The 57,671-nt window shown below is 44.1% G+C and carries 55 protein-coding genes (2 of these 55 running past the window's edge); 36 read left to right on the forward strand and 19 right to left on the reverse strand.

Annotated elements, in window-relative coordinates; translation table 11 throughout:
- The 8 genes from G511_RS23710 to parC form a co-directional block, all read left to right on the forward strand.
- On the forward strand, positions 1–1,644 hold the 3' portion of the coding sequence (locus G511_RS23710) for an EAL domain-containing protein (RefSeq protein ID WP_051221395.1). Its footprint begins 2,058 nt before the window's first position; 1,644 of the gene's 3,702 nt are visible here — the last part of the coding sequence; its start codon lies off the left edge, out of view; its stop codon occupies positions 1,642–1,644.
- Between the two features lie 55 nt (positions 1,645–1,699).
- On the forward strand, positions 1,700–1,873 hold the full coding sequence (locus tag G511_RS24280) for a hypothetical protein (protein WP_156905129.1): 174 nt from the start codon (positions 1,700–1,702) through the stop codon (positions 1,871–1,873).
- 364 nt (positions 1,874–2,237) lie between these two features.
- Positions 2,238–2,870 carry an NUDIX domain-containing protein gene (locus tag G511_RS0101430; RefSeq protein WP_028468022.1) on the forward strand — a complete coding sequence of 211 codons (633 nt, stop codon included), beginning with the start codon at positions 2,238–2,240 and terminating at the stop codon, positions 2,868–2,870.
- Positions 2,867–3,310 (forward strand): DUF1249 domain-containing protein, encoded by a 444-nt coding sequence (locus G511_RS0101435; protein WP_028468023.1) that lies wholly within the window; start codon positions 2,867–2,869, stop codon positions 3,308–3,310. The genes G511_RS0101430 and G511_RS0101435 overlap by 4 nt, the downstream gene beginning before the upstream one ends.
- Before the next feature lie 5 nt (positions 3,311–3,315).
- Positions 3,316–4,071: a metallophosphoesterase gene (locus G511_RS0101440; protein WP_169565701.1), complete on the forward strand. Its 756-nt coding sequence runs from the start codon at positions 3,316–3,318 to the stop codon at positions 4,069–4,071.
- Positions 4,072–4,129: 58 nt separating this feature from the next.
- On the forward strand, positions 4,130–4,765 hold the full coding sequence (locus G511_RS0101445; protein WP_028468025.1) for a YqiA/YcfP family alpha/beta fold hydrolase: 636 nt from the start codon (positions 4,130–4,132) through the stop codon (positions 4,763–4,765).
- Between the two features lie 17 nt (positions 4,766–4,782).
- Positions 4,783–6,675 carry a DNA topoisomerase IV subunit B gene (parE, locus tag G511_RS0101450; RefSeq protein ID WP_028468026.1) on the forward strand — a complete coding sequence of 631 codons (1,893 nt, stop codon included), beginning with the start codon at positions 4,783–4,785 and terminating at the stop codon, positions 6,673–6,675.
- Positions 6,676–6,697: 22 nt separating this feature from the next.
- Positions 6,698–8,968, forward strand: coding sequence for a DNA topoisomerase IV subunit A (parC, locus tag G511_RS0101455; protein WP_028468027.1), 2,271 nt, complete (start codon positions 6,698–6,700; stop codon positions 8,966–8,968).
- 30 nt (positions 8,969–8,998) lie between these two features.
- On the opposite strand, the gene G511_RS0101460 is transcribed toward parC, so the two are convergent.
- Positions 8,999–10,603, reverse strand: coding sequence for a hypothetical protein (locus G511_RS0101460; RefSeq protein ID WP_051221399.1), 1,605 nt, complete (start codon positions 10,601–10,603; stop codon positions 8,999–9,001).
- A gap of 119 nt (positions 10,604–10,722) precedes the next feature.
- Here G511_RS0101460 and G511_RS0101465 point away from each other — a divergent pair, with 119 nt between their 5' ends.
- The 14 genes from G511_RS0101465 (at position 10,723) to G511_RS0101530 (ending at position 23,217) form a co-directional block, all read left to right on the forward strand.
- Positions 10,723–11,979: a glutamate-5-semialdehyde dehydrogenase gene (locus G511_RS0101465; RefSeq protein WP_028468029.1), complete on the forward strand. Its 1,257-nt coding sequence runs from the start codon at positions 10,723–10,725 to the stop codon at positions 11,977–11,979.
- 4 nt (positions 11,980–11,983) lie between these two features.
- Positions 11,984–12,634, forward strand: coding sequence for a nicotinate-nucleotide adenylyltransferase (gene nadD / locus G511_RS0101470; protein WP_028468030.1), 651 nt, complete (start codon positions 11,984–11,986; stop codon positions 12,632–12,634).
- A 10-nt stretch (positions 12,635–12,644) separates the two neighbouring features.
- A complete protein-coding gene (rsfS, locus tag G511_RS0101475) occupies positions 12,645–13,016 on the forward strand; it encodes a ribosome silencing factor (RefSeq protein WP_028468031.1) in 372 nt (123 codons plus the stop codon).
- Complete coding sequence (gene rlmH / locus G511_RS0101480) at positions 13,016–13,483, forward strand: 23S rRNA (pseudouridine(1915)-N(3))-methyltransferase RlmH (protein ID WP_028468032.1); 468 nt, start codon at positions 13,016–13,018, stop codon at positions 13,481–13,483. The genes rsfS and rlmH overlap by 1 nt, the downstream gene beginning before the upstream one ends.
- 2 nt (positions 13,484–13,485) lie before the next feature.
- Positions 13,486–15,402 carry a penicillin-binding protein 2 gene (gene mrdA, locus G511_RS0101485; RefSeq protein ID WP_028468033.1) on the forward strand — a complete coding sequence of 639 codons (1,917 nt, stop codon included), beginning with the start codon at positions 13,486–13,488 and terminating at the stop codon, positions 15,400–15,402.
- Positions 15,395–16,537 carry a rod shape-determining protein RodA gene (gene rodA / locus G511_RS0101490; protein WP_028468034.1) on the forward strand — a complete coding sequence of 381 codons (1,143 nt, stop codon included), beginning with the start codon at positions 15,395–15,397 and terminating at the stop codon, positions 16,535–16,537. The genes mrdA and rodA overlap by 8 nt, the downstream gene beginning before the upstream one ends.
- A gap of 8 nt (positions 16,538–16,545) precedes the next feature.
- Complete coding sequence (mltB, locus tag G511_RS0101495; protein WP_051221401.1) at positions 16,546–17,544, forward strand: lytic murein transglycosylase B; 999 nt, start codon at positions 16,546–16,548, stop codon at positions 17,542–17,544.
- Positions 17,545–17,583: 39 nt separating this feature from the next.
- The gene (locus G511_RS0101500; protein WP_028468036.1) at positions 17,584–18,459 is read left to right on the forward strand and encodes a septal ring lytic transglycosylase RlpA family protein; all 876 of its coding nucleotides are present in this window, start codon (positions 17,584–17,586) and stop codon (positions 18,457–18,459) included.
- A 113-nt stretch (positions 18,460–18,572) separates the two neighbouring features.
- Positions 18,573–19,721: a D-alanyl-D-alanine carboxypeptidase family protein gene (locus G511_RS0101505; protein ID WP_211224844.1), complete on the forward strand. Its 1,149-nt coding sequence runs from the start codon at positions 18,573–18,575 to the stop codon at positions 19,719–19,721.
- 85 nt (positions 19,722–19,806) lie between these two features.
- On the forward strand, positions 19,807–20,661 hold the full coding sequence (locus G511_RS0101510) for an aminotransferase class IV (RefSeq protein ID WP_028468038.1): 855 nt from the start codon (positions 19,807–19,809) through the stop codon (positions 20,659–20,661).
- Positions 20,662–20,664: 3 nt separating this feature from the next.
- Complete coding sequence (locus G511_RS0101515; RefSeq protein WP_051221403.1) at positions 20,665–20,970, forward strand: YbeD family protein; 306 nt, start codon at positions 20,665–20,667, stop codon at positions 20,968–20,970.
- Entirely contained in the window at positions 20,970–21,626 is a 657-nt protein-coding gene (lipB, locus tag G511_RS0101520; RefSeq protein WP_028468040.1) for a lipoyl(octanoyl) transferase LipB, read from the forward strand. The genes G511_RS0101515 and lipB overlap by 1 nt, the downstream gene beginning before the upstream one ends.
- Before the next feature lies 1 nt (position 21,627).
- Positions 21,628–22,611 (forward strand): lipoyl synthase, encoded by a 984-nt coding sequence (gene lipA, locus G511_RS0101525; protein ID WP_028468041.1) that lies wholly within the window; start codon positions 21,628–21,630, stop codon positions 22,609–22,611.
- 165 nt (positions 22,612–22,776) lie between these two features.
- Positions 22,777–23,217 (forward strand): OsmC family protein, encoded by a 441-nt coding sequence (locus tag G511_RS0101530; protein WP_028468042.1) that lies wholly within the window; start codon positions 22,777–22,779, stop codon positions 23,215–23,217.
- Positions 23,218–23,642: 425 nt separating this feature from the next.
- Here G511_RS0101530 and holA read toward each other — a convergent pair whose 3' ends face one another.
- Genes holA through leuS form a run of 3 tightly spaced genes read right to left on the reverse strand, consistent with a single transcriptional unit; the run spans position 23,643 to position 27,802 of the window.
- Complete coding sequence (holA, locus tag G511_RS0101540) at positions 23,643–24,671, reverse strand: DNA polymerase III subunit delta (protein WP_028468043.1); 1,029 nt, start codon at positions 24,669–24,671, stop codon at positions 23,643–23,645.
- A gap of 17 nt (positions 24,672–24,688) precedes the next feature.
- Entirely contained in the window at positions 24,689–25,189 is a 501-nt protein-coding gene (locus G511_RS23715) for an LPS-assembly lipoprotein LptE (RefSeq protein WP_028468044.1), read from the reverse strand.
- Between the two features lie 18 nt (positions 25,190–25,207).
- Positions 25,208–27,802 carry a leucine--tRNA ligase gene (gene leuS / locus G511_RS0101550; protein ID WP_028468045.1) on the reverse strand — a complete coding sequence of 865 codons (2,595 nt, stop codon included), beginning with the start codon at positions 27,800–27,802 and terminating at the stop codon, positions 25,208–25,210.
- Between the two features lie 158 nt (positions 27,803–27,960).
- Here leuS and G511_RS0101555 point away from each other — a divergent pair, with 158 nt between their 5' ends.
- Positions 27,961–28,503, forward strand: a complete 543-nt coding sequence (locus tag G511_RS0101555) for a zinc ribbon-containing protein (protein ID WP_051221404.1) — start codon at positions 27,961–27,963, stop codon at positions 28,501–28,503.
- 35 nt (positions 28,504–28,538) lie between these two features.
- Here G511_RS0101555 and G511_RS0101560 read toward each other — a convergent pair whose 3' ends face one another.
- From G511_RS0101560 to G511_RS0101575, 4 genes are all read right to left on the reverse strand, one after another.
- Positions 28,539–29,018 carry a DUF4124 domain-containing protein gene (locus G511_RS0101560; protein WP_028468047.1) on the reverse strand — a complete coding sequence of 160 codons (480 nt, stop codon included), beginning with the start codon at positions 29,016–29,018 and terminating at the stop codon, positions 28,539–28,541.
- Between the two features lie 34 nt (positions 29,019–29,052).
- A complete protein-coding gene (locus G511_RS0101565; RefSeq protein ID WP_028468048.1) occupies positions 29,053–30,156 on the reverse strand; it encodes a phosphoribosylaminoimidazolesuccinocarboxamide synthase in 1,104 nt (367 codons plus the stop codon).
- Between the two features lie 181 nt (positions 30,157–30,337).
- Positions 30,338–30,967 carry a PEP-CTERM sorting domain-containing protein gene (locus G511_RS0101570; protein ID WP_028468049.1) on the reverse strand — a complete coding sequence of 210 codons (630 nt, stop codon included), beginning with the start codon at positions 30,965–30,967 and terminating at the stop codon, positions 30,338–30,340.
- 157 nt (positions 30,968–31,124) lie between these two features.
- Complete coding sequence (locus G511_RS0101575) at positions 31,125–32,417, reverse strand: DEAD/DEAH box helicase (RefSeq protein ID WP_028468050.1); 1,293 nt, start codon at positions 32,415–32,417, stop codon at positions 31,125–31,127.
- Positions 32,418–32,916: 499 nt separating this feature from the next.
- Between G511_RS0101575 and G511_RS0101580 the strand changes: the two genes are divergently transcribed.
- Complete coding sequence (locus G511_RS0101580; RefSeq protein WP_028468051.1) at positions 32,917–34,803, forward strand: methyl-accepting chemotaxis protein; 1,887 nt, start codon at positions 32,917–32,919, stop codon at positions 34,801–34,803.
- Between the two features lie 229 nt (positions 34,804–35,032).
- On the opposite strand, the gene G511_RS0101585 is transcribed toward G511_RS0101580, so the two are convergent.
- Positions 35,033–36,814: a hypothetical protein gene (locus G511_RS0101585; protein WP_028468052.1), complete on the reverse strand. Its 1,782-nt coding sequence runs from the start codon at positions 36,812–36,814 to the stop codon at positions 35,033–35,035.
- 487 nt (positions 36,815–37,301) lie between these two features.
- On the opposite strand from G511_RS0101585, the gene G511_RS0101590 reads away from it, so the two are divergent.
- From G511_RS0101590 to G511_RS0101620, 7 genes are all read left to right on the forward strand, one after another.
- Positions 37,302–37,985, forward strand: coding sequence for an MOSC domain-containing protein (locus tag G511_RS0101590; RefSeq protein WP_028468053.1), 684 nt, complete (start codon positions 37,302–37,304; stop codon positions 37,983–37,985).
- Between the two features lie 115 nt (positions 37,986–38,100).
- Positions 38,101–38,703, forward strand: a complete 603-nt coding sequence (locus G511_RS0101595; protein ID WP_084628971.1) for a peptidylprolyl isomerase — start codon at positions 38,101–38,103, stop codon at positions 38,701–38,703.
- Positions 38,704–38,749: 46 nt separating this feature from the next.
- On the forward strand, positions 38,750–39,121 hold the full coding sequence (locus tag G511_RS0101600; protein ID WP_028468055.1) for a hypothetical protein: 372 nt from the start codon (positions 38,750–38,752) through the stop codon (positions 39,119–39,121).
- A 93-nt stretch (positions 39,122–39,214) separates the two neighbouring features.
- A complete protein-coding gene (locus tag G511_RS0101605; RefSeq protein ID WP_028468056.1) occupies positions 39,215–39,778 on the forward strand; it encodes a hypothetical protein in 564 nt (187 codons plus the stop codon).
- A 114-nt stretch (positions 39,779–39,892) separates the two neighbouring features.
- Positions 39,893–40,135, forward strand: a complete 243-nt coding sequence (locus tag G511_RS0101610; RefSeq protein ID WP_028468057.1) for a Trp family transcriptional regulator — start codon at positions 39,893–39,895, stop codon at positions 40,133–40,135.
- Between the two features lie 30 nt (positions 40,136–40,165).
- The gene (locus G511_RS0101615; protein WP_028468058.1) at positions 40,166–41,557 is read left to right on the forward strand and encodes an anthranilate synthase component I family protein; all 1,392 of its coding nucleotides are present in this window, start codon (positions 40,166–40,168) and stop codon (positions 41,555–41,557) included.
- A 2-nt stretch (positions 41,558–41,559) separates the two neighbouring features.
- Positions 41,560–42,225, forward strand: a complete 666-nt coding sequence (locus G511_RS0101620) for an anthranilate synthase component II (RefSeq protein WP_028468059.1) — start codon at positions 41,560–41,562, stop codon at positions 42,223–42,225.
- On the opposite strand, the gene lnt is transcribed toward G511_RS0101620, so the two are convergent.
- The 7 genes from lnt to epmB all read right to left on the reverse strand — a co-directional run bounded on the left by lnt (position 42,197) and on the right by epmB (position 49,270).
- Positions 42,197–43,696, reverse strand: coding sequence for an apolipoprotein N-acyltransferase (gene lnt, locus G511_RS0101625; RefSeq protein ID WP_028468060.1), 1,500 nt, complete (start codon positions 43,694–43,696; stop codon positions 42,197–42,199). The two genes, G511_RS0101620 and lnt, sit on opposite strands and share 29 nt — an antisense overlap.
- A 16-nt stretch (positions 43,697–43,712) precedes the next feature.
- Positions 43,713–44,546: a CorC family transporter gene (locus G511_RS0101630; RefSeq protein ID WP_028468061.1), complete on the reverse strand. Its 834-nt coding sequence runs from the start codon at positions 44,544–44,546 to the stop codon at positions 43,713–43,715.
- Positions 44,547–44,556: 10 nt separating this feature from the next.
- Positions 44,557–45,021 (reverse strand): rRNA maturation RNase YbeY, encoded by a 465-nt coding sequence (gene ybeY, locus G511_RS0101635; RefSeq protein ID WP_028468062.1) that lies wholly within the window; start codon positions 45,019–45,021, stop codon positions 44,557–44,559.
- Positions 45,018–46,022 (reverse strand): PhoH family protein, encoded by a 1,005-nt coding sequence (locus G511_RS0101640; protein WP_028468063.1) that lies wholly within the window; start codon positions 46,020–46,022, stop codon positions 45,018–45,020. The genes ybeY and G511_RS0101640 overlap by 4 nt, the downstream gene beginning before the upstream one ends.
- Positions 46,023–46,049: 27 nt before the next feature.
- Positions 46,050–47,390 (reverse strand): tRNA (N6-isopentenyl adenosine(37)-C2)-methylthiotransferase MiaB, encoded by a 1,341-nt coding sequence (miaB, locus tag G511_RS0101645; RefSeq protein WP_028468064.1) that lies wholly within the window; start codon positions 47,388–47,390, stop codon positions 46,050–46,052.
- A 256-nt stretch (positions 47,391–47,646) separates the two neighbouring features.
- On the reverse strand, positions 47,647–48,132 hold the full coding sequence (locus G511_RS0101650) for a hypothetical protein (protein ID WP_028468065.1): 486 nt from the start codon (positions 48,130–48,132) through the stop codon (positions 47,647–47,649).
- A 127-nt stretch (positions 48,133–48,259) separates the two neighbouring features.
- Positions 48,260–49,270, reverse strand: a complete 1,011-nt coding sequence (gene epmB / locus G511_RS0101655) for an EF-P beta-lysylation protein EpmB (protein ID WP_028468066.1) — start codon at positions 49,268–49,270, stop codon at positions 48,260–48,262.
- Between the two features lie 143 nt (positions 49,271–49,413).
- Here epmB and efp point away from each other — a divergent pair, with 143 nt between their 5' ends.
- Together efp and epmA are read left to right on the forward strand one after the other, a co-directional pair.
- Positions 49,414–49,974, forward strand: a complete 561-nt coding sequence (gene efp, locus G511_RS0101660; protein ID WP_028468067.1) for an elongation factor P — start codon at positions 49,414–49,416, stop codon at positions 49,972–49,974.
- 79 nt (positions 49,975–50,053) lie between these two features.
- Positions 50,054–51,019: an EF-P lysine aminoacylase EpmA gene (epmA, locus tag G511_RS0101665; protein ID WP_028468068.1), complete on the forward strand. Its 966-nt coding sequence runs from the start codon at positions 50,054–50,056 to the stop codon at positions 51,017–51,019.
- 53 nt (positions 51,020–51,072) lie between these two features.
- Here the strand turns inward: epmA and G511_RS0101670 are convergent, their stop codons facing one another.
- Positions 51,073–52,227, reverse strand: coding sequence for a MalY/PatB family protein (locus G511_RS0101670; protein WP_028468069.1), 1,155 nt, complete (start codon positions 52,225–52,227; stop codon positions 51,073–51,075).
- A gap of 347 nt (positions 52,228–52,574) precedes the next feature.
- On the opposite strand from G511_RS0101670, the gene G511_RS0101675 reads away from it, so the two are divergent.
- Genes G511_RS0101675 through rimI form a run of 3 tightly spaced genes read left to right on the forward strand, consistent with a single transcriptional unit; the run spans position 52,575 to position 55,469 of the window.
- Positions 52,575–54,116 carry a 2-isopropylmalate synthase gene (locus G511_RS0101675; protein WP_028468070.1) on the forward strand — a complete coding sequence of 514 codons (1,542 nt, stop codon included), beginning with the start codon at positions 52,575–52,577 and terminating at the stop codon, positions 54,114–54,116.
- Between the two features lie 5 nt (positions 54,117–54,121).
- Complete coding sequence (locus tag G511_RS0101680) at positions 54,122–55,027, forward strand: uracil-DNA glycosylase family protein (protein ID WP_156905130.1); 906 nt, start codon at positions 54,122–54,124, stop codon at positions 55,025–55,027.
- Positions 54,993–55,469, forward strand: a complete 477-nt coding sequence (gene rimI, locus G511_RS0101685) for a ribosomal protein S18-alanine N-acetyltransferase (protein ID WP_084628972.1) — start codon at positions 54,993–54,995, stop codon at positions 55,467–55,469. Before G511_RS0101680 ends, rimI begins: the two co-directional genes overlap by 35 nt.
- Here rimI and G511_RS21555 read toward each other — a convergent pair.
- Both G511_RS21555 and leuA read right to left on the reverse strand, forming a co-directional pair.
- Positions 55,462–56,427: a diguanylate cyclase domain-containing protein gene (locus G511_RS21555; RefSeq protein WP_084628973.1), complete on the reverse strand. Its 966-nt coding sequence runs from the start codon at positions 56,425–56,427 to the stop codon at positions 55,462–55,464. The genes rimI and G511_RS21555 overlap by 8 nt on opposite strands.
- A gap of 185 nt (positions 56,428–56,612) precedes the next feature.
- A protein-coding gene (leuA, locus tag G511_RS0101695) for a 2-isopropylmalate synthase (protein ID WP_028468073.1) crosses the window boundary here: on the reverse strand, positions 56,613–57,671 show its 3' portion. It continues 609 nt past the right edge of the window; 1,059 of the gene's 1,668 nt are visible here — the last part of the coding sequence; its start codon lies beyond the right edge, outside the window; its stop codon occupies positions 56,613–56,615.

A 57,671-nucleotide genomic window follows, 5' to 3' on the forward strand; every position in this document is an offset into this window, starting at 1 on the left:
CCAACGATGGTTTTGATTACGGATGAGAGTGGGAAAATAGAATATGTTAATGAAGAGTTTACTGAGGTGACAGGGTACTCTTTGAATGAAGTTAGAGGGGATACACCTGGTATCTTAAATGCTGGTGAAACGGCCCCTGAGTTTTATAAAGAGATGTGGGAAGTCATACTATCGGGACATGATTGGCATGGTGAAATTCGTAATAAAACTAAATCAGGCCAGCCTTATTGGTCAATGCTATCCATTTCACCAATTTTAGATGAAGCACATAAAATCACTCACTTTATAGGTGTTAGTGAAGATATATCGGCACAGAAAAAGACATTAGAGCAGATAGAGCAGCTCGCATTTTACGACCCACTTACCTTGTTGGGAAACCGGCGCCTGTTTAAAGAGCAGCTGGATGTAGAGCTGAAAAAAGCAAAACGAAACGCCTCAATATTTGCGCTGTTCTATTTGGATTTAGATAACTTTAAACAGATCAACGACACCTTAGGGCATGATGCAGGTGATGGTTTGCTGCAATCGATTGCGGATAGGTTAAGAGGCACACTACGCCAGTCAGATTTGATTGCTCGTATTGGGGGAGATGAGTTTACTGTATTGTTGCCTGATGTGAGCGGACCTACTGAGGTTGCATCAGTAGCGAATAAGTTGCTACAAGCGATTAGTCAGCCAGTACTCCTCGGGAGTAGCGAGGTGAAAGCCACGGTTAGCTTGGGTATTACTATGGTGCCTACTGATGGTGATGATTGGGCTGTGTTGATGAAAAACGCAGATCTTGCAATGTACCAAGCTAAACATAAAGGCCGTAATAATTTTCAATTTTTCACTCATGAAATGAATGATGAGGTTGTTAATCGAGCCAGCATGGAGCAAGAGCTGCGTAATGCACTAAAAAATAAAGAGTTTTGCATCGATTATCAGCCGCAATGGACCATTCTTAAAGAATTGCAGCCAGTTTGTCTTGAGGCATTAGTGCGCTGGAATCACCCCGAAAAAGGTCGTATATCTCCTGGTGAATTTATTCCGGTGGCGGAAGAGCTTGGGTTAATTGTTGAGCTAGGCGAGTGGGTTTTAAACGAAGCGTGTAGCCAAGGGCGTTTGCTGGTGGACGCTGGCTACCCCATTCGTATGGCCGTGAATCTGTCAATGCGTCAATTTTTTGATCCTGAACTACTTAATAAAATTAAACAGGCTCTAGAGTTGAATGACTTTCCTGCGTCATTGCTTGAACTAGAGATAACTGAGTCCATGATTATGGAAGAGGTTGATGTGGTAGTGGATACTCTTCATCAGATCAAGCTCTTGGGCGTTTCGTTATCGATTGATGACTTTGGTACGGGTTACTCATCATTAAGTTACTTGAAGCGTTTGCCTTTTGATCACTTGAAAGTCGATGGTTCTTTTGTTCGTGATATCCCTCAAGATAAAAGTGATATGGAAATCACCTCCGCGGTTATTGCTATGGCCCACAAGCTGGGTTTAAAGGTAATTGCAGAAGGGATAGAGACACATGAGCAGATGGCTTTTTTAAGAGAAAATGGTTGTGAAATGGGACAAGGTTTTTTGCTCGCCCGCCCGGCACCGTTGGATGACATCATGAAGTATCTTGATGTCGAAATGGATTCATTGGACGATTAACTTCATCGTTTTGTTATCAGCCTTGCTATGATTATATCTTGGCGTTCTTGTCACCGTGATTCTTAAACAGTCCTCTGTATTGCAACTGCCATTTTCTGACGATGAGCCGTTGCTGAGTTTAATACTCGAAATGGATGAAATAACGACCTTTTTCCAGCTGATATTTGATTTACACAATGGCGATCTTATTGGGCATGAAGTGCTCTCAGAAGTCCTGAAGGTGCTCTGATGATAAGCTACTTAAGATGGCTATTGCCTATGAAAGGCTGCATGAGCTGGAGTTGTTGTGCCGAGAAAAGTTGTTGCAACAATAGCGAGCGGGTGGGACTAAGCATGCACCTAGCTTAAGATCGGGGGAGGGGGGGGAGCGTTCTGGCATACCCTCGTTCTAGTGCTTTATTTACATGATGTGTTTAATTCACTTTACAAAACTTGTCGCTTCTTAGAGGCTAGCATTAATACGTTATTTGGGCCTTCAGTACTAATCAGACTATACTGACGTAAAGTTCATACCCCTGCTGTTATTTTTATTTTTGCGAAGATCGATTGAATCTAATGCCCTGTGTTCTATTCATTTTAATGGAGAGTAGTTAATGAGCAAGCATTGGAACCCTGCATTTAGCGCTGCTGATTTTGAGATAGAAGAAGACACAGTTATCTGTGAGAGCTTTTATCAGATGCGAGAAGTAAAGCTACGCCATCAGCGCTTTGAGGGCGGGAAGATAGAGCTGACTAGAGACCTCTTTTGGAGGCCTGATGCAGTGTGTGTGCTGCTTTATGATCCTACTCATGATGTTGTGGTTTTGATTGAACAATTTCGTATCGGTACTATCGACCACCCTCGAAGTCCGTGGTTGCTTGAGCTTGTTGCAGGTCTTGTTGAGCCTGAAGAAACCATTGAAGACGTCGCGCGGCGGGAGAGCCTTGAGGAAGCCGGAGCGACGATATCTCAACTTGAGCATATCAGCCGGTTTACTCCAAGCCCTGGTGGAGCCAGAGAGTATGTTGATCTGTACTGCGGCTGTGTAAATAGTGATGGCTTAGGCGGTGTTCATGGCTTAGAAGGTGAGGGAGAAGATATTAAAGTGCACTTGTTCCCTGTAGATACTGCGATAGCGATGCTGAAAACGGGTGATGTTGATAATGCGGCTGCGATTATCGCAATACAGTGGTTGCAGCTAAATCACACAACGATAAAAGAAAAGTGGAGCGTTGACACGGTATGAAACGTAAGTATGTGCCTGATCTAACGCGGCAAATGGCCATCTGTGAGGTGAACTATGCCCGTTTGAATAAACTGATGCCTGACTTAGAAGAGTGCGATATGCGCGAATTTAGCTTGGTTTGTGGAGAGCATCAGACACAGATACGGATTGAAGTTGAAGAGCGTTTTGTTTACACCACAACCTTACAAATTTCACAGCAAGACGCTAGTGGCTCATCATGGTTAGAATCACCGGCGCTAGTTGTTAGGCTTTACCATGATGCCAATATGGCAGAAGTCATCTGTTTGAAGCGTCGCCGCCAACTGTCAGGAGTTTACCCATACCCTAACCGTGAAATGCATCAGCCTGATGAAAAAGTGCAATTGAATAACTACTTGGGCGAATGGCTCAGCCATTGCCAGCAGCATGGTCAGTTTATCGAACCTATTTTTACTAACTGATGAGTATGCTACGTATTATTCAAGTCACCGATTGCCATCTACAGGCGAGTAAAGGTGATCTATTCAAAGAGGAAAATCCGGAGCAGCGTCTACTTGCTGTTCTGGAAGATGTGAAAGCAAACCATCCTTGTCCTGAACTTTTACTACTGACGGGTGACCTAGCTCATCACGGTTACAGTACTGCCTATAATCGATTACAGTCTTATACAAAGGATATGGCCGCCGCTATACGTTGGATTCCGGGCAACCATGATGATGCAGGTAAAATGCTGGAATACCAAAGCCTTTCAGGAAAGGTTGTGGTAGAAGGAGCGTGGTGCGTCATTTTATTGGATTCTACTTCGGAGCCTGATGGTGTTGGCGGCGGTGCGCTTAGCAGTGCCCAGCTGTCTTGGTTAGATGAGGTTGTAGCTGAGTATCCTAACCATTACTTGCTTATTGGAATGCACCACCCGCCGGTTAAAGTGGGCAGCCGTTGGCAAGATGCCATTATGTTGGCTAATGCAGGGGCTTTTTGGGCGCATGTGTCTGCGTATGACAAACTCAAGTTAGTGCTATGTGGGCACCTTCATCAAGAACATCAAATAGATCATACAGGTGTTAGCGTTTTGGTAGCGCCGGCAACGGCTCCGCAGTTTGCAGTAGGTACCGAAGCTCCGCTTGTCGAATCAGATAAGTTTCTATCTTTGCCTGGCTACAGGGTTCTTGATCTGTTTGATGATGGCGGGTTTGAGACAATCGTTAAGCGAGTATCCCTCTGAGCTTGCATCCCATTGAAACCTTAGGTAACTTCTCTTAAACACTGTAAGGATAACCAGTATGTTGTCGCCGTTATTTATCTATGTGCATGGTTTTAATAGCTCGCCGGATTCAGTAAAAGCGCGTTTATTTGGGGATTTTCTTAAAGCCAATAACAAAGGTGCCGATATTGGTGATTACGCTGTGCCAGCATTATCACATTGGCCGGAAGAAGCGATAAAACAGCTAGAAGCATTGATAACCGAAAACTCGCAACGTCCGGTTATATTAATTGGCAGCTCATTAGGTGGGTTTTATAGCCTATGGTTAACAGAGCGTTATAAAAACTGCACGACAGTACTGGTGAACCCAGCGATCTATCCTTATCATTTGTTAGCTGAGTGGCTAGGGGATAATGAAAATCTATATACGCATGAGCGCTATACGTTAACGCGGGAACATTTAACCCAGCTAGAAGCTTTGGCTGTGGATAAGGTGACAGATTCTCAGCGTTATTTATTATTGACGCAAACAGCGGATGAAACGTTGGATTATCGTGAAGCGGTTGATTTTTTTGATAAATCACCAGCGTTTATTCAGACCGGTGGTAGCCATGGTTTCGATCAATTTGAAAAGTTGATTCCTGCAATCATCAGCTTTTCCCAGGGGCAGCTAGCGTTACCAGAAGCGACCCCTTTACCTTCTTTTATAGAGTGACAGGAAACAATAAATAGATGTCGACGCAATATACAGCTGATTCGATAGAAGTCTTAAGTGGGCTGGACCCGGTTAAACGACGTCCAGGTATGTATACAGAGACTGACCGTCCTAACCATCTAGCACAAGAAGTTATTGATAACTCAGTCGATGAGGCTTTGGCAGGACATGCTAAGCAGATCGATGTAGTAATGCATAAAGATGGATTCTTGTCGGTCAGTGATGACGGGCGCGGTATGCCTGTTGACTTGCACCCTGAAGAGGGCGTCAGTGGAGTTGAACTGATCCTCACTCGCTTGCATGCAGGCGGTAAGTTTAATAATGACAACTACAACTATTCCGGTGGTTTGCACGGTGTGGGTGTCTCTGTTGTTAATGCGTTGTCTAAGCTGCTTGAAGTACAGATTAAGCGCGATGCTAAAGTGTATAAAATAGGCTTCGCTGATGGCTTTAAAGTCTCTGAACTGGAAGTGATTGATACCTGTGGTAAGCGTAATACGGGGACTACCGTTCGATTTTTAGCGGACCCTCAGTATTTTGACTCACCTAAATACAGCGTCTCTCATCTTAAGCATAATTTGCGCGCTAAAGCTGTTCTTTGCCCTGGATTAAAAGTTACTTTTACGGATCAAAGCAGCGGTAAAAACGAAAAGCAAGAGTGGTATTACGAAGACGGACTTAGTGCATATCTTCGTGGAACAACGCAGGTATTTGAAACCATCCCTGAAGAGCCTTTTGTTGGTTCCTTGCAGGGAGAAGAAGACGCTGTAGAGTGGGCCGTACAATGGTTGCCCGAAGGAGGAGAGTTAACCTGTGAAAGCTTTGTTAACCTCATTCCAACGGTGCAAGGCGGTACACATGTTAATGGGTTTAGAACCGGCTTGCTTGAAGCGATGCGTGAGTTTTGTGAATTCCGTAACTTGTTACCGCGAGGCGTCAAATTAACGGCTGATGATATTTGGGAGCGCTGTGCTTTTATCCTCTCTGCAAAAATGCGCGACCCTCAATTCTCAGGCCAAACTAAAGAGCGACTCTCCTCACGCCATATTGCTGCCTTTATCTCTGGATCTGCTAAGGATGCTTTTTCACTGTGGCTAAACAGCCATGTTGAGGAGGGAGAGAAGTTAGCAGAAAGCGTCATTGCTAATGCCCAGAAACGTTTACGCTCTAGTAAAAAAGTAGTGCGTAAGAAGATTACTCAAGGCCCAGCACTTCCCGGTAAACTGGCAGACTGTGCCGGATCAGAAACAATGCGTTCTGAGTTGTTTCTAGTGGAAGGTGATTCTGCTGGTGGTTCTGCTAAACAAGCGCGTGATCGTCAATTTCAGGCAATTATGCCGCTACGCGGGAAAATTCTGAATACGTGGGAAGTTGATTCCGGAGAGATTCTGTCGTCACAGGAAATTCACGATATTTCAGTGGCAGTGGGCGTTGAGCCGGGCTCGGATAACTTGGAGGGTTTGCGTTACGGAAAGATCTGCGTGTTAGCAGATGCTGATTCTGATGGTGCACATATAGCAACTCTGATTTGCGCGCTGTTTTTACGCCACTTTAAGCCCTTGGTAGATGCCGGGCACGTTTATGTTGCTATGCCGCCCTTATATCGTATTGATGCAGCCAAGGATGTGTTTTATGCATTGGATGACGCTGAAAAGAATGGCATCGTTGAGCGCATACGTGCCGAACGTAAAAACGTAAAAATTAATGTTCAGCGATTCAAAGGTCTAGGGGAGATGAATCCCCTGCAATTACGTGAAACAACAATGGATCCAGACACACGGCGTTTAGTTCAGCTTACGATTGACGCGGAAGATAATGCGCATGAGATGCTGGATATGTTGTTAGCTAAAAAGCGCGCCGCTGATCGTAAAAGTTGGTTGGAAAGTAAGGGTAACCTGGCTCAACAGTAGTCAGTTTGATGGATATTGAGATATGAGTGAAGTAATAACAGACGATAGCGTTGAGCGTTTACCCTTAAAGGATTTCACCGAAAAAGCGTATTTGGATTATTCCATGTATGTCATTTTGGATCGTGCTTTGCCGCATGTGGGTGATGGAATGAAACCGGTACAGCGTCGTATTGTTTATGCGATGTCTGAACTTGGCCTAAAAGCCGCGGCTAAACATAAAAAATCTGCTCGTACTGTGGGTGATGTGTTGGGTAAATACCATCCTCACGGCGATAGTGCTTGTTATGAAGCAATGGTGTTGATGGCGCAGCCGTTTAGCTATCGTTATCCATTAATTGATGGGCAGGGAAACTGGGGGTCACAAGATGACCCCAAATCCTTTGCTGCTATGCGATATACCGAAGCGAAGTTAGCAAAATATGCTGAAGTGCTGTTGCAGGAAGTCAGTCAAGGAACGGTTGACTGGTTGCCAAATTTTGACGGTACTATGGTTGAGCCTGCTGTACTACCTGCACGTCTACCCAATATTTTATTGAACGGTGGTAGTGGTATAGCAGTAGGGATGGCGACTGATATACCGCCGCATAACTTGCGCGAAGTTACCTCAGCATGTATTCATCTGCTGGATCATCCAAAAGCTGATGTTGCTGAGTTATGTGCCTTTGTTCCGGCACCGGATATGCCAACAGATGCGGAAATTATATCGTCACAGAATGACCTGCAAAAAATCTATGAAACGGGTCGTGGGTCAGTGCGAATGCGCGCTGTGTATACGCAGGAACAAGGCGATATTATTGTTACTGCACTGCCTTATCAGGTATCTGGCGATAAAATTCTTGAACAGATTGCTCAGCAAATGCAGCAGAAAAAGCTGCCAATGGTGGCTGATCTACGAGATGAGTCGGATCATGAAAACCCGACACGCTTGGTCATTATTCCACGGTCGAACCGCATCGATGTAGAGCAGTTGATGGCGCATTTGTTTGCCTCTACCGATCTGGAAAGAACCTATCGGGTCAACATGAATATGATTGGCGTTGATGGCCGCCCTCAAGTGAAAAATCTACGTATGATTTTGACCGAGTGGCTTAGCTGGCGCACAGGTGTTGTGAGGCGTCGTCTGGAACATCGCTTATCAAAAGTGCTAGATCGTTTGCATATCCTCGAAGGTTTGATGGTCGCGTATCTGAATATAGATGAAGTGATCGCTATCATCCGTTATGAGGATGAACCTAAGCAAGAGTTGATGAAACGCTTTAGTCTGAGCGAAACGCAGGCTGATGCAATTTTGGATCTTAAACTGCGTCACCTTGCTAAGCTTGAAGAGTTTAAGATTAAGTCTGAGCAGGATGAACTTGATGCTGAACGTAAGCGTCTAGAGTTGATACTCGGTTCGGATCAGCGTATGCGTACATTGATCAAAAAAGAACTCAAAGATGATATGGAAACCTATGGTGATGAGCGCCGCTCACCTGTTGTAACGCGTAGTGAAGCCCAGGCCTTCAATGAAAAAGATTTGCTTTCCTCAGACCCAGTGATGGCCATTATATCTAAACAAGGCTGGATTCGTGCAGCTAAAGGTCATGATATAGATGGTGCTGGGTTGAGTTATAAATCAGGGGATAGTTTTAAACTAGCCTGTGCGGGGAGAATGAATCAGCCATTAATTCTACTGGACTCTACCGGGCGAAGTTATACGCTTGAAGCGCATACTCTTCCATCAGCGCGCGGCCAAGGAGAGCCTATTACTGGGCGAGTGACGCTTCAGAAAGGGGCTACCATCGAGGCCGCTATTTCTGGAAAAGATAATGATAAAATCTTACTCGCATCTGATGCAGGCTATGGGTTCATTACATCGATTTCTGATCTTTCCAGTAAAACCAGAAATGGTAAAGCGGCGCTTACATTACCCAAAAATGCCCAAGTGTTAGGCCCTGTGAAAGTTGAGAATATGGAACAGGCCTTGTTAGCTGCGATAACCAGCGAAGGGCGCTTGTTAGTATTTCCTGTGACAGAGCTGCCGGAGTTGGCGCGAGGTAAGGGGAATAAAATTATTAATATTCCATCTGTGCGTGCAGCAACGCGAGAAGAGATTGTCTGCGATGTTGTGGTGTTGATGCCTGATTCAATACTACAGGTGCATGCAGGGCGTCAGCATCTTAAGCTAAAGCCTTCTGATCTTGAGCATTATCGGGGTGAGCGTGGGCGGCGTGGTAACAAGTTGCCGCGTGGTTATCAACGTGTAGATAAGCTTGAAGTCATGAGTAATAAAGGAGAAACACTAGAATCTTGATCTAGTGTTTCTTTTAACTTCTGCTGTTTCTTAGGGTTGCTGCTCTAAGCTTTCAGCAGAAGGTGTCTTAAGTAGGTGTGTTGCTTGCTTTGTGAGTAACGCCTGATAAGACGGTGTTAATGACAATATCAATACCTTGTCTTCATCTTCACGGCGTACTTGGGCTGTAGATAGCAATGTTGATTTGAGTTGTTTAGCTTCAGTGAGCGCTGTATGACTAATCAGCTCATTGGTTTGCGTAGTGCGTGTTAAAAAAAGCGCTTCTTCTTTAATAAGGTTAAATTTATCTCGATTGCCGCGTACGATAGCCATATGCAGATTAAGCACAGGCTTAAATGACTTTATGCGTGCATGGTTGAAAGCTCTATAGAGTAGAGTAAAAAGCTTGGCGGCACAGAGCGCATGTACACCATGCCCATCCTCTTCATCCTGATCATCAAAAAAAAGTTGCAGGTCACCACTGGCATTAACGGAAATCGAACCGCCGTAAATGGCCGATACTTTTTTGATTAGATGCTCATATGTTTGTAATAAGTAGTTATGTTCTTCAGGTTCGACATAATCAGCATGTCCTGTTGTTGCATCGATATAAAATAGGTAAGCGGCTTCTTTGGGCTGTAGCGATAACTCTAATTGGTGTTCTAAGCTGTATAGGTCGAGCTGTTCTTCTGCTCGCTCATGTGCACGTAATGGATTGGGCTTAGGGGCTGCCTCTGGAGTATTTTCAGGTAGGCTCTGTTGTTGCTCTTTAAGTGAGTCCTCAAGCTCGTAAGTTGATTCTTTAACCGATATATCATTAACATGTTCGTCGTCTGTCTGCATCGGCGCTGGCTTAAAGTGTGGCATGCGCTCCGTCGAGTCGGGTCTTAAGAGCTCAACAAGTTCATTGTTATCCATCGTTTCATCTGTTGAGTGAATGTCAGTATTATCTTCTAAATCTATTTGGCTTTGATAATTATTGTTGCTCTTCGCTTTTTCTGAATAAGGCTCACTAATCGCTTCCGTTAGCGTTTGAGAAAAGCACTCGGACTGTTCGGTCATCTCTTCATCAATGGCTGACGTATCAGAAATGCTTATATCAAAGTTTTCGTCGGAGGCTTTTGATCGTACGTTAAGTTGTTTTAGTGATAGCCATAAAGTTATTAAAGTGGCTAGGCAGGTGATGGCAGATAGGATAGCCACTTGCCATAATAAGCCAGTTAGCATGTTATGTTCTGATTGATGGCCAGTGAAGAGTTTTAATGTTCCCATGGGTGTTTGCTGGCTACCCAAGATGACTTGTTGTTCCGCGCCGTTGTTTTCGCCTGCACGAGCAATTAATTTATTTCTTTTGTTAAATACTGCAATGCCCTTTACTTGCGGAGCTTCTGTTAGGCTATTAAGAAAGAAATTAAGGCTAATGATGTCTTCTGCCAGCAGATAAGGTTGAATAGTCATCGCAGCTTGGCGAGCGGTAAGGCGAGCAGTTTTTATCGCTTCATTTTTTGCGATGTTGTCAGCTGCAATATAAAGATACGTCGCGCTAAGTATCCAGCCAGATAGCATAACCAGTGCTGTCGCTAATATCAGGCGGTAGTGCGGTTTCTTTAAAGTGAATGGCATATTGCTGTTATTTACCTGTTGAAGGTTATCCATTTTATTAGCGCCGATGATAGCAGTTAGTGGTCTTTATGGTCACTCATATAAAGCAGTTCATGACCCAAGATTAATAGCATTGTATAATTATGGGTCACGTGAACGCGAAAGGGTAAGTGATGAACGTTGAAGCATACATGAACAAGTTAGGTCAAAGCGCCAGAGAAGCCTCTCGTTTGGTGGCAAAAGCAGAGTCTGGTGTTAAAAATAAAGCGTTATTGGCTATGGCTACTGCCTTAGATAATAGCCGTGATGCACTGATAGCAGCCAATGAGAAAGACCTGGAAAATGGCCGTAAAAATGGTTTGGATGCTGCGATGTTAGATCGTCTTGGGTTGGGTAACGCCACCATTGACGGAATGATTGAAGGTTTGCGCCAAGTCGTCGCATTGCCTGATCCGGTGGGAAGTATCACCGATATGAATTATCGCCCTTCCGGTATTCAAGTCGGTAAAATGCGTGTGCCCTTGGGTGTTATTGGTATTATTTATGAGTCTCGCCCAAATGTGACTGTTGAAGCTGCAAGTTTGTGCCTTAAATCAGGTAACGCTACCATTTTACGAGGCGGCTCTGAAGCGATTCATTCTAACCAGGCGGTTGCTGAGTGTATCCGTGTAGGTTTGAGGGAGGCCGGTTTGCCTGCGCAAGCAGTGCAAGTGGTTGAAACGACTGACCGAGAAGCGGTTGGGCAATTGATTACAATGCCTGAGTTCGTCGATGTGATCGTACCACGTGGTGGGAAAGGTCTTATTGAACGCATTAGCCGCGATGCTAAAGTGCCGGTAATTAAGCATCTAGATGGCATCTGTCATGTATACATTGATGATCAGGCGGATAGAGCAAAAGCAGTAAATATTGCCCTTAATGCCAAAACGCATCGTTACGGTACATGTAACACCATGGAAACTTTATTGATTCATGTTGGTGTTGCAAAAGAGGTGTTGAGTGACTTGGTTGACCGTTACTTTGCTGCGGGCGTGGAGTTGCGTGGTTGTGAACAGACACGTGCTTTAGCACCACGTGTTAATGAGGCGACAGAGTCTGATTGGTCGACTGAATATTTAGCACCGGTCTTATCGATTAAGATTGTTGCTGACATAGATGAGGCGATAAAACACATTAATCATTATGGTTCACACCATACTGATGCAATAGTGACTGAAAACTATACGCTTTCGCGCCGCTTTTTGCGTGAAGTTGATTCCAGCTCTGTTGTGGTTAATGCTTCTACCCGTTTTGCTGATGGTTTTGAATATGGGTTGGGTGCTGAAATTGGTATTTCGACTGATAAAATTCACGCACGTGGTCCGGTTGGGCTAGAAGGGTTAACTTCACAGAAGTACGTAGTATTGGGTGACGGTCATATTCGACAGTAAACCAATGGCAACTGCGTATGTGTTTATGGGGGGAACATTTGATCCCATTCACTTTGGGCATTTAAGAACGGCATTAGAGATACAGCAGTGGTTAAAGGTTGAATCTGTACATTTAATGCCGGCTAATGTCCCTGTGCATCGTCAAGCGCCGGGGTCTAGTGCTTTAGCACGTTTGGCTATGGTTGAAGACGCTATTGTTGGTGAACCTGCGTTGCGCTGTGATTCCAGGGAAATTCTCTCGGACCAGTCTTCTTATACAATTTATACTTTGGAAGCTTTACGTAAGGAACTTGGATTGGAGACACCTGTCTGTATGGTAATAGGGATGGATTCATTTCTATCGCTGGATACGTGGTTTCGTTTTGATGAGTATCTTTCGTTTTGCCATATTATAGTAGCGGCAAGGCCTGGATATCGATTTGAACCTAATCAGACGCTCAAGAATTTGTTGCAAGTGCATCAGGTCGATACGAAAAATGATATCCTGAAGAAGCCGTCAGGTAGTATTTTGGTTCAAGAGTTGACGCCATTAAGTATTTCAGCCACGTATATCCGTGAGTTGATGGCTAGCGGCAAGTCTCCTCGGTACTTGTTGCCGGATTCCGTCTGGCACTACATACAAAAAAATAAACTCTATTACACAGATAAAGGATAGTTAATTGTCAATGCAAACTGAGCAGCTTATTGGGCTTGTGCGTAATGCGCTTGAAGATGTTAAAGGGCGAGATATCGAAGTTATCGATGTACGTGGTAAATCCAGCATTACTGATTTTATGATGATTGCCACAGGTACATCAAAGCGGCATGTAGTGTCACTGGCTCAGTCCGTTTCTGACAAAGTAAAAGAAGCAGGCGTTGAACCGATGGGTAGTGAAGGGCAAACCGATGGTGATTGGGTATTGGTTGATTTAGGCGAGTTGGTGGTGCATGTCATGATGCCTGATGCGAGAAGTTACTATGATCTTGAGCGCTTGTGGCAGTTTGACCCGTTAGAAGATGAAGAGTCATCCGAAGCCAATGTGAGCGGTTTAAGTTAATGAAAATACGTTTGTTGGCTGTAGGCGGAAAAATGCCTGATTGGGTTACTACTGGATTCAATGAGTACAGCAAACGTTTGCCGCATGAAATGACGTTAGAGTTAGTTGAGCTTACGTTGGGGCATCGTGGTAAGGGCGCTGATATGGCGCGTGCTATTCGCCAAGAAGGGGATGCCATGCTAGCAGCAATTCCTAAAGGTGATCGGATTATCGCCTTAGAAGTTGAAGGGCGCTCATGGTCGACAGAGCAACTCGCTGCAAAAGTCAGTGAGTGGCAGATGGATGGGCGCAATATTTCTTTGTTGGTGGGCGGACCAGATGGTCTTGATCCACGTTGCGTTGCTCTAGCTGATCAGAAATGGTCTCTGTCTGGGTTAACACTGCCACACCCGTTAGTTCGCGTCATTCTTGCCGAACAGGTTTATCGAGCCTGGACAATCATTCAGGGTCATCCGTATCACAAATAGCTATGTCTCAATTTGAACGTTTAAAAGATCATTCACAGGAAAGCCGGACTTTTTGCTTTCGTGCGCTTCTAGCCTTTATGGTCGTGCTGTTATTAATAGGGGTATTGTTAGGTAGGCTCTATTACTTGCAGGTAATGCAATATGACCGCTATGCCGCTATGTCTGAAAAAAACCGTGTGCAGTTGCAGCCCGTTGCTCCTACACGAGGTCTTATTTATGACACTAACGGAGTTTTACTTGCCGATAATCGTCCCAGTTACAGTGTCACACTTCTAAAAGAAGAAGTGGGTAAGGAACTCGATGCGACGCTTGCGGAGCTGCAGCGTATTATTGAAATCAGCGATAAAGATATCGAACGATTTAAGAAGCGTCTCAATCAACGACGACGCCCTTATGAAACGGTGCCTGTAAGATTTCGCTTAACCGAAGAAGAAATTGCCAAGCTTGCAATTAATTACCATCGTCTGCCGGGAATTCAGGTAGAAGCTGATCTGATTCGTTATTACCCGTATGGTGAAAGTTTAGTGCATGCCATGGGGTATGTTGGACGTATCAATGAAAAAGAATTAAAAGCCTCTGATCCTAAGGCCTATGCTGGTACGCACTACATAGGCAAGCTGGGTGTTGAAAAGTTTTATGAGTCGATATTGCATGGTTCGGTGGGCATGCAAAAAGTAGAAACCAATGCGCGTGGCCGGGTTATGAGAGTACTTGAGCGTACCGATCCTATTCCTGGTAAAGATTTGCAGTTACATATTGATCTTAAGTTACAGCAGATAACAGAGAAACTTGTACAGGGAGAAAAAGCTTCTATAGTGGCAATAGATCCTGCTACCGGGGGTATATTGGCGCTGGTATCAACCCCGGGCTATGACCCTAACTTGTTTGTCACCGGTATTTCTAGCAAAGATTATAGTGCGCTGCGAGATTCTCCTGATCTTCCTTTATTTAATCGGGCCCTGCGTGGTCGTTACCCTCCTGGTTCGACTATTAAACCTGTTATTGGGTTGGCCGCAATTGATTCAGAGTCAGTGCCGCCAACACACTCTGTTTGGGATCCTGGGTTTTTTACGCTAACTAAGGGTGGTCGAAAGTACCGTGACTGGAAGCGTGGGGGGCACGGTAAAGTTAATATGAAACTGGCATTCGCACAATCTTGCGATGTTTGGTTTTATGATGCGGGTTATCGAATGGGTGTGGACCCTATGTCTGATTACCTGGGGCGCTTTGGTTTTGGGCGGGTAACCAGCTTAGATCTACCAGAGGCTCTAGCAGCGATTCTTCCCTCAAGAGAGTGGAAACGTAGAGCTAGAAAACTTCCTTGGTATCCGGGTGATTCTTTGAATCTCAGTATTGGGCAAGGTTTTTTGCTAACCACTCCTTTGCAGCTAGCGACAGCCGCTACGGTTTTGGCGAATCGCGGTAAGTGGGTTCAACCTAAGCTCCTTAAAGGCATTCGTGATAGAAATGAGGAAGGCAAAGTTAGTATTAATATGCCAGAAATTCCTAATGCGACCTCCTACCCTGAAGACGTAAAGCTTAAGCATCCCGAGTATTGGGAGTTAATTGTCGATAATATGGTTGAAGTTGTACATGGTAAGCGCGGTACTGCACGAAAAATTGGTTTAGATGCTCAATATCAAATTGCCGGAAAAACGGGTACTGCGCAAGTCGTGGGTATAAAACAAGATGAGCGGTATGATGCAAGTGCATTATCAAAACGGTTTCATGATCATGCTTTATTTTTAGCGTTTGCTCCTGCAGATAAACCACGAATTGCCTTGGCGGTCATTGTTGAAAATGGTGGCGGCGGCTCGAGTACTGCAGCGCCCTTAGCGAGAAAGGTGATGGATGCTTATTTACTGGGAATAGACCCTAATGCAGAACAAGATGTAGCTTTGGGAGTAGCGCATGAGTAGTCGTGATTTTGAGCGCTCTATGCCTGAGGCTGGACATCATTTACGCCGTAAGAAAGGCTGGTGGAGTTATACACATCTAGATGCCTGGATGTTGTTTCTACTATTTTTATTATGCTCTTTTGGTTTGTTTGTGTTGTATAGCGCATCTGGGCAAGATGTTGATTACGTTATACGTCAAGCCGTGCGTATCGGTGCTGGTTTTATAGTATTAGTAGTTTTGGCTCAATTCAGTCCGCGGATATTAATTCGATGGGCGCCGTGGGTGTATGCTGCGGGTGTTATTTTACTATTGGCGGTTATGTTTTTTGGTGTAGGAGCGAAAGGTGCGCAGCGCTGGATTGCTTTACCTGGTTTTCGCTTTCAGCCATCTGAAATCATGAAACTCATTTTGCCATTAATGATTGCTTGCTACATAGCAGGACGTTCTTTACCTCCAAGTTTCAAGCATTGTATCGTCAGCTTAGTGTTAATAGGGTTGCCAACGGTGTTGATTATGAAGCAGCCTGATTTAGGAACCTCGCTATTGATTGCGGCATCTGGGGTTTTTGTGATGCTGTTTTCGGGTATTCGTTGGCGTTATATTTTGGGTGCGCTAGGTGTTGCCGCAGCGGCTCTGCCGGGTTTATGGATGGTCATGAAAGACTATCAGCGGCAGAGGGTGTTGACCTTTCTTGACCCTGAAAGTGACCCTCTTGGCTCTGGTTGGAATATTATTCAATCTAAAACAGCGATAGGTTCCGGCGGTACTTGGGGTAAGGGCTGGCTGGGAGGGACTCAGTCGCAGTTGGACTTTTTACCTGAATCACACACCGACTTTATCATTGCTGTGATTGCTGAAGAGCTTGGGTTGTTTGGTGTTTTGCTGCTGTTGAGCCTTTATATATTGATCATTGGTCGAGGCTTGTGGATGGCAACACGTGTGCCTGATAGCTTTGGGCGCCTTGTTGCTGGCAGCATCGTGCTTACTTTCTTTGTTTATGTTTTTGTGAATATTGGTATGGTTAGTGGCTTATTACCTGTAGTGGGTGTGCCATTACCGATGATTAGTTACGGTGGAACGTCTATTGTTACACTCATGGCAGGTTTTGGGATTTTAATGTCAGTGCATAGTCATAAGCAGATGGTGATGAGGTAATTACGCAGATGAAATTGAGTTGGAAAATGTTAGCCACAGTAACGCTGAGTGTGTGTGTGAATAGCGTTGCTTTTGGAAGCAACACTGTGGGTTACAGTGGTCACCCCGAAGCAGAGAAGTGGTTAAAGGAGATGGAAGCCGAAGCATTTTCTGATAGCTATTTGCGCTCAATTCTAGCAGCGGCTAAAAAGAAGGATTCAATACTAAAAGCGATGAACCGCCCTGCTGAGAAACGCCTGGACTGGGGAGGGTATCGTAAACTCTTCATACAGCCTAAACGTATCACTCGCGGTGTCGATTTCTGGAATAAGCATGCAGAAACACTTCATCGGGCAGAGCAAGTATATGGTGTTCCAGCAGAGGTGATCGTTTCAATTATTGGTATAGAAACTCACTATGGCCGCAATACCGGTAACTTTAGAGCGTTAGATGCTCTGGCAACGCTTGGTTTTGATTATCCTCGTCGTGCTACATTTTTTCAAAACCAGTTAAAAGATCTGTTGGTGTTAGCGAGAAACGAAAATATTGATGTTACGCAGCTAAAAAGTTCTTATGCTGGTGCGATGGGGTATGGGCAGTTTATGCCATCTAGCTTTCTTGCCTATGCTGTAGATTTTGATCGTGATGGTAAAAAAGATTTATGGAAGAATCCGGTAGATGCAATTGGTAGCGTGGCTAACTATTTTGTGCAACATGGTTGGGAGCCTAATGGGGTGGTTGTTTCTGCCGTTGCATTAGAGCATGCCTTGCCTGATGATTTTGTTAATACAGGAGAGAAGCCAGGTCGACCGTTGTCTGAGTGGAAAGCGTCGGGTGTCAGTGTTGATCAGAGTCATGAGGTGCATTTGCCCGCTGTGTTATTACGCATGAAAGACCAAGATAAAGCCTCCTATTGGCTTGGTTACAATAATTATTATGTCATTACTCGCTATAACCGTAGCCGTTTGTATGCAATGGCAGTGCTGCTGTTGAGTGAAGAGATAAAAGCTAAAAAGCTCTCTAATTAAACGTCAGTTAAACGATCTAGCATGAAAGGTTAGTGTTGAATGAAAATTATGATATTGGCGCTTTCTATTGCAGCCTTGTTATTGAGTGGTTGTACGAATACAAGCAAACCTAGTAGTGGGAGCCGTTATAGTATTAAGCATGACCATGGCCCCTCCGCTCCTGTGGATGTTTCGAATGTTCCTGATGCGGTACCCAAGGTTGAGCCAAAAAGCCGTGGCGGCAATAAAAGTACCTATAAAGTCTTAGGAAAGCGCTATTCAGTACTTCCTGCATCAGATGGTTATCGCGAAATAGGTGGGGCCTCTTGGTACGGTAATAAATTTCATGGCCATTTGACCTCTAATGGCGAAACGTATGATATGTATAAAATGACTGCTGCACACAAGTCGTTACCTATCCCGACGTATGTGAAGGTGACAAATTTAAAGAATGGGCGGCAAGTTATCGTGCGTGTAAATGATCGGGGCCCATTTCATAAAGGTCGGATTATAGATCTTTCTTATGCGGCGGCTTCAAAGTTAGGCATGTTACGAAGCGGTACTGCTAGGGTTGAAGTAGAAGCTATCAATCCTGTTACCTGGAATGCGTCAAAAATAATTGCTTCAAGTGCTACCAAGATAGTACCAGATACGCTACCAAAACCATTGAGAACTAACGTATCGAGCAAAGGAGTGTTAGCTGCGGGAAGTTATTTGCAAGTAGGGGCGTATTCACTTGAGGCATCTGCCCGTAAAGTGGCTAGTCAATTAGATAACGACTTTACCATTGATACTCATGTGAACAACTTAGAACGCGCTAGTGGGAGCCTATATCGAGTGTTGTTAGGGCCTGTGGTTAATCGTACTGAAGCAGATAATATGATTGAAAAGCTGACTCAAAGAGGGTTTCTTGGAGCGCATCTGGTAAACTTCTAAATTAACGTGATATACCTCTATAAAATATAAAGTTGAGTAGAACTAAATCTTAGTATTAACGTCTACTCTCGAAATAAATTAGCATACCTATCTAGGAATTTACTGTGCAGAGACTGCGAACAGCCTTTTTAACTTTTCTATTCCTTTTTCTAAGTGTTGGACATTTACAAGCAGCGACTGCCTTGATCCCATCTGCACCACAGATTTCGGCAACTTCATATTTAGTGATGGATGCTGATACCGGGAAGTTAATCCTATCCAGTCGATCCGATGAGCGCTTCGCACCAGCGAGTCTAACTAAAATGATGACCAGTTATCTTGTTGAATATGAACTGGATAAAGGGAATATCAGCAAAGATGACCTAGTATTGGTCAGTGAAAAAGCTTGGAGAACTCCGGGCTCACGAATGTTTATCAAAGAGGGGACGCAGGTTAAGCTAGATGACCTGTTAAAGGGCATTATTATCCAGTCGGGTAACGATGCTTCAGTTGCCGTTGCTGAACATATTGCGGGTAGTGAGTCTGCTTTTGCCGACTTGATGAATCAGCACGCCAAACTACTAGGTATGAACAATACCCATTTTAATAATGCTACTGGCTTGCCTGCTGAGGGGCACTTCTCAACAGCGAAAGATTTAGCTATTTTGGCAAAAGCCATTATTCAGAAGTTTCCTGAGCATTATGGTGTGTACTCTGAAAAATATTTTACCTATAACAATATCCGTCAGCCAAATCGTAACAAGTTACTGTGGCGTGACCGCACCGTTGATGGCATAAAAACAGGCCACACGGACGAAGCAGGATACTGCTTAGTTGCCTCAGCTAAACGTGATGGTATGCGTTTGATATCTGTTGTTATGGGTACAAGCAGTGAAGAAGCAAGAGCACAAGAAAGTCAAAAAGTATTGGCTTATGCATTTCGCTACTTCCGTACGCACAAGCTTTACGGTGCTGATGAGATCCTTAGCACCGCTAAAGTATGGGGCGGTATTCAAGATCAGGTTCGCTTAGGTCTTGATGAGTCATTAGCCGTCACAATCCCTAGAGGACAAGCTGACCAGCTGAATGCAACGATGGATGTCGATAAAGTCATTAAAGCGCCTGTTGTTAAAGGGCAGGAATACGGTGCAGTACGTGTTACTTTAAATGGCGAAGATGTTGTTAGGGTGCCTCTTGTTGCCATGGAAAATGTAGAGGAAGGTGGCATATTGAAGCAAATATGGCATACCATTATGTTATTCTTTATGAGCTTGATTAGCTGATAGTTGGTTAGCCGCTAACTCTGATTTGAGTTGGCTTTTTACATAAGCTCACATTTTTGATGTGAGCTTTTGTGTTTTGGTGACAATGGATACAGTGTATTTAAACGGGGAGTATATCCCTGCGGATCAAGCTACAGTGTCAGTATTTGATCGTGGCTTTTTATTCAGCGACAGTGTGTATGAGGTTATTCCCTTTTATCAGGGAGTAGGCTTTAGGCTGGAAGAGCACTTACAGCGTTTAGAGCACAGCTTGCGCGCATTACGCATTGAGCTGGAGTTTGACTGGGTTTCTACGCTAAGTCGCCTTGTTGAATTAAATGGTGGAGGCAATCTGTCTGTTTACCTTCAAGTAACGCGTGGCAGTGCCGGCAAGCGTGTTCATGCTATTGATCACCACCTGAAGCCTACCGTGTTTGCGTGCTGTCAACCGATCCGTGATGTTTATCAAGAAGGTGCAGACAAGGTTGAAGGTATAAAGGTCATTGTGACAGCAGACCTTCGTTGGCATCGATGTGATATCAAGTCGACTTGTTTATTGCCTAATATTTTAGTCTTGCAGCAGGCCAGTGAGCTGGGTGCTCAAGAGGCGATATTACAACGTGATGGAGCATTAACCGAAGGGGCAAGCTGTAACTTCTTTATTGTCGAACAGGGAGTTTTGTATACGCCTCCCATTGGAACAGCGATCTTGAGTGGTACAACGCGAGCGCTTATTTTAGAGTTGGCTGATCAAAATGGTATTCCACGCCAAGAAGCGAAAATTGATTATCAACGACTTATCCAGGCAGATGAAGTCTGGATATCGAGCTCAACAAGAGGCATTGTACCTGTAGTGCAAATAGATGATTATGTGGTTGGAGATGGCCTAAAGGGCTTTCTTTGGCAGCGTATGTTTGAAATTTTTACTCGTTATCAGCATCAATTGATGACGGGGGAGTAATTTATGAGTCAAGAGCAGTCACCAAAAGTACAAACAGCAACAGAGCCACAACCCCCCAAGATTGAATTTCCTTGTCCTGATTACCCGATTAAAGTCGTTGGTAAAAATGCCGATGATTTTCAGTCGTTTGTTGTTGAGGTAATGAGGGTCCATGTGCCCGATTTAGACGAAAGCCGGATTACTATTCAAGATAGTAAAAAAGGAACATTCCGGTCGATCAGAATGTTTATTACGGCGACAGGGGAAGAGCAACTTAAAAGTTTGCACGAAGAACTAATCGCTTCAGATCGCGTGCATATAGTAATTTGATGAGTACCGACAATAAGCTGGTTATTCGCGATCTCGGTATTCAACCTTATGAGCCTATATGGCAAAAGATGCAGGCTTTTACCGATCAGCGAGACTCAGAAACCTCTGATGAAATATGGGTTCTTCAACATGAGCCTGTATTTACGCAAGGTCAGGCAGGTAAAGAAGAGCATTTGCTTGTTACAGGTGATATTCCTGTGGTGAAAGTCGATAGAGGCGGCCAAGTCACTTACCATGGGCCGGGGCAGTTAGTTATTTATCTATTGCTAGATCTTCGTAGGAATAAGCTCGGTGTGCGTGATGTCGTGACTCTTATGGAAACGGGAGTCATCAATACATTGGAGCACTTTGGTGTAGAGGCTTATGCAAAGGCGGATGCGCCAGGTGTTTATGTCAATCAAGCTAAAATAGCCTCGCTTGGCTTGCGTGTTCGACGTGGTTGCACATTTCATGGTCTGGCTTTAAATCTGAATATGGATTTAGAACCATTTTTAAGGATTAACCCGTGTGGCTATGCAGGTATGCAAATGACACAACTATGCTCTTTAGTAAGAGATGCCGACCCGCATCAAGCAACCCAATGGCTTGTGAATTACTTGACTAAAGAAATAGGTTATAATTCCATATCACATCAAACTTCCTTGGACTCACAATAAAATGGCGAACAGTTCCGATAAAGCCTCTTCAGTAGTGAAGGTTGAACAGGGTGTTAAATTACGTGGCGCTGAAAAAATGGCACGTATCCCTATCAAAGTAATCCCGACAGAAAAGGATGAAATGCTTCGTAAGCCTTCATGGTTACGCGTTCGCATGGGGTCGAGCAAGGAAGTTCAAAGAATTAAAGAAAAGCTGCGTCACCATAAATTATCTTCAGTTTGTGAAGAGGCTAGCTGCCCGAACCTTGGTGAGTGTTTCACGAATGGCACCGCTACTTTTATGGTTATGGGTGATATTTGTACGCGGCGCTGCCCGTTTTGTGATGTTGCACACGGTCGCCCAAATGCTTTGGCCGAAAACGAGCCTAGAGAGTTAGCCGAAGCTATTACAGATATGGGATTGCGTTATGTCGTTATCACATCTGTAGATCGTGATGATCTGCGTGATGGTGGTGCTCAACATATTGCAAATTGTATTTCTGAAACACGCCAGCGTTCGACGACTATTCAAGTTGAAACATTAGTACCTGACTTTCGTGGTCGTATGGAAGTGGCATTGGATATTCTTAGCCAGACACCTCCTGATGTATTTAACCACAATCTTGAAACAGTGCCTCGCTTGTACCGTAAAGTGCGTCCTGGTGCAGACTATCAGTGGTCGCTTGATCTGTTGAAGGGTTTTAAAGAAAAATGCCCTGATATTCGCACCAAGTCCGGATTGATGGTCGGTGTAGGTGAAACTAATGAGGAGATTATTGAGGTCTTAAAAGATCTGCGTGCTCATGATGTCAATATGCTGACAATTGGACAGTATTTGCAGCCGAGCCGTAATCACTTGCCGGTAGATCGCTTTGTGACACCGGATGAGTTTGACGAGTTTGCGCGTGTAGCCAAGGAATTAGGTTTTAGTCATGTTGCTAGTGGCCCATTAGTGCGCTCTTCTTATCATGCTGACTTACAAGCCCAGGGTGAAAAGGTCGGTTAAAGCAATCGATTAAACCCTCTGTAGCCATAATCATATAACAGGTACTGCTAAGTAGTGCCTGTTTTATCTCGATTTCCCTGTTCTTCTAATAAACCCAAATGAAGCGCTTTCTATAGTGGTATTTACTGATATAATTATATTAGTTAATTCTTATATGGAGGTATTATGTCTGTTACTAAAACGGTTCGTGTTGAAGCTCAAATGGGTGATTCATTTCGTGTTCAATCTGATATTCGTGGCCACAAAGTTATTATTGATCAGCCAGCTGCCGGTGGCGGTACCGATGAAGGCCCAACTCCTCTAGAGTATTTTCTTTTTTCTTTAGCTGGGTGTGTTGCAACTATTGGGCGCGTTGCAGCTAAGCAGCAGAAGATTGATTTGCGTAGTTTTTCAGTGTCTGTAGAGGCGGATTATGATCCAGCAGGCTTGTTAGGAAAAGCTACGGATAACCGTTCTGGTTTTCAGGTCGTGCGTGTCACGGCTGAAATTGAAGCAGAGTTATCATCAGCTGAGAAACAGGCTTTTCTTGATGAGGTGTGTGATCGTTGCCCGTTGCATGACAATATTAAACTGGCGACTGAAGTAGTACATACGCTAGCCGAGTAACACTTATTGGGTCAGGGCTGCCTACTCTGACCTATTGCTTCTCTGTTTTTTCTGTTTTTACTACATACTCTGCAATAGCGTCTGCTTGCTAATTTGATAACTGAGTAAATACCGGCATTTTATGGCCCATGCTGTAGCCATATTTAATCATTAAAACAATTTTATAGCTGGTCATTTTCTTACGGTTTTCAGGTAAGAGCTCATACATAGCGCCAATACCAACTCTAATATGGCATTGCATACAATAATAACTGTAGAGTTGATCGCCTTGCTTTAGTTACAAAAGGGCATTCTTCAGCACAGCCCGATAAAATAAGAAATGAGAGTAGGGAGCAGACCTGAGAAACGAAGTTCTTCAAGAGTGGCTCAGGCTGTGTTGTGATGCTATTTGTCAGTATAGTTTATTCGCGAGTTACACGTGCGTGCTAGGAAAGAGAGGTGAGTTGAAGGCGTTTGCCGGAGAGTGTGATCGTAATATCCGATAAGATTAACCAAGGTGAGCCTGTCGCCATGCCTTTGATAACCTTGTCTAGCTGTTGGCTAGTTTTTAAAAGGCTTTCTAATGTGGTCAAGCTAAGTCGCTCAGCGCAACGGCGCAGAGTCTGCTTTCGCTTGCCCCAAATACGCTCTTTTTGGCAAATGGTGTCGTAAGCTAAGCCGCGCTCCAAGCCTTGACTAATCGCATATAGCGTCCTTATTTCTCGTGCTAATGCCCACAAAACAATAGGAGGTTCAACTCCTTCTTGGCGCAGCACGTTTAAAATCTTGATGCATCGCTCACTTTGCCCTAAAGCGATAGTGTCCATTAGCCCGTAAACATCGTAGCGTGAGTTGTCAGATACAGCATCGACTATTTGTTCTGCTGTTAGGATACCCTCAGGGTGGAGTAAATGGAGCTTATCGAGTTCTTGCTTTGCCGCGAGTAAGTTACCTTCGACGCGATCACAAAGTAACTCTACAGCGCTATCATCAAGCTGCATGTTTTTGCTGTTAGCACGGTGTCTTATCCATCCGGGGAGTTGGTTTATTTCAACGGGCCAGATTTCTACACAGACGCCTTTTTGCTCAATCGCTTTATGCCATGCAGACTTTTTTGCACCGCCATCCAGCTTATTCGCAATAATTAGCAGGATATTTTCAGGAGGTGCATGAGCGATATACTCTTGGATAATGTCGCTGGCAGCTTTGTTTACTTTATGGCTGCCTAGCCGGATTTCAATGAGTTTTTGCTCAGCGAAAAGGGAGAGGGCGTTAGCGCATTCGAGTAAGTACTCCCATTTGAACTGTCCCTCAACATGTAGTACTTCTCGCTCGCTAAAGCCTTTCTGGCGAAATGCACTGCGTAATTGATCACAGCACTCAGCGCTGATCAGTGGCTCATCGCTTGAAATCAGGTAGACAGGCGCATGTGATTTTTGCAAATGCCCTGTTAGCTGTTCGACAGAAAGTTTCATATAGCTATCTCGACGCTTTAGTGTGTTTGTGCAACGAACTGACGCACTACGCGTTCAGAAAGTGACTGCCACATTTCCGATCGAATTTCTTTTTCAAGTGTATAGCTGGCAGTAGCTGCATCGGCATCATAGTCATAAATGCGTTCAATGCGAGCAACTAGTGGGCCAGAGATAGATTCTCCTTCAGTATTAAGCACTTCAAACTTCACTAGCATAAGAAGCTCATATTCATCAACATTCGCTTTACGGTCTAATGTGATGGAGCGACGATTCTCTTTTACTTGCTTGATGGCCAGTTGGTAAGGCGCAGTCTCCAGAAGGGCGATGCCCTGCTGGTAGAGTGTGCGCCTTAGCGCTTGTTCAAACGATGCCGGAGTACCGCTTTTTAATATCAGTGTTACCAATCTGGATGACTCCGGAACATCTGCAGAGCCACGTAACTTAAAGCCGCAACCAGATATTAGAAGACTAGCCAGAATTAGGCACATAAACTTGTATAAAAAACGGTAATTGGTCATCTATTTGATCACTCCTTTTTAACCTACAACAATGTTGACCAGTTTCCCGGGAACAACGATCTTTTTACGAATCGCCATGTCCACCATGAACTTCTGAACATTCTCAAGCGCCAGTGCTGTATGCAAAATAGTGTCTTGATCTGCATCGGCGGAGACTTCCATTTTCGCGCGTACTTTACCGTTTACCTGTACAACCATCTGGATAGATGAGCGTACTAAGGCTGTCTCATCAAAAGTAGGCCAAGGTGAATTGAGAAGGTCTGTTGTATGGCCAAGCTCGCTCCATAACTTATGCGTGATGTGTGGCACGATAGGCGATAGCAACTGTATAGCTGTTTGCAATGCTTCACGCATCACCGCACGGCCTTGATCGCTAACATCAACAAATTTAGTGATGCTGTTTAATAGCTCCATTACTGCGGCAATGGCGGTATTAAACGTTTGACGACGTTCAATATCATCAGATACTTTCTTGATGGTTTCATGAACTTTACGGCGCAATTCTTTTTGCGGCTCAGTTAGTGCGCTGGTATCTAGTTCTACAACACTTTGGCCATCTAGTAAGTGATCATGTACATGTTTCCACAAACGGCGTAGGAAACGGTTTGCGCCTTCAACACCTGTATCAGACCATTCTAAAGATTGCTCAGGAGGTGCTGCAAACATCATAAACAAACGTACGGTATCTGCACCGTATTTATCGATCATGACCTGCGGATCAATACCGTTATTTTTTGACTTGGACATTTTAGTGACACCCGCTTGCATAACGGTTTTGCCGTCATCCTTGTGAGTGGCGCTAATAATACGGCCTTTCTCGTCTGTTTCAGTAACAACGTCAGTCGGAGCTATCCAAACCTTGCCACCTTTGTCATCTTCGCGGTAATAGGTATTTGCTAATACCATGCCCTGACAAAGCAAGCGGGTGAATGGCTCGTCAGAATTGACTAGTCCTTCATCGCGCATCAGCTTATGGAAAAATCGAGAGTACAATAGATGCAGAATTGCGTGTTCAATACCACCAATATATTGATCTACAGGTAACCAGTAATTAGCTTTATCTGGATCAAGCATGGCATTATCAGTTGAGCGGCTCGCATAACGAGCGTAGTACCAGCTTGATTCCATAAAGGTGTCAAAGGTATCTGTTTCGCGCTCAGCTGCACCGCCACATGACGGGCAGGTAGTGTTGATGAAGCTGTCCATCTTCTTTATAGGTGAGCCGCTGCCATCAAACTCAACGTCTTCAGGTAATACCACCGGTAGTTGATCCTCCGGTACCGGTAGTGCCCCGCAGCTTGGGCAGTTAATAACCGGAATAGGTGTTCCCCAATAACGCTGGCGGGAAACGCCCCAGTCGCGCAGGCGGTAATTGATCGTGATCTGTCCTTTACGTTGGCGCTCAAGCTCAGTGGAAATAGCTTTGAAGGCTAAATCGAACTCAAGATCATTAAAATCACCCGAGTTGATCAATATGCCTTTGTCGGTGAAAGCTTCTTTTTCGATATCGACCTGCACATCGTTATTGGTTGAGTCGATAACTTGTTTGATTTGTAGTCCGTACTTTTTAGCAAACTCCCAGTCACGTTGGTCGTGAGCAGGTACTGCCATCACAGCGCCTGAACCGTAATCCATCAAGACAAAGTTTGCTGTCCATACGGGGACTTGCTCGCCGGTAAGCGGGTGTGTTGCTTTAATACCAAGTGCCATCCCCCGTTTTTCCATGGTGGCCATGTCTGCTTCAGCCATTTTGATGTTTTTACATTCATCAATGAACTGGGCTAGCTCTGGATTGGACTCAGCAGCTTTAAGTGCTAAAGGGTGCTGAGCTGCAACTGCAACGTAGGTCACTCCCATCAGTGTATCTGGGCGAGTGGTAAAAACTTCTAAATCTGAGCCATCTTCAACGTGGAATTTGAGCTCAACACCTTGAGAGCGGCCTATCCAGTTACGCTGTTGCGTAATAACCTGTTCCGGCCAATCCGTTAACTTATCTAAGTCGTCAACGAGCTGGTCTGCATAGTCAGTGATCTTAAGAAACCACTGAGGAATCTTTTTACGCTCAACAAGCGCGCCTGAGCGCCATCCGCGACCGTCGATGACCTGCTCGTTAGCAAGTACTGTCATGTCAACTGGATCCCAGTTCACTTCAGCTTCTTTCTTGTAAACAAGCCCTTTTTCCATTAGGCGTGTGAAGAACCACTGCTCCCAACGGTAGTATTCTGGATGACAAGTAGCGAGTTCACGGTTCCAGTCGTAACCAAAGCCCATTAGCTTTAGTTGGTCGCGCATGTAGCTTACGTTTTCGTAAGTCCACTTAGCCGGTGGAACATTATTGTTCATTGCTGCATTTTCAGCGGGTAGGCCAAATGCATCCCATCCCATGGGTTGTAGGACGTTTTTTCCCTGCATTCGCTGGTAACGGGAGATTACATCACCGATAGTGTAGTTACGAACGTGACCCATATGAAGGCGGCCGCTGGGGTAAGGGAACATAGAAAGGCAGTAAAACTTCTCTTTACTGGTATCTTCTGTGCATAGGAAACTATTGTTATCTTCCCAGTACTGTTGAGTCTGGGTTTCAATCTCTTGCGGTTCGTATTGATCGTTCATAATGGTATCGTGTCGGAATCTCAAACAATAAACCGGCTTATATTGATGCCGGTTAAAGAGTCTACTGGAAAGTTTAGAGTATGCTGCATAGCATACAATATAAGCCCTGCTATCAACAGCAGTATAGGTCGTATAATTGTGTCAGGCCGGAGTTGAAAATGGACAATAAACCAAAAAAAATGCCAGAAAACAAACAGGATGTATCGAGTTTATATAATCGTGTTTTGGATCGTTTAGCAGACACGCTAGAAAGCGCCGAGCATCGTTCGTGGGATTATCTACAAGAGAAAATAGAAGAAGCGGTAGAACTTGAGCTAACCGCTGAAGAGATGACGCGTGATGAGATGGATCTGCTCAGTGCTTATTTGAAGCGTGATCTTAAGCAACTGGGTTATTATGCGCATGAAACCGGCGAAGGGATTGCTGCCTGGTTGCATTTTGATCTGAATGTTCTTGAAAATACACTTGTGAAAAAGCTGGTAGCCCTAGCTGATCAAACTCGGGTTGAGCAAGAAAGATTACGAGAGCAGTTAGCCAATGAGAATGATGAATATATGGCAGGGGAGATTGCCGCTGTAGGTACGTTTCAATGTCAGGGGTGTCAACAGCAGCTGCAGCTTAGGCAAACCAGCCTGATTCAAGCGTGCGAGGTGTGTGGTTCAGAGCACTTTAAGCGCGTATCTAATCCGTGGAATGTGTAAGATAAATGCTGGGCCAGTAATTGGCGAATAGCAGTCTACTTGCAGAAGAGTTCTACGTTTTCTTTCGCATTATTAATGGCGTTGCGTGCAGCAGCGCCTTTTAGCTTCTGCTTTTTACCGGTAACCAAATTAATGCCTTTAACGCCATTGTTTTTGTATTTTGTGTAGCGTTGTTTATATTTCTCACACATATCTTTATCACGTGCTTCTTGCTTGAGCATGGCTCTCTGTTCAGCCTGTACGTGCTTTTCTTTTCGTATCTCGTTTTTTTTATCTTCTTCTACGCGACGTATATCTCGTTTTTTCTGATTTAGTAAGCGCTCTTGCCTGTTAGCGTTGGCACGATCTGCCGGTAGTTTTTGTAGCTTTACTTCTTGAACATGAGGAGCCAGCACGCGTGGCGTGCTGGAGTAGTGGAGCTTGCCATTTTCATCTTTCCATTTATATATTTCTGCGTTTGCTATTGGGCTGGTAAGTAGCAATGCGATCATAAAAGATAGAATGGCGTGCGGCATCGGTCGTCTCAATCTTGGATTAAAAAATATACGTCTAATCTATAAGATCGTACTGATTGCGCAAAATATCAATAATATCTGCTTTGGGGTTGTCAGAAAGTATCAATTTTTTACCGGTTACTTTCTCAGCAATACCTACATAGGTTGCTGAAATATCCATCATCACCGCTTCAGGTAATGCATTATCTCGCGCTAGCGCTTCACGCTCAAGCATGCGCTCTTTGTTAAGCAGAATATCTGGATTAGGAAAGTGGTTTAATAGCCATTGGCGAAAACCTTCTTTGGAATTCTCAACAATCTTCCCGTTGTTGTAAGAAGTTTCATCCCAAATTCTTGAAGAGTCTGGTGTGCCTACTTCATCCATATAAATTAGTTTCTCGTTGCCTGCTGCATCTGTGACATAACCAAATTCAAATTTTGTATCGACAAATATTTGCCCCAAGGTTGCTAAAGCATCACTAATAACGCCAAAACCTTCTTTCAATAGTTTTTCATATTGCTTGATATCATCTTGGCTGCGAAAGTTAAACGCAGCAAAGTTATCTTCTAGATTTTGGCGGGTGATGTTTACATCGTCAGCTTCTGGCACATCCGGAATCCCTTTGAGAATGCCTTTAGTAGAAGGGGTAATCAGGATTTCAGGAAGCTTTTGGTCCTTTTGCAAGCCATCGGGTAATTGAATGCCACAAAACTCACGTTCACCTTTAGAGTAGGAACGCCACATAGAGCCGGTAATGTATTGGCGACAGATAGCTTCAATCATCACTGGTTTGGCTTTTTGCACGATCCACACAAATGGGTGTGGAATATCTAAAATATGGCTATCTGCTAAACCGTTGTCATGAAACAGCTTAAACCAGTGGTTGGATATTGCGTTAAGTGCGGCACCTTTTCCAGGTACGCCATGCATATCACCTTCGCCATGCCAGATGCAGTCAAAAGCAGAAATGCGATCACTAATAACCATAATGGCTAGTGGAGCATCGGCGGCAACATCATAGCCTTTTTCTTCGATAAGGCGTCGGCTATCAGCTTCGGTTAGCCAGTAAACCGAGCGTACTTTACCACTGTGGACGGGGCTATCGGTACGAATCGGAAGATCGTTGTTAACGGCTAGCACTTTATCGGCAAGACTCATGAGTTACGCTGTCCTGTTCAGGGTGGGTTGTATAGATTTCATAGAATAGGTTTTAGGCGGGGATTTTATCAGATTAAAAAATATGAGACACGATTTTTACGTAAGAAGAAGCAAGTGCTTAGTAGATATAAAAATGCCCTAGTACAAGCTAGGGCATTTGGGAGTCGCTGTTATGTAAAGATTAAACAGCTTTACTCTTTATGTTTGAGAAGCGTAGGCCAACTAAACCCAGACCGAATAAAAGCAAAGTAGCTGGTTCTGGCACATCGTTGCTATTTGATGCGAATAGGAAGTTATCAAACTTAGTAGATGTATTTGCACCGCCGTTGCTAGGGTCGTCCTGGAAAACAAAAGAGCTTAAAGCGGTATCTGTTACTAGACCAAAGAAACCAGATGTGCCTGAAGATCCTACGTTGAACGACTGTCCATCAACAGTTAGTACTGTGTAGTCAGAGGTTGGGTCTTCATTAGAGAAATCAAAACCAAATGCTAAAAGACCGTTGTCAAAAGTAATGGTCATAGTGTCGGGGATATTGCAGCAAGCAGTATTGAAGTCTAAATGGTTGCTAGAGAACGTGCTTGATGAAGCGCCTCCAAGAACAGAAAGGCGTATACCAGAACCTGCAGCTACTACTGAAAAGTCACCGAAGTCTTGGTTAGAGAATCCGCTAGCTGAATTAGTATCAAAATTATAAGAAGACGTTGAACCAGCAGCAGTTAAAAAAGACGCTTGATTCGTAAACGTTGTAATCAGTGCTGCTTGAGCTTTTAAAGTAAACAAGCTGATAAAAGCTATTGCTAGGTATTTCATGTTTTCGCCTTACATTGATAATTTAATTTTCAAGTGCAGAGCAATTCGAATGCCAACTTTTTAAGTTATTGATATTAATAGGGTTGTAAAATAACAAAAGTGTCGCATAAAAGAGACTGTAAAAAATACTGACTAATTTTGTCTCTTTTTTGCGTCGTTATTTCTTTTGTTTCTGTTTCTGTTTTTGTTTTTGTTTTGCTTTGCCTGTCGCTTTGGCCGTCGTAACTTTATTACGAATGATTTTAGTTTGACTGGCCTTATTGGTACGTGGCTTTTGTGCTTTTTGGGTGATCTGCTTCAGCAAGTTATCGCGGCTACCGACTTCATAACCAGGCATGTTGATACGTTTTATCTTACTGCCGATAAGGTGCTCGATATCATCCAAGGCACGTTCTTCTTCGCGGCTAACAAATGATATGGCGTGGCCTTTAGCACCTGCACGGCCGGTACGGCCAATACGATGGACATAATCTTCGGCAAGATAGGGTAGGTTGTAGTTAACAACATACTCAAGCCCTTTAATGTCCAAGCCACGAGCGGCTACTTCAGTCGCGATCATTACCTGCACTTTACCGGCTTTAAAGTCGGCTAAAGCACGTTTGCGCGATCCTTGGGTTTTATCACCATGGCAAACAACATAAGAGATTTTGTCCATTTTGAAATCGACTACTAACTCATCTGCCTGGGCTTTGGTGCTGGTGAATACTAACACCTGAAACCAATTATGCTTTTTGATCAGCTCAACAAACAGGTCTGCTTTGCGGCGCTCTTCAACGGGATAAACTACATGCTCGATTGTATCGGCCGTCGCATTTTGCTTCGCAGCACGGATCGTTTCGTGGCGTGACATTAGTTTTTTGGCTAACTCGTTAACCGTAGGCGTAACTGTGGCAGAAAACATCAGCGTTTGATGTTTCTTTGATGTTTGTTGGATTAGTTTGTAAACGTCGCTGATAAAGCCCATATCAAGCATACGGTCGGCTTCATCCAGTACCACAAATTCGACTTTAGATAAGCTGATATTACATTGTACAACGTGCTCAAGTAGCCGCCCTGGAGTAGCAACTAGGATATCGACACCGGCTTTTAATTTACCTTTTTGTGAGTCAGTACTCACGCCGCCATAAATACCTTTAACCGTAAAAGGCAGGAACTGGGCATAACCCTTAATGGTAGTGGTTAGCTGATCAGCAAGTTCGCGCGTAGGTGCTAAAATCAGCGTACGCACTTGCCCTGGCTGAGTAGTGACAGGGCGGTCATGCATCTGCTGCAAAACAGGTACAGTGAATGCCGCTGTTTTACCCGTGCCCGTTTGCGCATTAGCCAGTACATCTTTACCGCGACGAGCAGGAATAATCGCCTGCTCTTGGATGGGTGTCATTTGGCTGTAACCACAAGCATCAAGAGCGCGTTGCAACTCGGGTGCAAGATCTAAAGAGGAGAATTTCATTATCTTTCCTTTGTGGACACAGCCACAGCCAAAATACAGGGCGGCTATTATAAAGGAAATCTATCTTGCAAGCGCCGTTTTTTGTTAAGGAAGTGTAGCTTGGCGTATTTTATAAAAGTTGGCTTGCCATTATGAGGTTTAATCACCTTTTGAGTGTTTCTTATCAGGGAGGTTTTTGTGAAATAGCACAAGGTTTAGTGATTGTTGTGCTTTGATGTAGCTCTTGTCTTGGTCTTATTCTGTATAAGGTTAAGTAGTTTCGTTTTTTTATGCATCCATTCGTTATAACTCCGTCAATAGATTGCTCTAGCCTGCTTCAGCGTAATGCTTGCAAGGTGTTAGTCGGTTTCTTTGTGGAAAATAATACTTAAAACACAAATTATTTAATTCCTATTACTTTGTTTTGTGAGACTTTTGGTTTCTTTTTTTGAGTTTTGTGTTTGATATTTTGTGGTTTCGTAGTCTATTCTCAAAGCTGTATTTTCTGGGAGGCTGTTTGATGAGTGCTAAAGCAAAGTTGCTAATCTATGTTGGTATGTTGTTCGCTTTGGCGATAGTAAGCATATCTGTTGTCGGGTTTTATCACTTTAAAACAGCATCGGTTCATAGCTATGAACAGAAGTTGCAGAATCAGTCGTTTTTGATTTCTAGGGCGATTGGCGAAAAGATGAATCGTATGTTTGATGCGCTAGAGCTAACCGCAGATGAAGTAGAAATCAGCACGTCAGGAGAAGTAACTGTAGAAGTGCTGTTACCGCAGTTGAGCTCACTTAAAAGCCAATTCAAAGTACTGAATGCCTATGTTGGTTTGCGGGATGGGAGGACCTATGCAATCAATAAGAATGGCTTAATTCCTAATTTTAATGCTAAGAAAAAACAACGCGAGTGGTATTTACGAGCATTGGCTGGTGAGAGGAAAATCATTACGACGCCTTATAAAAGTGCTTCGGGCAATTTAGTTATGGCTGTTGCGGTGCCTATCACACGTAATGGCACTGTAGTGGGCGTCTTATCTATCAATTTATCGCTGAATACAATCACTGACTTTATTGAAAGCTTGGATGAGAATAATCAGTTGTTTGTGAGTAGGGCTGATGGGTTTATTTTGGCAGCAAAATATCCCGATTATATAGGTGCTAATTTGTATGAGCAGCGCCCAAGTTATCAATCTTTTAAGGATTCGCAGAGCAGCGAGCATAGTTATGTATTCGAGGGTAAGGAGTATTTTGTGGTGTCTTCGCAGGTAGCTGAATTCGGTTGGACTGTTTGGGCGTGGGAGTCATGGGATCAAATTTTATTGGCTTCGAATAAAAATCTTATGTTGGCTAGCATACTTGCGTTGATCTTTATCTGTTTATCTTTGGCTGTTGTTTATTACTTTATACATCGCTTGATGTACCTTCCTATTGGAGGTGAGCCGCGGGTTATTGAGGCATTAGTGCGCAGAGTTGCCAAAGGTGATTTGAGTGATGTTTCTGAGGCTAAGGGGAATGAAACAGGTGTCTATGCTCAGGTGTTGGCAATGATTACTAATCTTCGGCATACGGTATCGACCATTAATAACACTACGGCACAATTGAATGATTCTTCTCAAGAAATGATGTTATCTGCTGGCCAAGTAAATCATAGCTCCCGTTCACAAATGGAGCAGTTAGAACAAACTGCTGCTGCTATGAATGAGATGACCATGACGGTGGATGATGTGACCCGCAGTGCTCAAAATGCTGCTGATTCTGCGAGTCAGGCTCAGGTTTCTGCCACTAATGGCAGTGAAATGGTTGGTGAGATGAATGGCAATATTGCTCAGTTGGTTACCGGTATTACGAATGTACAAGAAGTTATTCTTCAGCTGGATAGTGAAACTAACCGCGTCGGCAGTATTCTTGATGTGATTAACAGTATTTCTGAACAAACTAACCTACTGGCTTTGAATGCTGCTATTGAGGCGGCACGAGCCGGTGATGCTGGTCGGGGTTTTGCTGTAGTTGCAGATGAAATTCGTGGTTTAGCTAACAAAACCAAAACAAGCACCAGTGAAATTCAAAATATGATCGATAACCTTCAGTCAGCAGCAATGAATGCGGTGAAGCTTATGGAGCAAAATGCATCAGCTGCAGAGATTACTGGCGCTAAATCCTCAGAAGCAAATCAGGCGCTTTCGGTAATAGGCGCTGAAGCAGTTACTATTCAGGATATGAATAGCCATATCGCCACCGCTGCGAAAGAGCAATCTGCTGTTGCAGAAACGATTAACGTCAGCATTGTTGAAATACATGACCTGGCAAAAAATACGTTTGATAGATCTGAACAGAATAAGCAATTAGCACAAGGGTTGGCAGGCATTGCGCGGGATCTCAATAACTCGATTGATGCTTTTAAGGTCTAACTGCTTTAAGGTTTTGTCCTATTTAATGGTGTATTGCGTCTGTTTAGGCGCGTGTGATTCTCCATTTGTGGGGCGAAGCCTGTCATTAGTTGTCCTTCCCTACCTGCTCTATATTTCAGTTTGGCTGTTGAATAACTAGCCGCATCCTTTATGAGTAAACCTTGTAAATTGTTGTTAGTTAACATCTTTGAGGATCAGGACTGAAGATCTAAAATTCTGCCTCGGTCTTTTAGTTCACGACGTGTTGCAGGTATTCGATTTTATCCTTTTCAGCGCGTGCTTCACTGAAAAAACTTAAAGTTTCTATCAATTGCGTGCGGGCTTGAAATGATCCCATTTCGCCCGCTTTTACATCAGTTGCGTTGCTGGCCAGGTTTTCCAGTAATTGAGTGCCTACTGCTTCACTGTTAGTTAGCAGTACACCAACCAATGCGTCAACCTGATCGCCGGCAAGTTCAGTGGCCAGCCAGAGTTTTTCTTTCTGTTCCTCGGGCTGAGTTGCCTCTGCCTGTAGTAACGCTGCAGGGTTATTCGTGTGTGCAAGGCTGTTCGTGCGAGTCAGGAATCTTGTAAACTGCAGGCTTTGTTCATCTGAGTCCTGCAGCGCCAGAGGGGCTGCTCCAATGTTCAGCTGGTTGATGTCCTGCACTAACTGGTCGCGCTGTTCAGCGTTTAACTCAGAGAAAGTGGTGTTCAGCTTTGTGCTGCGGCTGATGTCATCCTGATTCAGCCAGGCGTCTGTCACCATCAGGCGGATCATGCTTTCCTGATCCCATTTACTCTGGTAGTCATCTTTGACTTCATAGAGTGCTTTCGGGTCACCGGTGTTATCACCTAACCGGCTCAGAGAGATTCCTTCGCGGGTTTGATGGTTGTCGCGTAACTGGTCAAGCGTTTCGATGATCTGTGGATTATCTTTCAGTTCGAGGCTTTCTGCTTCATCTTTGACCAGCGTCTCAAGGCCTACCTGAGTAATTTCAAGATAGCTGCGCTGGTGGGTTGCATCCATATAACTAAGTTTATCGGTCATTGCGGATAGCTGTTCATCACTGAACTGATACTCAGAAATAAAGCTCATGGTAGTGTTAAGCATGTCCTTGAGTACCCAAGGCATTTCATTATCCCAATCGATATTCGCCTGACCAGGTTCTTGAAAATTTGCCCAGGGGCTAAAGCCTCGTTCGAACCCCGGGCGTGCCTGCTCCGTTAATCCACCGAGATAATTTAAAAAGGAATCAGTCGCTTGTTCTGAACGATCTGCCAGGCCACTGACAACATCCTGACCTAACTGATTATCGGAGCCGAAAATCAGCAGCAGGGTATCTTGTTGTGTGTCCGTGAATGCCTTCAGGGAGTCCAGCATGGTATCCGGGTCATCGGTTTTATGAATGGCGCTGACGAAGTTGTAGAGATTATTAGCCGAAGGCGAAGGCTGAGTATGGGGTAAAATGGCATTGGCAGTATAAGTAATATCAGCAGGCCTGCTGCTGACCTGTTCTGCATAAGTGGCGGCTTGTTCCAGCACTCTTAGCTGCGTACTCGCAGATAAAGCGGTTAGGTCATAGATGAATTCTTTAGCCAGCCGGGATGTTGCCATTCCATAATCGGGTGCCTGGTTAACGGTTGCTGGTGTTTGTAATTTATCAATACTGCTGGCTAAGTGACTTAGACCTGTGTCGCCTAGCGACTCTGCCAGCGCAAGAAAGCGCTCATCCAAAATTATTTCGGTATTAATTAACGACTGACGCTGCTCATCGCTAACCCGGTTTAAGGCATTTTCGATGCGTTTATTTAACTCGTCGCCAATGATGATGTATTGCTTTATAGGTGCGGACTGATCTGTCTTTTGAAACGATTCAGTTCGTTGTGTATCAGGTACATTCTGCTGTTTTTCCAGGCTTTTGTTATCTTCCTGCAGATTACTTTTGAGTTGCTTCAGCGCGGTGTTTTCGGGCCGGGAGCTAAGTTGTACCGTTTTGATATTCGTCAGAACAGTAGAGGTGAGTTTCATGGTTCCATCCTTGTAGTTTCAGTCGTCCGAATTACCGCCATAGTTTCTACTTAGCTCTTGTATCGGCCGCGTGTTTTTTTTATATATGTACAGATGCGAAAAAGATTAACGGTACAGATATCTGAAATGGTTCAGCGGTGCAGTATAGGCAGGGGGCAGGAAGGTATTTTAATCAGCGAGCTATCCAGTTATTTTCCAGCTTTATATTTATTTAAATAAAGTTGACGCAAGTTAATTTTACTTTCCTACCTGCGCTATATTTCTGTTTAGCTGTTGAATAATTAGACGCTTCCTTTATGAGGAAAGCTTGTGAATTGTTGTTAGTTAACATCTAATAATAATGATGATAGCTCGGTGCCTGTAACTCTTTTATAAAACCTTTAGCCTCGTCAGTTAAATTCTATACTTGGCGTAGCTGTGTAATGTGGACGTTGGCTACCGGGTTGGTGTAGATTTTGATACGACCTACTCAGGTTATAAGGATTATATGAGCAATCAAAACTACCTCGATAAAGTTTATTGTGGCCAAGTGGCGCAGCATTATGGCCTTGAAACTGCGATTGATAAATCAGCAGTTAACACAGACCTTTACCTCTCTATTACAGGGCTTGAAAGTGATCAGTGTGCTGATCAGCACCACCACGGTGGGGCTGAGCGGGCTTTGCATCAGTATCCTTTGGAGCACTATGCTTTCTGGCGAAAGAAGTATGGTTCTGATCATAAATGGCAGGCACCAGGTATGGGAGAAAACCTCAGTTGTACAGGTATGACAGAAGATACCGTCTGCTTGGGGGATCGTTATCAATGGGGTGAGGCTATCATTGAGGTTAGCCAACCTCGCTCACCTTGTTTTAAGCTTAATAAACGCTGGGATATTGAGGACTTTTCTGTTGATATGCAGGCACTAAGACGCTGTGGTTGGCTATATCGAGTTATTCAGCCTGGTGTCGTGAGTGTAAAGCAGCCGTTAGTGCTGGTGGGCCGAGAGCCAAATGCGATGACAATACGTGAAGTGTGTGAAGTTTTCTTTGGCGACCCATTGAATAAAGATGGACTGCTAACATTAAAACAGCAATGCAAACTATCAGCGAGTTGGATGGATAAGGTAGTACAGCGCCTTGAAAAAAATGAAGTGGAAAATTGGAACTTCAGACTGTTGGGGCGTGCATAAGCGAAAGTGAAAGTATCAACCTGAATGATATACTTGAGTAGCAAAGCTAAGAGTTAATTGTTTTAGATTAATCGAAGAGTTTCAATTTGTGTTTTTAAATAATAGAAGAGTAAAAATGAAAAAAGCGATTATATTTGTTTTCTTGTTTGTTATTGGTTTATCTCCATTACATGCAGCTACTGACTTGCTGGTCACGAAGAAAGTCTTTATGGATATCTCTATTGGCGGAAAGTCTGAGGGGCGTATTGTCATTGGTTTGTTTGGTGATGCCGTACCTAAAACGGCGAATAACTTTTATGCCTTGTCTACTCACGAGAAAGGGTTTGGTTATAAAGGTTCCAAGTTTCATCGAGTTATTTCTGGGTTTATGATGCAAGGTGGTGACTTTACCAACGGCAATGGGACCGGAGGAAAGTCGATCTATGGAGAAAAATTTCCCGACGAGAACTTTAAGTTGAAGCATCTTGGCGCTGGATGGTTATCTATGGCAAATTCAGGTCCAGACACAAACGGGTCACAGTTTTTCATCACGTTCGCTAAAACTCCTTGGCTAGATGGGCGCCACACGGTTTTTGGGAAAGTGCTAGACGGCATAGACGTGCTAAAAAAGGTTGAAAAATTAAAAACCGATAGAAGTAATACGCCTCAACAGGAAGTGCAAATTACTGATAGTGGAGCGTTACCCGTAGACAAGCCGGTTGTTGTCGCGGCTGAGTAATTTAGCCCTTCAATGTTAATGCTAAAAGAATAGATGGGTGCTGATTTTGAATAATTTACATTACTTTTACCGTACAGCTATTTATACCCGAAAAAATAATGAAATTGGTTTGGTTGATATTAACCAACCAGATAATGTTACTCCCTTAGATGAGTGGCTTGGCCTTGTGGTTTCGTTAGCGGATGGCGCGCATTCAATTCAGGAATTGCTGGATTACGTAAGCAGTCGTTACTCTTCAGCGCCTGCTAATCTTGAAGAGACGGTACATTCGGTGGTTGAGAGACTCCAAGAGGGTAAGCTTATTAAGTTGAGCGAGAACCCTGTCGCTCTGCCTTATTATCTGGCTGAGCCTATTGAGGCGCTTGATCTGGAGAAAGCCCGAAAGCTAATAGCAGAAGACGGATACACGCTTCACTAAAAGACTACCTTTTCATGCCTAACATTAGCTTTCTTGTGTGAGAGTTAATAATGGATGCTTAGTTTGCTTTGCTATCTAAAATAAGGATGTTATATGCAAAGGTTAGTTAATCTGCTGAGGATGAATGCTTCAGGGAAGGTTGTATTACTTTTATGGGTAGCCACAATGGCTACCTTTTCAGTTATGTGGCTATATTCACTCCCAGCAGTTGAGCACTTTGTACCCGAAAAAACTTTATTTGATCTATCGTTTACGGGGTATTCGTATGAGTACGCTGTTTCACTGCTCGCAACGTTAGGTGAGCAGGGACGATATGTATATCTACACCTTCAACTACCTGTAGATTTTATTTTCCCGGGGCTTTTGGCAATATCGAGTGCGTTGCTTCTTATGTGGGTTTTTGGCAAAGGCTATGCGCCTGGCTCTAAGGTATTTTACTTTACGGTGATTCCGTTTTTAGGTGGGTTTTTTGATTACCTAGAAAATATAGGCATTATGCAAATGATCAGCGCATACCCGAATGTCTCTCATGAACTTGTTAATATTTGCAGTGCTTTCACGCAGTTGAAAACATGGTTTACTGTGCTGGCTTTTTTGTTTCTGTTGGTCGGTGTTTTCAGAGCTATTAGGAATTATTCAGCAATAACCCGCCATTAAAACGAAACCTTATAAGGTTAGTGGGTGTTTTATTATCTAAAAATGTTGGGGATACTTGTTGCTCTAGAGTGATATGTATTGACAATTATTTAAATTGCACTAGCATACTAGTACATGAATACAGATAAGCAATATACTCTTGAGTTAATGGAGCATCTACTGGTATTAAAAACACCAGATGAGATGGAACAGGCGTTATGTGCGCTACTAACCCCAGCTGAATTTAGTGAAGTCACGAAGCGTTTACAGATTTTTAAGATGTTGAGACAAGGTGTACCGCAACGCCAAATTGCTGAAACGCTGGGTGTGGGCATTGCGACTGTGACGCGTGGGTCGCGTGCGCTTAAAGCCGATTAGAATGAATGCTAGTGAATAAGGTTAAATACAATGACTTCTCGTAAACCTGATCGTATCGATCTGTCTAGAAAACCGCATTATGTAACGATTGCTTCTGACTGCGATTTTTTTGATCTATTTAAGAAAATCGAAAAGCAATTTGAGACTTGTTTTATGTTGGAATCGTTAGGTGAAGATAGCTTTATTTCTCGCCATTCGATCATTGGTTTTGATCCGGAAAAAATCATCTGGGCAGAAGAAAAAACACTTTTCATTCAGGAACGTGATGGCCAGTGCGCACAGTACCAAAGTGATAATCCGTATTATTTGTTACGTGAACTCGTGCCACAAGATGTTCTATCTCGAAAGTACGCAGGTGGTCTGACCGGTTACATCGGTTATGACAGCATGAACTACTTTGAGCCAACACTTAACCTACAGCGCAGTGATATGTTTGAGGCGTTTAAGTTTGGTCTTTATAAAGATGGCTTGATACTCGATAAAATGACCGGTGAAGTGATCTATTTCTATTACACGGATAGCCGCTTGGACCTAGTTGAGTCATTGATTGCACAAGAATATGTTGGCAACGGCGAGTTGGAAATTACCCCAATGGGGGAAACGATGACGCAAGCAGAGCACGCCTCAGCTGTCATGAAAGTTAAGCAGGATATTATTGACGGTAAAATTTTCCAGACAGAAGTTGGCTTTAAGAAGCGCTTTAAGCTGGAAGGTGACACCATCAATATTTATGAGCAATTGCGTGAGGTGAACCCATCACCGCAAATGTACTACGTTAAGTTTGGTGAGCAAAAGTTGATTGGGGCTAGCCCTGAGTTGCTATTTCGTTTGCGACAGGGAGAGATGGAAACCTTCCCGCTAGCGGGCACAGCCAAACGTGGATCAACCGAAGATGAAGATCGCGCATTAGCACGTGTTTTATTAAACGACCCAAAAGAAATTGCAGAGCACAATATGATTGTGGATTTGCACCGTAATGATATTGGTCGAGTAGCGCAGTTTGGAACCGTGAAAGTACGTAGTTTGATGGATATTAAGCGCTTTAGCCATGTGCAGCATATTTCCAGTGAGATTGTTGGCATCATTGCAGAAGAGCACGATATGTTCTCGGCGCTTGCAAGTAATTTTCCGGCAGGTACGCTAACCGGAGCACCAAAAATTGAAGCGATGAAAGTAATTGACGATCTTGAATCAGATGGTCGTGGCCCCTATGGTGGAGCCGTTGGGCACTTCTCCTTTAATGGAGATTGTGCCTTTGCAATTCCTATTCGTACGGTATTTGCTAATGGTGATAAAGCTTATGTACAAACCTGCGGTGGAAATGTGTATGACTCCAACCCTGAAGATGAGTATGAAGAGATTCGTCGCAAGTTTGCCGGTACTAAAAAAGTCTTAGATCAGTTTATTAAGGAGGGGGCGTGAGCATGAAAGTTTACATTATCGATAATTATGACTCCTTCACGTATAACCTATATCAGTTTATTGGTGAGATCCTGGCATCTGAGAAATCCAAAGGTGTACTGGATAATTTTGAGATTGTTGTTAAGCGTAATGATCAGATTACGTTAGCAGAGATCCAAGCGGCTAATCCCGATCGCATTATTATTTCACCAGGCCCAGGATCACCAGATGATGAGCACTATTTTGGTGTGTGTGCACAGGTAATATCACAGTTCGGTAAAACTACGCCTTTACTTGGTGTGTGTTTGGGAATGCAGGGGATTGTGCATCAGTTTGGTGGCAAGGTAGTTAAAGCGCATGTGCCTATGCACGGTAAAGTGAGCCCTATTACACATAATGGCCAAGGAATATTTCGTGGCATTCCTGATCAGCTTGAGGTGATGCGTTATCATTCTTTGATGGCTGAAGCAGAGAGCTTTCCTGAATGCTTGGAATTGACCTCTATTGTGGGTGATTTAACGGCAGATGAGTTTGATGATTATGCAAAAGTTCATCAAGGAGGAGAGTTCGAAGTGATGGCAGTACGTCACCGTGAATACCCTATCACGGGAATTCAGTTCCATCCTGAGTCCTTTGCTACCGAGGGTGGTAAAGAGCTAATCAGAAACTTCCTTTTTGCCGACGAGTAAAGCACACCGCTATCAGCAATAAGCTGAACAGCAAAACAGGAGTGACACCGTACTTTTGATAGGGGGTTGCTCCGCTTCTTTTCTCAACGCTTCCTTTTAATACAGCTGGCTGATAAGCCGGTGCTTGTGCCGTTATATCACCATAAGGGTCGACAATTGCGGTTAGCCCATTGTTGGTGCTTCTAACTAACCACCGGCCATTTTCTAATGCACGCATACGTGCTATCTGCATATGTTGAGCCGGTGCTAAGGAGTGGCTGAACCAAGTGTCGTTGGAGACAGTAAGAATCCAATCACTGTCTATAGATAGTTTTCTGACAAGTTCTGGGTAGGCTATTTCATAACAGATGGCCGCAGCAATCTTGCTTGAGCCAAGTTTAAGTGTTGTTTGTTGTTGTGCGGGCAAGCTAAAGCTCGACATAGGTAAATTGAAAAACTCGATTAAGCCGCGTAAGTAGTTTTCCACTGGTACGTACTCCCCAAAAGGAACCAGTCGCTGCTTGTGATATATATCTGTTTTTCCAGTCAATAATGCCAGGCTGTTATGAGCGCGGTAGCCGTTAGGGTGTTCAGTGTCTCTCTCGATAGAAGGTAAGCCGCTGATAAGTGAACGGTTATCTTGCTCTAGTTGAGTTAGCAGGTCGGACAGGTAGGGTTTTGCTGATGACAGCAGAGCAGGGATTGCTGTCTCGGGCCAAATGATTAGTGGTGCTTGGGTTTTTTCAAGGGTCATCTGGCCATAGATGTTGAGGAACTCAGGTAGGTAATTTTTATTCCATTTAAGTTGTTGAGGAATATTGGCTTGAACTATATCTATCTCTTGAATGTGTCCGCTTGCTTGCGTCCACTCTTTAGGGAGAAAAAAGCCTAAGCAAGGTAGTGTGATGATAACAGCGAGTGCGATGCGTTGTGAGGCGTGGCGTGTGGTAAGCAGTGATGCTGTGGCAATTGATATGCATAGTACCGTAAATGAGAGCAGCCAAACGCCGCCTATAGGAGCCCAAAATTTAAGCGGTGAATCTATCAGGGCATAACCTAAATACAACCATGGGAAGCCGGTAAGAAACCAGCTGCGAATCCATTCAAAAATAACCCACAAGCCAATAAAGCCTGCACCGGAGAGAGTGGATTTTGATAGCCATTTTGCATAACACCAGCCTTGCAGAGCAAAAGTAAGCGCTAGCCCCATTGCAAATGCCAGTGTCATGAGTGAAGCAAGCCAGACAGGGGCATTGCCGTAAGTATGAATGCTGACATATACCCAAGAGATGCCTGTGCCGAAAAAGCCGGTGCCAAAGCACCAGCTAACCCATGCTGATTTTTTTGGCGTAAGGTTTTGAAGCAGTAGGAATAAGATTCCGGGGGTGATAAGAACCAATCCCCAAAAATCAAAAGGTGAAAACGCTAGCGGTGTTAGAGCGCCGCAGATAAGAGCGATCAAGGCGCGATATTTTGTTAAAGACTTTAGCATGCTTAATGACACTTTATTATTTGCGTATTACCTGTAACAGTCGGATGCGACGGTTGTCTGAAGACAATACCTTGAAGGTGAAGTCTTGTATCGAGACTTCTTCGTCTTTACGCGGTAGGTGGCCAAAGCGATGTGTAACAATGCCGCCAATGGTATCGAACTCATCATCAGGAAAGCTGGTGTTGAAATACTCGTTGAAGTCTTCAATTTCAGTCAAAGCCTTAACAATATAAGCGTTGTCGTCAAATAAGCGGATATTGCCTTCATCCTCGTCGACATCGTGCTCATCTTCGATTTCACCGACGATCTGTTCTAGGACATCTTCGATAGTTACAAGGCCTGCTATGCCGCCATATTCATCAATCACAATAGCCATATGATTGCGATTAGCGCGAAACTCTTTCAGTAGAATGTTGAGTCGCTTGCTTTCTGGAATGAAGGTAGCTTTGCGTAGTTTGTTGTAAATGTCGAACTCTTCTTGGCCATCATCAATAATTAAAGGTAAAAGATCTTTTGCTAATAAGACGCCGATGACTTCATCAGGAGACTCTCCGATAACAGGAAAGCGAGAGTGGGCACTGGAAATGATAAGGGGAAGAAATTCTTTAGGTGTTAGTTCTGCGTCTACCACAACCATTTGGGAGCGTGGGATCATAACATCTCGAACTTGCATCTCGGCAACTTGAATAGCGCCTTCAATGATGCTGAGGGCCTCTTGGTCCAGTACACTTTCTTCTGCTGCATCACGTAAAATGGTTAATACTTCATCACGTGTTTTGGGCTCATCAGAAAATGCCTGGGCAAAACGCCCGAACCAACTTCGTGGTTGTCCCGATCGATCTTCACTCATAACTAATTTCTCACACTCCTTGCTGATAAGGGTCAGGTATATTGATGGATGCTAGTAGTGCTATTTCCAGAGTTTCCATCTGTTCAGCATCACTGTCATTTATATGGTCGAAACCAATAAGATGCAAGGTTCCATGTATTACCATATGTGCCCAATGGTTGCGCACCGGTTTATTTTGTTCTTGTGCTTCTTTTGTAACGATATCGGCACAAATGGCAAGATCGCCCAGTAAATCCATAGGAATGCCTTCAGGCCCATCGAAAGGGAAAGAAAGCACATTAGTGGGGGCATCTTTACCGCGATAGTCGTTGTTCAACTGTTGGCTTTCTGTCGGCTCCACTAAACGGATGCAGATCTCGCCGCGTGATTTTCTGCCGGTAAGGGCTAAAGTGACCCAGTGTTGAAAATCTTCATCAGAAGGTAGTTCTAGATTGGTGTTGTCGACTTCTCTTTGGATATCCACATCGTAGTTCATGATGTGCTGCCTTTGCTCTGTTCTTGTTCTAGGTCAAAGCGCTCATAAGCTTCAACAATGTGCTGAACCAATGGGTGACGCACTACATCTTTAGATGAAAAGTGAGTGAATCCAATGTCTTTAACACCGCCCAATACATGGATTGCATGTTTGAGGCCTGAAGGCGTGCCTTTAGGTAGATCGACCTGAGTAATGTCGCCGGTGATAACCGCTGTTGTGCCAAAGCCGATGCGAGTGAGGAACATTTTCATTTGTTCGCGTGTGGTATTTTGGCTTTCATCCAAAATAACAAAGGCGCCATTGAGTGTGCGGCCGCGCATGTAGGCTAGGGGGGCAACTTCTATGATGTTGCGCTCAAGAAGCTTGTCGACTTTTTCAAAGCCAAGCATCTCATACAAGGCGTCGTAAAGAGGGCGCAGGTAAGGGTCAACCTTTTGTGATAAGTCGCCAGGTAAAAAGCCGAGCTTCTCGCCAGCTTCAACAGCAGGGCGCACAAGTAGAATACGCTCTATCTCTTCTTGCTCTAATGCTTGCACCGCGCAGGCAACTGCTAAGTAAGTTTTTCCGGTTCCCGCAGGCCCAATACCAAAATTGATATCGTGCTGCAAAATAGAACGTAGATAGTTTTGCTGGTTAGGGCCGCGTGGCCTGATGAGAGCTTTACGCGTGCGAATGCTGATATCGCCCTTTAGCTGCTTGTTACCATTGCTAACGCGTTGCTCCACGCCTGACTGTTGTAGTAGCAAGTGGATCAACTCAGGCGTGATATCAGTCCCATCGATTGAGTCTTGATAAAGTTGCTTAATCATTTCACCAGCGAGTTGCGCTTGCTGGCTTTTTCCCGAAACTTGGAAATCATTACTACGGTTATGAATCGTGACATTTAGGCGCGATTCCAATAGCTTCAGATGTTCATTAAGTTTGCCGCATAGATTGGCAAGGGCATCTGCATGAAAAGGCGTTAGTAAAAATTTAACGTCTTTAGTTGTTTGTGTTGTCATACTGGCGTTTTTCAATCCGCAATGGGTTTAGTCGAGCTCAGAGCTAACAAGCTCACCAAGCAAGGAGTTCTGATAAGCATCAAGGATGCGCACATCCGCAAAATGCCCTATCAGATTTGGATTATCGCACTTAAAATTAACAACACGGTTGTTTTCGGTGCGTCCTGATAAAAGCCCAGGGTCTTTTCTGGAGTAACGGTTAACCAGAATGCGTTGCGTCGAACCGATCATTCGACGGCTAATCTGCATTGTTTGCTGGATAATACGTGTTTGCAAAATCTGCAAATGCTCTTTTTTGGTTTCTTCAGACACGGTATCAGGCAAATCAGATGCAGGTGTTCCTGGGCGTCTGCTGTAGACGAAGCTAAATGAGTTATCAAACCCGATTTCTTGGATGAGGTTCATGGTTGCTTCAAAGTCTGCTTCGGTCTCACCCGGAAAGCCGATGATGAAATCAGAGGACATGGTTAGCTCTGGACGTATTTTCATCAGTCGGCGGATTTTTGATTTGTATTCTAATACGGTATGTCCACGCTTCATTGCCATCAGAATGCGGTCAGAACCAGACTGTACAGGTAAGTGAAGATGGTTAACCAGCTCCGGTACGTCAGCAAAAACTTGAATTAAATTGTCTGTAAACTCGACGGGGTGTGAAGTAGTAAAACGGATACGATCTATCCCATCAACTGCCGCAACATTACGAATCAACTCAGCTAAATCTGCTGTGTCGCCATCATGTGTATCACCACGGTAGGCATTTACGTTCTGGCCTAATAGATTTACTTCTCTGACGCCTTGTTCGGCTAACTCAACGCACTCGGTGATAACGTCATCTATTGGGCGGCTAACTTCTTCTCCACGTGTATAGGGAACAACGCAGAATGAACAGTATTTGCTACAGCCTTCCATTACAGAGACAAATGCTTCAGCGCCTTCGGCTTTGGGAGCGGGTAAAACGTCGAATTTTTCAATCTCAGGGAAGCTGATATCAACGATACCTTTTTTTCCCTGGTTGGTTAGGTCGATCATTTCTGGCAGGCGGTGTAGTGTTTGCGGGCCGAAAATCATATCAACATAAGGCGCGCGTTTAAGGATGTTGTCACCTTCTTGGCTAGCTACGCAGCCGCCTACGCCAATAATTAGATCTGGGCGCTTGTCCTTTAATTTACGCCAGCGTCCCAGCTGATGAAAAACCTTTTCTTGCGCTTTTTCCCTAATAGAACAAGTATTTAATAACAGGACATCGGCATCATCCAGGCTATCGGTTAACTCCAACTTATGACTTTCACCAAGTAGGTCTGACATACGGGCAGAATCATACTCGTTCATTTGACAGCCATGAGTTTTAATAAATAGCTTTTTCGCCATTACGCACCTTGTTCTATCGTTTGCAAAAAGACCGATCATTGTACTGGATAGAGGGGCGTTTTGATAGGTATTGCGGTGTGCGTTAAAATCGATTTTATCGTAAGGGGAATTCAGGCAAGGGCGCCTGATTTTAAGAGTGTTGGTGAGTGATAAGAGAAGCGTTAGTGTGATGTGTGCTTAGGTGTGGGGGCTTGAGGCCAGGGTGCTTTCTTACGTGCGTTAAGTATTTATAAGAAAGAACCCTGAATGAGCTTGTTTATTGAACACATGCTCCGCTAGTGAGTTTCGTTAGCCTATCACCTTGCGCAATTTCAACACTGCCATCACTAAATATAATTTCTACATGATCAACATCGATACAATCGATTTTTGCTCGACTCCACGTGTTTTTCCATGAGTTACCTTTACTGTATTCGCCGGGGTGAACGGGGCCGGAAACGCGTAAGTAGGCACTATGATCTCGGCTTTTTCGAGCGCGTACAATATTGCCATCTTTGTCATAAGCGGTGGCACGAAAAAGTATGTATTGGTAAGTGCCGGATGAAGAATTGGTGAAGTGGATATTGGCACCTATTGAGCCGCGTTTTTTCTTTTGGACAGGTTCGGCAAGCTCAAGTGTGATCAAGGGTTCTGGTACGTAAATTGGAACAGGTTCTGGTACCTTAACTATCTCTTTCTCAGTGCTACAAGCGACCAGTAAGGCGAGCGTAATAAGAATAAATGATCGTTTGATGAGCTGCATTGATAAGTCCTGTGACGATAGCTAATGGCAATATTAGAGCAGTAGACACTCATTGTTCAGGTGTGGTTCCCTTTATACACGAGTTAGCTTAAGGGTAGCTGATTAAATTTTTTTGACTACCCATAGTTCAGCTCAAAGAAAGCAATGTTTTTGACGGGCGACCGGGTATCTCTCGTGCAAGCTTAGGGACAAGATAACCAGGAAGCTCAGTTTGTAGCTCTTTCATTAAAGCAATGGCATCGTTATCGCTAATGTCAAAGTGTGCGGCTCCGTGTACAGGGTCGAGAACAAAAAGGTAATAAGGAAGAACTCCGCACGTAAAGAGTGTTTCACTGAGGTTCTTCAAGCAATCAACCGAATCATTAATGCCTTTTAAAAGCACAGACTGATTTAGCACGGTCACCTGGGCTGCTTGTAATTTAGCAATGCTGCCGGTTACCTGAGCGTCTACCTCATTGGCATGATTAATATGCAAAACACAGACAGTATTAAGGCGAGAAGATGCTAATGTTTGGCAGAGAGTGTCGGTAACACGTTGAGGAATGACCACGGGGAGGCGGCTATGGATTCTGAGCCGTTTTATATGCGTGATAGCCTCCAGATCATGAATCATGCTGCTTAAACGTTTATCCGGAGTGGCTAACGGGTCGCCACCTGAGAAGATAACTTCAGTAATGTTTCGGTTATTCTGCAAGTATTGCAATACTTGTTGCCATTGCTGGCTACCTAGTTGGTTTTCTTGGTAAGGAAAGTGTCGTCTAAAGCAATACCGACAATTAATGGCGCAGGCTCCGCTAAGAATAAGAAGTACTCGGCCTTTATACTTGTGGATTAGCCCAGGGGCTGGGTTGGTATCGAGTTCTTCCAATGGGTCATTTGAGTAGCCAGGGTAGCGTTCCATTTCTGCTGATTGAGGTAGCACTTGTAGTAGAAGTGGATCGTTAGGGTTGCCTTTTTCGATACGATTTAAGTAAGGCTTTGGAACTCTAATAGCAAAGTCTTTGGCTGCGTGAGAGCAAGCGGGCAGTGATTCTGAGTCTAATTCAACTTTATCTAAAAGTTCATCAAGGTTACAAATAGACTGTCGTAGCAGGGTTTGCCAGTCGGTTTCGATGAAAATAGGTGTAATATGGTTCATGATGACTGGAGCCTGAGATAATTCAATTTTGATCGCATTCTCCTTTCAAGTAGAATAGGTGTCAATTTTGGTGTGAAAACCTTTTTTAGCTCGACTATTTTTTAGTGAAATTATTTTAGCTTAATTATTAATTAGAGAAAATTATGGGATATTCCGCGAACCAGTTAAAAAACGGCCTGAAAGTTATGCTTGAAGGTGATCCATGTGCGATGCAGGATGTAGAGTTTGTAAAACCGGGTAAAGGCCAAGCGTTTACTCGTGTAAAAATGCGTAATTTGTTAACCGGTCGTGTTTGGGAACGTACTTTTAAATCTAACGAAAGCGTTGAAGGCGCAGACGTTATGGACCGCGATATGGAATATCTCTATAACGACGGTGAGTTGTATCATTTCATGGTGCCGGTTACTTTTGAGCAATACGCTGCTGATGAAACAGCGGTAGGTGATGCTGCTAAATGGCTCAAAGAAAATGACACCTGCATGGTCACACTCTGGAACGATAACCCAATCGCGATTACAACAGCTAATTTTGTTGAACTCGAAGTTGTTGAAACTGATCCAGGTTTAAAAGGTGACACTGCTCAGGGAGGCTCTAAGCCAGCTAAATTGAGTACGGGTGCATCCGTTCGTGTTCCATTGTTTATTGAGCAGGGCGATATTTTAAAAATTGATACACGTACTGGCGATTACGTTAGCCGTGCGTAGTTTTGAAATGCAGTTAAAACGGCAGCTTCGGCTGCCGTTTTTGTTTCTGATGTTTTTGCTAGTCAATGGTGTGATGTAAATGTCTGACTGGAAGCCGACGGCGTGTATTGAAAACCTACACAAAAGAGCCGCTGTATTAGCGTTGATTCGCCAGTATTTTGCTGAGCGACAGGTAATTGAAGTTGATGCAGCCGTTTTGTCTCAGTGCGCGGTAAGCGATCCTTTTATTGACTCGTTGGAAGTGAGCTTTCGCAGTTATCCTGAAGCAAAGGCAGAAATCTGCTATCTGCAAACGTCACCCGAATATGCCATGAAGCGCCTTTTGGCGGCGGGCAGCGGTTCAATTTATCAAATGGGTAAAGTGTTCCGAAATGGTGAAGAGGGACGCTTTCATAATCCTGAGTTCACTATGTTGGAATGGTATCGTCTAGGACTTGATGATAATGAGTTAATGGATGATGTTGAGCGCTTAGTGCGTTTGGTGTTGGGTGTTGGGCCTATTCGACGCTGTACATACAATTCTATTTTTTTAGAAAAGCTGGGTATTGACCTGCTAAAGACGAGTACTGCAGAACTAGCAGCCGTGATGCGTCAGCACGTAGAAGTGGATATGGGCTTGGAAGACCGTGATGCGTGGTTGAATTTATTGATGTCACACGTGGTTGAGCCTTTGTTAAAAGATGAGCCCGTTTTTGTTACGGATTACCCTTCGAGCCAATCAGCATTGGCGCGAATTAAAGAAAATTCAACAGGTGAATTAGTGGCTGCCCGCTTTGAGTTATTTGTTGGGGGTATGGAGCTGGCAAATGGTTACCACGAGCTCACTGACCCTAAAGAGCAGCAACGTCGATTAGATGCTGATCAGCTGACAAGGCAATCATTAGCGTTGCCTCAACGGCCATTGGAGCAGCGTTTGGTCGCAGCACTTGATTATGGTTTGCCTGATTGTGCTGGCGTTGCGCTAGGTGTGGATAGGCTGGTTATGCTCGCCTTACAGGTCTCACATATTAAAGAGGTTATACCTTTTGCATTCAGAAATGCTTGATAGAAATATTTAGAATCCGCTTTAAGCCTGTTGAGGTTTAAAGCGGGTCTCTGCTATGCCGGTAGGTGGTTAAGTAATGCGTTTTTTATGCGTTTAACGGCTTCTTCTAATAAAGGCTTTGGGCAACCAAAATTAAGTCGCATATAGTTAGCATCACCAAAATCGCGCCCTGGTGACATGCCGATTCCAGCTTCTTCAAAAAAGCGTGCAGGGTTTTCTAGTTTTGCTGCTGATATATCTATCCACGCTAAGTATGTGGCTTCAATGGGGTTCAGTTTTAAGCCGGGGATTTGGTTTATCTCTCGTATTAGATAATCCCTATTTTCTCTCAAATAACGTAGCTGCTTTTGATTCCAGTCATCACCGGCTTGATAGGCGCCAATAGCGGCGGTATAACCGAGTAGGTTAACGTCAGGCACAATACCTTTTCTTACATTGATAAATTTTTTACGCAGCTGCTCATCAGGAATAATAGCAAACGAGCAACCCAAGCCGGCAATGTTGTAAGTTTTGCTTGGTGCCATGAGGGTAATGGTGCGTGAGGCACTGTCTGAATTCAGCGAAGCCAGAGGGGTGTGCTGTAAACCGGGTTCAAGAATTAGGTCGCAATGGATCTCGTCAGAACAAATGGTGAGCTGGTGTTTTTTTGCGATTGCAGTTAGCTGTAGTAACTCCTCTTCTCTGTATACGCTACCACCTGGGTTGTGAGGGTTGCAGAAAAGAATCATATGCGTGTCGGGTGTAATAGACTTTTCTAGTGCGGCGAAATCAAGAATAAAACGCTCGCCTTCCTGTGTCATGGGTACCTGAATGACTTTGCGTTTTGATAGATGCGGTGCTGAAACAAACGGTGGGTAGATCGGCTGAGGGGAAATAATATGGTCACCAGTATCACCAACCGCTCTGCATGCTAAATTTAACCCACAGACAAGGCCGGGTAACCATACTAACCAGTCTGTTTTGATCTTCCATTGGTAAAGCGATTGCATTCTATCAATGACCAGCTGATTGAGTTCTGCTGGTGTATTGGTATAACCAAATACACCATGCTCAACGCGTTTTTGCAGCGCTTGGATGACGCTAGGTGGGGCCATGAAGTCAGTGTCAGCAACCCACATAGGAAGAATTTCAGTATCTCGGTATCGCTCCCATTTTTGGCTGGCAGTGTCGCTACGATCAATAAAAGTATCAAAATTTATCGGCGTCATCAGGTTCTCCTACTTTATTCTGCGTTTGCTTAATAAATGAGAGTGATTTCTCATGGTAATTATAGCGGCTCAGAGGTTACAAATAGCTAGCTTCAGGTTATAGTTATCAGTAATTCAAATCAATTCGGTTAACAAGTGAATATGCAATTCGTGAGTGCCTATGTGAACTACATAGCACGTGTTGATACGACGCCCACTGCGTGTGGTGAATTAACTCGATTACAGCCTCTACGTCCACTGCTTTAGGGCAGTTATGTCGCGTTCTCGTCCTTGTTAAATTTCGTTTAAATAATTCGTTTAATTCAGTGCTTTTGTTATGCACTGAGTAACTGATTGGAGCCCCTCCGATGAGCACTAAAGATCAAGTCATAATTTTCGATACAACGTTGCGTGATGGTGAACAAAGTCCTGGTGCTTCAATGACCAGAGATGAAAAGCTGCGTATTGCCAAGCAGTTAGAAAAAATGCGTGTGGATGTTATAGAGGCAGGTTTTGCTATTGCTTCACCAGGTGATTTTGAATCCATTAAAGCTATCGCTAATACGGTTACCGAGAGCACAATTTGTTCATTATCACGTGCATTGGATGCTGATATTGATCGTGCTGGAGAGGCCCTTGTAGGAGCCGCTTCTGGGCGTATCCACACCTTTATAGCAACATCACCAATCCATATGAAGTATAAGCTTCAAATGACGCCTGAGCAGGTGATTGAGCACGCGGTGCATGCGGTTAAACGTGCGCATAACCTAATTAGTGATGTTGAGTTTTCATTAGAAGATGCGAGCCGTTCCGAGCTTGATTTCATGTGTCGCATCATTGAAAAAGTAATTGATGCGGGTGCTCGTACCATCAATATTCCTGATACTGTTGGTTACGCAATTCCTGAAGAGTTTGGATATACCATTGGGCAGTTATTACAGCGTATACCTAATGCCGATAAGGCGATTTTCTCGGTACATTGTCATAATGATTTAGGTTTGGCGGTCGCGAACTCATTGGCGGCGGTTACCGCAGGTGCTCGCCAAGTAGAGTGTACGATTAATGGTCTGGGTGAGCGCGCAGGTAACGCTTCGCTTGAAGAGTTTGTAATGGCCATCCGTACACGTAAGGATCTGTTAGGTTTGCAAACTAATATTGATACAACACAGATTGTTCCTGCGTCGCGCTTAGTATCAAGTATTACGGGCTTCCCAGTGCAGCCGAATAAAGCCATTGTTGGCGCTAATGCATTCGCACATGAATCAGGTATTCACCAAGACGGTGTACTCAAACACCGTGAAACTTACGAAATCATGACAGCTCAAGATGTTGGTTGGCAGACTAACCGAATGGTGATGGGTAAACACTCGGGGCGTAATGCTTTTCGTTCTCGCTTAGATGAGCTTGGCACAACTTTCAGCTCTGATGCTGAGTTGAACCATGCCTTTGCGCGATTCAAAGACCTCGCTGATAAAAAACATGAAATCTTTGACGAAGACCTTATCGCGCTAGTGTCTGATGTGCGTGCTGCGGATGCTTATGAAAAGTATAAACTGTCTTCTTTGAATGTTACTTCGCAAACAGGTGAGGTTCCTGTTGCGCAAGTGTCTTTGGTGGTTGACGGTGCTGAGTTTAAAGCAGAATCAGAAGGTGGTGGGCCAGTTGATGCAGCACTAAAAGCGATCGAAGAGATTGTGCGCTCTGATTCAACTCTGGAACTCTACTCGGTTAATGCCATTACCAGTGGAACTGATTCTCAAGGTGAAGTGACGGTACGCTTAGAAAAGGAAGGGCGGATTGTGAACGGCATGGGATCTGATATTGATATCATTATTGCTTCAGCCAAAGCGTACGTTCACGCGCTTAACCTGCTAGATGCGAACATTCAAAAAGCGCACCCTCAGGTTTAATGGTAATGTCGTTTGAGCAATTAGAGCAGCGTCGCCATCGGTATTTGGCGGCAATAGGGGTAACAAGCTGGTTGCCTCGTGCTGTATTGTCGGGAGCTAAGTCTTCGCCAGACAGTGTCTATCAATTTTTGTATGGACAAGAGGAAGACGACTTTGCGTCTGATACTGATCTTGAGAGTGACGTAGCTGGGACTACAGGCGTTGAGTCTAGTATCAGTGCGATTTCTTCTGAACAGAAGAAATCTCATATAGCGCCTGTTACGGCAGAATCACTGCAGTTGTCTTCGACGGACTCTGCGCCTACCGGCATTAATAGCAAAGCGCAAGTGGCGGGTTTAAATGATAGTCGTCATTCAGCGAAGGCTCGTACTGCGTCTACTCCTATTGATATCCCGCAGTTGACGATTGAGGCGCGTGTTAATAAGGAGAAAGCACCGCGCTTTCGCTTGGGCTTTTGGCTGTATAAAGATGTATTGGTCGTTGATAGCCTTCCTTTGTTAAGTCGAGGTGGCGTGACGCAGGATAAATACCAAAGCCTTTGTGCAAATATGGTTACGGCGATGGGTTTAAGTGCTGAGCTGTTGGCTACACCTTATGTACTGGCTTGGCCGATGTTGGCGGGCGGTTCGTTGGATCAGGGACGAGCGGAAGCTTCGTTGGCTGTGAATCATAAAATACAAAAACTTTTGCTGTTGGCTAAACCACGCCTATTATTGTTCTTGGGAGAGTCTGCAGCGCAGATGTCTATGCAGCGCACTGAAAGTTTAGATGAACTGCGTGCCGTGCTCTTTAATTACACGAGCCAAATTAAAGCGCTGCCCTCTTTAAGTTTGACTCAAATGATTCAGATCCCTGAATGTAAGAAAGAGGTCTGGAATGACCTTCAGAAAGTCTTGCCTATCGATGCTTGAGTTTTCTCTGCTCTGTGAAGGGGATATCGCTTCTGTAATGCCTATTGAAACATTGCTCTTTACAGAGGATTGCTGGGGTGAGGGGCAAGTTAAAAGCCAATTGGGCAATCCACGTTGTTTCAATTTGGGAGTAAGTACATCAGAAGAGTTAATCGGATTCGCACTTGTTAGTAGTGTTTTAGATGAGGCGGAACTCTATCAGATTGCTATTCTTCCAAAAGCTCAAGGGTGTGGTGTGGCGATAGGCCTGTTGCAAGAATTAGTGAAGAGGCTGAAAGTGTTGGGCATTACTCGTTTGATGCTCGAAGTAAGAGAAACCAATACGACGGCCGTTAAGTTATATACGTCATTTGGTTTCGTGCTTGATGGGCGCCGCAAAGGCTATTACACCTCGTTGCAAGGGCGAGAAGATGCTTTGTTGTACAGTTACCAGATTATTTAATACTCGCTTGAGTATCTACTAGGTGAGTGGTGCTTCCTGTAAGCATATCAGCAAAACATATGTGTTGATTTCTTCCCGATCCTTTTGCGACATAGAGAGCTTTGTCGGTTTGCTCAATTAACGAGGCAACATTTTTTGCTCCGAATCGAGTGGAGGTGATACCAAGACTTGCCGTTATATGATCACTTGTTGCCGAAAATTCATGCAAAATCTTATTTTTTGCTAAGTCTAGAATTATTCTGCCAGCGAGCATTTTTGCGCCTTCCACGGGAGTGTTAGGTAAAATGATCATGAACTCTTCACCGCCATAGCGCGCCAATAAATCAGCAGGTCTAAATAATTGGGCTTGCAGTATTTTACTGAATTCTTTTAAACAGGCATCCCCTTGCGGGTGACCATAATTATCGTTATAAGCTTTGAAGTGGTCGATATCTAACATAACTATCGATAGTTCGGTTTTTTCACGTTGCGCCACTCTCCACGCCCTATCAAGAGCCTCGTCCATACCGCGTCGGTTAATCGCTTCTGTTAAAGCGTCAACATGTGTGAGTTTTAAAAGTTGCTGGTTAGCATCGTCTAATGCTGCTTTCATCTGCGCAATACGTGACATCGCACGTATTTTTGCACTCAGTACAACGCTGTTAACAGGCTTAGTTAGATAGTCATCGCCGCCGGCATCAATGCCTTCTGCTAGGTGTTGATCGTTAGTTTGCCCACTAAGAAAAATAATCGGAAGCCACTGCTCTTTTAAGCGCTCACGGATTTGGCGTGTTAATTCAAAGCCATTCACGTCCGGCATTTCCACATCCATGAGAATAAGGTCAATGTCAGTTTTATCGAGGGCCTTATGAGCTTCTTCTGCACCTGAAGCTGAAAAAGGTGTGTAGCCCTCGTGTGTAATGATGGCGCTAACCATTTCGCGTATTAATCTGTTGTCATCAACAACTAATATCTGCATGCAGAACGCCTATTAGCTAATGCTTGAGCCTTTAGAAAACTAAAGGCTCAATTAAGAAGAATTTAATATAGCTCTATAAAGTTATAGCAAAGAAACTAAAGAAAACCATTATTCTTTTGGTGAGTAGTTGATTTGCTTGAAAGAAAGGTGATTGCTCTTAATCATAACAATAGATGAAAGGCGCTTTAAGCCGCGCCTTTCATTTCATATGAATCGCACTTAGAAAATGCTGTTAGCACTGCTTGTAGCGCTGCGCCGGATGTATCCTCTGCGATTGCGACAGCCGAGTAAGCGTCATCATTGATAGTTAATGCCACACTGGCTTGTGCTTTAGCAGTGCTGCCATGTGCCATTGCGTGCTCATCAAATTGAGTGATTTCAATATCTACACAGTACTGCTGAGCTAAAGCATTACATAAAGCATCAACGGCTCCTGTGCCTTTGCCAGTAAAGATATTTCGGCCGTGATTTATATCAAACTGTGCGCTTACATGTCCGTCTTCTGTATGTAGGTCATAGCCGTTTAATAACCATTGCTCGGAGCTAACAGTAAAGTGCTGGTCAAAGAGCGCTTTGATTGTTGTGGCTGATATCTCTTCGCCTGAAGCTTCAGTGGCCTGTTGTACGACTTTGCTCAGCTCTGCATACATCCACTTTGGTAAGCTAATACCATAATCTCGCTCTAGCACTAATGCTACGCCGCCTTTACCGCTCTGGCTGTTGATGCGTATGACTGCTTCATATTCGCGCCCAATATCTCTTGGATCTATAGGTAAGTAGGCGACTTCCCAAAAAGGTAAGCTGTGTTCGTCGTGGTAATTAATGGATTTGCGAATAGCGTCTTGGTGGCTACCAGAAAACGCTGTGTAAACGAGCTCTCCTGCCCACGGATGTCGAGCGGCCACTGGCAACTCAGTACAGTATTCCACAACATTGATAATTTCTTTAATATCAGAGAAGTCTAGTTCAGGATCGATACCCTGGGAGTATAGATTCATTCCCATTGTCACGATGTCCATGTTGCCGGTACGCTCGCCATTACCGATTAATGTACCTTCAATACGGTCGGCTCCCGCCATAACGCCTAATTCAGCGGCAGCAACTCCACAACCACGGTCGTTATGCGTATGTAAGCTAATCTGTACTAGATCACGCTGTTTCATGTTGCGACAAAACCATTCGATTTGGTCAGCAAAAACATTGGGCGTTGATACTTCAACGGTCGCTGGCAAGTTAATAATCAT

The sequence above is a fragment of the Neptunomonas japonica DSM 18939 genome (assembly GCF_000422765.1).
Taxonomy (GTDB): domain Bacteria; phylum Pseudomonadota; class Gammaproteobacteria; order Pseudomonadales; family Balneatricaceae; genus Neptunomonas; species Neptunomonas japonica.

Excerpts from the sequence above, each read along its gene's own strand:
- G511_RS0101430 (WP_028468022.1), top strand. The coding sequence starts at position 2,238 with ATGAGCAAGCATTGGAACCCTGCATTTAGCGCTGCTGATTTTGAGATA.
- G511_RS0101435 (WP_028468023.1), top strand. The coding sequence starts at position 2,867 with ATGAAACGTAAGTATGTGCCTGATCTAACGCGGCAAATGGCCATCTGT.
- G511_RS0101440 (WP_169565701.1), top strand. The coding sequence starts at position 3,316 with ATGCTACGTATTATTCAAGTCACCGATTGCCATCTACAGGCGAGTAAA.
- G511_RS0101445 (WP_028468025.1), top strand. The coding sequence starts at position 4,130 with ATGTTGTCGCCGTTATTTATCTATGTGCATGGTTTTAATAGCTCGCCG.
- parE (WP_028468026.1), top strand. The coding sequence starts at position 4,783 with ATGTCGACGCAATATACAGCTGATTCGATAGAAGTCTTAAGTGGGCTG.
- parC (WP_028468027.1), top strand. The coding sequence starts at position 6,698 with ATGAGTGAAGTAATAACAGACGATAGCGTTGAGCGTTTACCCTTAAAG.
- G511_RS0101460 (WP_051221399.1), bottom strand. The coding sequence starts at position 10,603 with ATGGATAACCTTCAACAGGTAAATAACAGCAATATGCCATTCACTTTA.
- G511_RS0101465 (WP_028468029.1), top strand. The coding sequence starts at position 10,723 with ATGAACGTTGAAGCATACATGAACAAGTTAGGTCAAAGCGCCAGAGAA.
- nadD (WP_028468030.1), top strand. The coding sequence starts at position 11,984 with ATGGCAACTGCGTATGTGTTTATGGGGGGAACATTTGATCCCATTCAC.
- rsfS (WP_028468031.1), top strand. The coding sequence starts at position 12,645 with ATGCAAACTGAGCAGCTTATTGGGCTTGTGCGTAATGCGCTTGAAGAT.
- rlmH (WP_028468032.1), top strand. The coding sequence starts at position 13,016 with ATGAAAATACGTTTGTTGGCTGTAGGCGGAAAAATGCCTGATTGGGTT.
- mrdA (WP_028468033.1), top strand. The coding sequence starts at position 13,486 with ATGTCTCAATTTGAACGTTTAAAAGATCATTCACAGGAAAGCCGGACT.
- rodA (WP_028468034.1), top strand. The coding sequence starts at position 15,395 with ATGAGTAGTCGTGATTTTGAGCGCTCTATGCCTGAGGCTGGACATCAT.
- mltB (WP_051221401.1), top strand. The coding sequence starts at position 16,546 with ATGAAATTGAGTTGGAAAATGTTAGCCACAGTAACGCTGAGTGTGTGT.
- G511_RS0101500 (WP_028468036.1), top strand. The coding sequence starts at position 17,584 with ATGAAAATTATGATATTGGCGCTTTCTATTGCAGCCTTGTTATTGAGT.
- G511_RS0101510 (WP_028468038.1), top strand. The coding sequence starts at position 19,807 with ATGGATACAGTGTATTTAAACGGGGAGTATATCCCTGCGGATCAAGCT.
- G511_RS0101515 (WP_051221403.1), top strand. The coding sequence starts at position 20,665 with ATGAGTCAAGAGCAGTCACCAAAAGTACAAACAGCAACAGAGCCACAA.
- lipB (WP_028468040.1), top strand. The coding sequence starts at position 20,970 with ATGAGTACCGACAATAAGCTGGTTATTCGCGATCTCGGTATTCAACCT.
- lipA (WP_028468041.1), top strand. The coding sequence starts at position 21,628 with ATGGCGAACAGTTCCGATAAAGCCTCTTCAGTAGTGAAGGTTGAACAG.
- G511_RS0101530 (WP_028468042.1), top strand. The coding sequence starts at position 22,777 with ATGTCTGTTACTAAAACGGTTCGTGTTGAAGCTCAAATGGGTGATTCA.
- holA (WP_028468043.1), bottom strand. The coding sequence starts at position 24,671 with ATGAAACTTTCTGTCGAACAGCTAACAGGGCATTTGCAAAAATCACAT.
- G511_RS23715 (WP_028468044.1), bottom strand. The coding sequence starts at position 25,189 with ATGACCAATTACCGTTTTTTATACAAGTTTATGTGCCTAATTCTGGCT.
- leuS (WP_028468045.1), bottom strand. The coding sequence starts at position 27,802 with ATGAACGATCAATACGAACCGCAAGAGATTGAAACCCAGACTCAACAG.
- G511_RS0101555 (WP_051221404.1), top strand. The coding sequence starts at position 27,961 with ATGGACAATAAACCAAAAAAAATGCCAGAAAACAAACAGGATGTATCG.
- G511_RS0101560 (WP_028468047.1), bottom strand. The coding sequence starts at position 29,018 with ATGCCGCACGCCATTCTATCTTTTATGATCGCATTGCTACTTACCAGC.
- G511_RS0101565 (WP_028468048.1), bottom strand. The coding sequence starts at position 30,156 with ATGAGTCTTGCCGATAAAGTGCTAGCCGTTAACAACGATCTTCCGATT.
- G511_RS0101570 (WP_028468049.1), bottom strand. The coding sequence starts at position 30,967 with ATGAAATACCTAGCAATAGCTTTTATCAGCTTGTTTACTTTAAAAGCT.
- G511_RS0101575 (WP_028468050.1), bottom strand. The coding sequence starts at position 32,417 with ATGAAATTCTCCTCTTTAGATCTTGCACCCGAGTTGCAACGCGCTCTT.
- G511_RS0101580 (WP_028468051.1), top strand. The coding sequence starts at position 32,917 with ATGAGTGCTAAAGCAAAGTTGCTAATCTATGTTGGTATGTTGTTCGCT.
- G511_RS0101585 (WP_028468052.1), bottom strand. The coding sequence starts at position 36,814 with ATGAAACTCACCTCTACTGTTCTGACGAATATCAAAACGGTACAACTT.
- G511_RS0101590 (WP_028468053.1), top strand. The coding sequence starts at position 37,302 with ATGAGCAATCAAAACTACCTCGATAAAGTTTATTGTGGCCAAGTGGCG.
- G511_RS0101595 (WP_084628971.1), top strand. The coding sequence starts at position 38,101 with ATGAAAAAAGCGATTATATTTGTTTTCTTGTTTGTTATTGGTTTATCT.
- G511_RS0101605 (WP_028468056.1), top strand. The coding sequence starts at position 39,215 with ATGCAAAGGTTAGTTAATCTGCTGAGGATGAATGCTTCAGGGAAGGTT.
- G511_RS0101610 (WP_028468057.1), top strand. The coding sequence starts at position 39,893 with ATGAATACAGATAAGCAATATACTCTTGAGTTAATGGAGCATCTACTG.
- G511_RS0101615 (WP_028468058.1), top strand. The coding sequence starts at position 40,166 with ATGACTTCTCGTAAACCTGATCGTATCGATCTGTCTAGAAAACCGCAT.
- G511_RS0101620 (WP_028468059.1), top strand. The coding sequence starts at position 41,560 with ATGAAAGTTTACATTATCGATAATTATGACTCCTTCACGTATAACCTA.
- lnt (WP_028468060.1), bottom strand. The coding sequence starts at position 43,696 with ATGCTAAAGTCTTTAACAAAATATCGCGCCTTGATCGCTCTTATCTGC.
- G511_RS0101630 (WP_028468061.1), bottom strand. The coding sequence starts at position 44,546 with ATGAGTGAAGATCGATCGGGACAACCACGAAGTTGGTTCGGGCGTTTT.
- ybeY (WP_028468062.1), bottom strand. The coding sequence starts at position 45,021 with ATGAACTACGATGTGGATATCCAAAGAGAAGTCGACAACACCAATCTA.
- G511_RS0101640 (WP_028468063.1), bottom strand. The coding sequence starts at position 46,022 with ATGACAACACAAACAACTAAAGACGTTAAATTTTTACTAACGCCTTTT.
- miaB (WP_028468064.1), bottom strand. The coding sequence starts at position 47,390 with ATGGCGAAAAAGCTATTTATTAAAACTCATGGCTGTCAAATGAACGAG.
- G511_RS0101650 (WP_028468065.1), bottom strand. The coding sequence starts at position 48,132 with ATGCAGCTCATCAAACGATCATTTATTCTTATTACGCTCGCCTTACTG.
- epmB (WP_028468066.1), bottom strand. The coding sequence starts at position 49,270 with ATGAACCATATTACACCTATTTTCATCGAAACCGACTGGCAAACCCTG.
- efp (WP_028468067.1), top strand. The coding sequence starts at position 49,414 with ATGGGATATTCCGCGAACCAGTTAAAAAACGGCCTGAAAGTTATGCTT.
- epmA (WP_028468068.1), top strand. The coding sequence starts at position 50,054 with ATGTCTGACTGGAAGCCGACGGCGTGTATTGAAAACCTACACAAAAGA.
- G511_RS0101670 (WP_028468069.1), bottom strand. The coding sequence starts at position 52,227 with ATGACGCCGATAAATTTTGATACTTTTATTGATCGTAGCGACACTGCC.
- G511_RS0101675 (WP_028468070.1), top strand. The coding sequence starts at position 52,575 with ATGAGCACTAAAGATCAAGTCATAATTTTCGATACAACGTTGCGTGAT.
- G511_RS0101680 (WP_156905130.1), top strand. The coding sequence starts at position 54,122 with ATGTCGTTTGAGCAATTAGAGCAGCGTCGCCATCGGTATTTGGCGGCA.
- rimI (WP_084628972.1), top strand. The coding sequence starts at position 54,993 with ATGACCTTCAGAAAGTCTTGCCTATCGATGCTTGAGTTTTCTCTGCTC.
- G511_RS21555 (WP_084628973.1), bottom strand. The coding sequence starts at position 56,427 with ATGCAGATATTAGTTGTTGATGACAACAGATTAATACGCGAAATGGTT.